Annotated in this window: 50 protein-coding genes and 1 pseudogene (2 of these 51 cut by a window edge); 17 read left to right on the forward strand and 34 right to left on the reverse strand. The window is 58.7% G+C overall.

Features of this window, described 5'->3' with window-relative positions; translation table 11 throughout:
* Both btsR and M2416_RS22165 read right to left on the reverse strand, forming a co-directional pair.
* Positions 1–168: the 5' end (the start) of a two-component system response regulator BtsR gene (gene btsR, locus M2416_RS22160; RefSeq protein WP_259226807.1), read on the reverse strand. It extends 552 nt beyond the left edge of the window; the window shows 168 of its 720 coding nt (coding positions 1–168); the start codon lies at positions 166–168; its stop codon lies beyond the left edge, outside the window.
* A complete protein-coding gene (locus M2416_RS22165) occupies positions 162–1,850 on the reverse strand; it encodes a sensor histidine kinase (protein ID WP_259226809.1) in 1,689 nt (562 codons plus the stop codon). Before M2416_RS22165 ends, btsR begins: the two co-directional genes overlap by 7 nt.
* A gap of 213 nt (positions 1,851–2,063) precedes the next feature.
* On the opposite strand from M2416_RS22165, the gene M2416_RS22170 reads away from it, so the two are divergent.
* On the forward strand, positions 2,064–2,795 hold the full coding sequence (locus M2416_RS22170) for a MerR family transcriptional regulator (RefSeq protein ID WP_259226811.1): 732 nt from the start codon (positions 2,064–2,066) through the stop codon (positions 2,793–2,795).
* Positions 2,796–2,854: 59 nt separating this feature from the next.
* A complete protein-coding gene (locus M2416_RS22175) occupies positions 2,855–2,968 on the forward strand; it encodes a protein YohO (protein WP_071844955.1) in 114 nt (37 codons plus the stop codon).
* Here M2416_RS22175 and M2416_RS22180 read toward each other — a convergent pair.
* The 5 genes from M2416_RS22180 to bglX all read right to left on the reverse strand — a co-directional run bounded on the left by M2416_RS22180 (position 2,943) and on the right by bglX (position 9,123).
* Positions 2,943–3,680: an ABC transporter permease gene (locus M2416_RS22180; protein ID WP_041146451.1), complete on the reverse strand. Its 738-nt coding sequence runs from the start codon at positions 3,678–3,680 to the stop codon at positions 2,943–2,945. The two genes, M2416_RS22175 and M2416_RS22180, sit on opposite strands and share 26 nt — an antisense overlap.
* Positions 3,664–4,611 carry an ABC transporter ATP-binding protein gene (locus tag M2416_RS22185; RefSeq protein WP_045855838.1) on the reverse strand — a complete coding sequence of 316 codons (948 nt, stop codon included), beginning with the start codon at positions 4,609–4,611 and terminating at the stop codon, positions 3,664–3,666. Before M2416_RS22185 ends, M2416_RS22180 begins: the two co-directional genes overlap by 17 nt.
* The gene (locus M2416_RS22190; protein ID WP_259226815.1) at positions 4,604–5,761 is read right to left on the reverse strand and encodes an ABC transporter permease; all 1,158 of its coding nucleotides are present in this window, start codon (positions 5,759–5,761) and stop codon (positions 4,604–4,606) included. Before M2416_RS22190 ends, M2416_RS22185 begins: the two co-directional genes overlap by 8 nt.
* A 6-nt stretch (positions 5,762–5,767) precedes the next feature.
* A complete protein-coding gene (gene osmF, locus M2416_RS22195) occupies positions 5,768–6,685 on the reverse strand; it encodes a glycine betaine ABC transporter substrate-binding protein OsmF (protein WP_259226817.1) in 918 nt (305 codons plus the stop codon).
* Between the two features lie 140 nt (positions 6,686–6,825).
* Positions 6,826–9,123 (reverse strand): beta-glucosidase BglX, encoded by a 2,298-nt coding sequence (bglX, locus tag M2416_RS22200; RefSeq protein WP_259226819.1) that lies wholly within the window; start codon positions 9,121–9,123, stop codon positions 6,826–6,828.
* A 290-nt stretch (positions 9,124–9,413) separates the two neighbouring features.
* Here bglX and dld point away from each other — a divergent pair, with 290 nt between their 5' ends.
* Positions 9,414–11,150, forward strand: coding sequence for a D-lactate dehydrogenase (gene dld, locus M2416_RS22205; RefSeq protein ID WP_259226821.1), 1,737 nt, complete (start codon positions 9,414–9,416; stop codon positions 11,148–11,150).
* Between the two features lie 160 nt (positions 11,151–11,310).
* Positions 11,311–11,865 (forward strand): GNAT family N-acetyltransferase, encoded by a 555-nt coding sequence (locus M2416_RS22210; protein ID WP_041146457.1) that lies wholly within the window; start codon positions 11,311–11,313, stop codon positions 11,863–11,865.
* A 102-nt stretch (positions 11,866–11,967) separates the two neighbouring features.
* Here M2416_RS22210 and pbpG read toward each other — a convergent pair whose 3' ends face one another.
* Entirely contained in the window at positions 11,968–12,915 is a 948-nt protein-coding gene (pbpG, locus tag M2416_RS22215) for a D-alanyl-D-alanine endopeptidase (RefSeq protein ID WP_095100767.1), read from the reverse strand.
* 175 nt (positions 12,916–13,090) lie between these two features.
* On the reverse strand, positions 13,091–13,678 hold the full coding sequence (locus tag M2416_RS22220) for a Yip1 family protein (RefSeq protein ID WP_041146458.1): 588 nt from the start codon (positions 13,676–13,678) through the stop codon (positions 13,091–13,093).
* A 239-nt stretch (positions 13,679–13,917) separates the two neighbouring features.
* Here M2416_RS22220 and M2416_RS22225 point away from each other — a divergent pair, with 239 nt between their 5' ends.
* Positions 13,918–14,487 carry a DedA family protein gene (locus M2416_RS22225; protein WP_128877558.1) on the forward strand — a complete coding sequence of 190 codons (570 nt, stop codon included), beginning with the start codon at positions 13,918–13,920 and terminating at the stop codon, positions 14,485–14,487.
* Positions 14,488–14,530: 43 nt separating this feature from the next.
* On the opposite strand, the gene mdtQ is transcribed toward M2416_RS22225, so the two are convergent.
* Positions 14,531–15,970 (reverse strand): multidrug resistance outer membrane protein MdtQ, encoded by a 1,440-nt coding sequence (gene mdtQ, locus M2416_RS22230; protein ID WP_076945724.1) that lies wholly within the window; start codon positions 15,968–15,970, stop codon positions 14,531–14,533.
* 125 nt (positions 15,971–16,095) lie between these two features.
* Between mdtQ and M2416_RS22235 the strand changes: the two genes are divergently transcribed.
* On the forward strand, positions 16,096–16,830 hold the full coding sequence (locus tag M2416_RS22235) for a class I SAM-dependent methyltransferase (protein WP_259226827.1): 735 nt from the start codon (positions 16,096–16,098) through the stop codon (positions 16,828–16,830).
* A 38-nt stretch (positions 16,831–16,868) separates the two neighbouring features.
* Here M2416_RS22235 and M2416_RS22240 read toward each other — a convergent pair whose 3' ends face one another.
* From M2416_RS22240 to mhbT, 10 genes and pseudogenes are all read right to left on the reverse strand, one after another.
* Positions 16,869–18,263, reverse strand: coding sequence for a glycoside hydrolase family 1 protein (locus M2416_RS22240; protein ID WP_076945726.1), 1,395 nt, complete (start codon positions 18,261–18,263; stop codon positions 16,869–16,871).
* A gap of 15 nt (positions 18,264–18,278) precedes the next feature.
* Positions 18,279–20,250 (reverse strand): annotated as a pseudogene (gene bglF, locus M2416_RS22245) (PTS beta-glucoside transporter subunit IIABC).
* Between the two features lie 32 nt (positions 20,251–20,282).
* Complete coding sequence (gene bglG / locus M2416_RS22250; RefSeq protein ID WP_041146464.1) at positions 20,283–21,116, reverse strand: transcriptional antiterminator BglG; 834 nt, start codon at positions 21,114–21,116, stop codon at positions 20,283–20,285.
* Positions 21,117–21,293: 177 nt separating this feature from the next.
* Entirely contained in the window at positions 21,294–22,658 is a 1,365-nt protein-coding gene (locus tag M2416_RS22255) for a carbohydrate porin (protein ID WP_259226829.1), read from the reverse strand.
* Between the two features lie 357 nt (positions 22,659–23,015).
* Complete coding sequence (gene dusC / locus M2416_RS22260; RefSeq protein WP_045856435.1) at positions 23,016–23,948, reverse strand: tRNA dihydrouridine(16) synthase DusC; 933 nt, start codon at positions 23,946–23,948, stop codon at positions 23,016–23,018.
* Between the two features lie 109 nt (positions 23,949–24,057).
* Positions 24,058–25,251, reverse strand: a complete 1,194-nt coding sequence (locus M2416_RS22265; protein ID WP_041146466.1) for a 3-hydroxybenzoate 6-monooxygenase — start codon at positions 25,249–25,251, stop codon at positions 24,058–24,060.
* An 11-nt stretch (positions 25,252–25,262) separates the two neighbouring features.
* Positions 25,263–25,907 carry a maleylacetoacetate isomerase gene (gene maiA / locus M2416_RS22270; protein WP_259226832.1) on the reverse strand — a complete coding sequence of 215 codons (645 nt, stop codon included), beginning with the start codon at positions 25,905–25,907 and terminating at the stop codon, positions 25,263–25,265.
* A gap of 8 nt (positions 25,908–25,915) precedes the next feature.
* Positions 25,916–26,614, reverse strand: coding sequence for a fumarylacetoacetate hydrolase family protein (locus tag M2416_RS22275; protein WP_259226833.1), 699 nt, complete (start codon positions 26,612–26,614; stop codon positions 25,916–25,918).
* A 16-nt stretch (positions 26,615–26,630) separates the two neighbouring features.
* Positions 26,631–27,668: a gentisate 1,2-dioxygenase gene (gene gtdA, locus M2416_RS22280; RefSeq protein ID WP_259226835.1), complete on the reverse strand. Its 1,038-nt coding sequence runs from the start codon at positions 27,666–27,668 to the stop codon at positions 26,631–26,633.
* Positions 27,669–27,679: 11 nt separating this feature from the next.
* On the reverse strand, positions 27,680–29,038 hold the full coding sequence (gene mhbT / locus M2416_RS22285; RefSeq protein ID WP_076945734.1) for a 3-hydroxybenzoate transporter MhbT: 1,359 nt from the start codon (positions 29,036–29,038) through the stop codon (positions 27,680–27,682).
* A gap of 126 nt (positions 29,039–29,164) precedes the next feature.
* On the opposite strand from mhbT, the gene M2416_RS22290 reads away from it, so the two are divergent.
* The 5 genes from M2416_RS22290 (at position 29,165) to sanA (ending at position 33,142) form a co-directional block, all read left to right on the forward strand.
* On the forward strand, positions 29,165–30,076 hold the full coding sequence (locus tag M2416_RS22290; protein WP_041146471.1) for a LysR substrate-binding domain-containing protein: 912 nt from the start codon (positions 29,165–29,167) through the stop codon (positions 30,074–30,076).
* 125 nt (positions 30,077–30,201) lie between these two features.
* Positions 30,202–30,606 (forward strand): CidA/LrgA family protein, encoded by a 405-nt coding sequence (locus M2416_RS22295; protein ID WP_041146472.1) that lies wholly within the window; start codon positions 30,202–30,204, stop codon positions 30,604–30,606.
* Positions 30,596–31,291, forward strand: coding sequence for a CidB/LrgB family autolysis modulator (locus M2416_RS22300; RefSeq protein ID WP_045855868.1), 696 nt, complete (start codon positions 30,596–30,598; stop codon positions 31,289–31,291). Before M2416_RS22295 ends, M2416_RS22300 begins: the two co-directional genes overlap by 11 nt.
* 128 nt (positions 31,292–31,419) lie before the next feature.
* The gene (cdd, locus tag M2416_RS22305) at positions 31,420–32,304 is read left to right on the forward strand and encodes a cytidine deaminase (RefSeq protein WP_259226842.1); all 885 of its coding nucleotides are present in this window, start codon (positions 31,420–31,422) and stop codon (positions 32,302–32,304) included.
* Between the two features lie 127 nt (positions 32,305–32,431).
* Entirely contained in the window at positions 32,432–33,142 is a 711-nt protein-coding gene (gene sanA, locus M2416_RS22310) for an outer membrane permeability protein SanA (RefSeq protein WP_076945735.1), read from the forward strand.
* A gap of 41 nt (positions 33,143–33,183) precedes the next feature.
* Here sanA and M2416_RS22315 read toward each other — a convergent pair whose 3' ends face one another.
* From M2416_RS22315 to folE, 7 genes are all read right to left on the reverse strand, one after another.
* Entirely contained in the window at positions 33,184–34,551 is a 1,368-nt protein-coding gene (locus M2416_RS22315) for a GGDEF domain-containing protein (RefSeq protein ID WP_259226845.1), read from the reverse strand.
* A gap of 262 nt (positions 34,552–34,813) precedes the next feature.
* Positions 34,814–35,824 (reverse strand): galactose/methyl galactoside ABC transporter permease MglC, encoded by a 1,011-nt coding sequence (mglC, locus tag M2416_RS22320; RefSeq protein WP_076945737.1) that lies wholly within the window; start codon positions 35,822–35,824, stop codon positions 34,814–34,816.
* 15 nt (positions 35,825–35,839) lie between these two features.
* On the reverse strand, positions 35,840–37,360 hold the full coding sequence (mglA, locus tag M2416_RS22325) for a galactose/methyl galactoside ABC transporter ATP-binding protein MglA (protein WP_041146478.1): 1,521 nt from the start codon (positions 37,358–37,360) through the stop codon (positions 35,840–35,842).
* A 248-nt stretch (positions 37,361–37,608) separates the two neighbouring features.
* Entirely contained in the window at positions 37,609–38,607 is a 999-nt protein-coding gene (gene mglB, locus M2416_RS22330) for a galactose/glucose ABC transporter substrate-binding protein MglB (protein ID WP_045855878.1), read from the reverse strand.
* Between the two features lie 294 nt (positions 38,608–38,901).
* Positions 38,902–39,924: an HTH-type transcriptional regulator GalS gene (gene galS / locus M2416_RS22335; protein WP_041147704.1), complete on the reverse strand. Its 1,023-nt coding sequence runs from the start codon at positions 39,922–39,924 to the stop codon at positions 38,902–38,904.
* Between the two features lie 155 nt (positions 39,925–40,079).
* Positions 40,080–41,237, reverse strand: coding sequence for a DUF418 domain-containing protein YeiB (gene yeiB / locus M2416_RS22340; protein ID WP_259226850.1), 1,158 nt, complete (start codon positions 41,235–41,237; stop codon positions 40,080–40,082).
* A gap of 16 nt (positions 41,238–41,253) precedes the next feature.
* Positions 41,254–41,922 carry a GTP cyclohydrolase I FolE gene (gene folE / locus M2416_RS22345; protein WP_041146481.1) on the reverse strand — a complete coding sequence of 223 codons (669 nt, stop codon included), beginning with the start codon at positions 41,920–41,922 and terminating at the stop codon, positions 41,254–41,256.
* Between the two features lie 445 nt (positions 41,923–42,367).
* Between folE and fghA the strand changes: the two genes are divergently transcribed.
* On the forward strand, positions 42,368–43,204 hold the full coding sequence (gene fghA / locus M2416_RS22350) for an S-formylglutathione hydrolase (RefSeq protein ID WP_076945739.1): 837 nt from the start codon (positions 42,368–42,370) through the stop codon (positions 43,202–43,204).
* A 236-nt stretch (positions 43,205–43,440) separates the two neighbouring features.
* Positions 43,441–45,426: a ligand-gated channel protein gene (locus M2416_RS22355; RefSeq protein WP_076945740.1), complete on the forward strand. Its 1,986-nt coding sequence runs from the start codon at positions 43,441–43,443 to the stop codon at positions 45,424–45,426.
* A gap of 70 nt (positions 45,427–45,496) precedes the next feature.
* Here the strand turns inward: M2416_RS22355 and M2416_RS22360 are convergent, their stop codons facing one another.
* Together M2416_RS22360 and yieE are read right to left on the reverse strand one after the other, a co-directional pair.
* Positions 45,497–46,966 (reverse strand): amino acid permease, encoded by a 1,470-nt coding sequence (locus M2416_RS22360; protein ID WP_076945741.1) that lies wholly within the window; start codon positions 46,964–46,966, stop codon positions 45,497–45,499.
* A 189-nt stretch (positions 46,967–47,155) separates the two neighbouring features.
* Entirely contained in the window at positions 47,156–48,022 is an 867-nt protein-coding gene (yieE, locus tag M2416_RS22365; protein ID WP_076945742.1) for a DNA-binding transcriptional regulator YeiE, read from the reverse strand.
* Between the two features lie 179 nt (positions 48,023–48,201).
* Here yieE and M2416_RS22370 point away from each other — a divergent pair, with 179 nt between their 5' ends.
* Together M2416_RS22370 and nfo are read left to right on the forward strand one after the other, a co-directional pair.
* Positions 48,202–49,251 carry a YeiH family protein gene (locus M2416_RS22370; protein WP_259226853.1) on the forward strand — a complete coding sequence of 350 codons (1,050 nt, stop codon included), beginning with the start codon at positions 48,202–48,204 and terminating at the stop codon, positions 49,249–49,251.
* A gap of 93 nt (positions 49,252–49,344) precedes the next feature.
* Positions 49,345–50,202 (forward strand): deoxyribonuclease IV, encoded by an 858-nt coding sequence (gene nfo, locus M2416_RS22375; protein WP_259226855.1) that lies wholly within the window; start codon positions 49,345–49,347, stop codon positions 50,200–50,202.
* Positions 50,203–50,280: 78 nt separating this feature from the next.
* Here nfo and fruA read toward each other — a convergent pair whose 3' ends face one another.
* From fruA to fruB, 3 genes are read right to left on the reverse strand one after another with little or no spacing between them, the layout of a single operon-like run.
* Positions 50,281–51,972, reverse strand: a complete 1,692-nt coding sequence (gene fruA / locus M2416_RS22380; protein ID WP_259226856.1) for a PTS fructose transporter subunit IIBC — start codon at positions 51,970–51,972, stop codon at positions 50,281–50,283.
* A 16-nt stretch (positions 51,973–51,988) separates the two neighbouring features.
* Complete coding sequence (gene fruK, locus M2416_RS22385; protein WP_045855895.1) at positions 51,989–52,927, reverse strand: 1-phosphofructokinase; 939 nt, start codon at positions 52,925–52,927, stop codon at positions 51,989–51,991.
* Complete coding sequence (gene fruB, locus M2416_RS22390; RefSeq protein ID WP_076945745.1) at positions 52,928–54,058, reverse strand: fused PTS fructose transporter subunit IIA/HPr protein; 1,131 nt, start codon at positions 54,056–54,058, stop codon at positions 52,928–52,930.
* A 332-nt stretch (positions 54,059–54,390) separates the two neighbouring features.
* On the opposite strand from fruB, the gene setB reads away from it, so the two are divergent.
* Positions 54,391–55,572 carry a sugar efflux transporter SetB gene (setB, locus tag M2416_RS22395; protein WP_076945746.1) on the forward strand — a complete coding sequence of 394 codons (1,182 nt, stop codon included), beginning with the start codon at positions 54,391–54,393 and terminating at the stop codon, positions 55,570–55,572.
* A gap of 23 nt (positions 55,573–55,595) precedes the next feature.
* Here setB and M2416_RS22400 read toward each other — a convergent pair whose 3' ends face one another.
* A complete protein-coding gene (locus M2416_RS22400; protein WP_041146492.1) occupies positions 55,596–55,850 on the reverse strand; it encodes a YkgJ family cysteine cluster protein in 255 nt (84 codons plus the stop codon).
* Between the two features lie 147 nt (positions 55,851–55,997).
* On the opposite strand from M2416_RS22400, the gene yeiP reads away from it, so the two are divergent.
* Positions 55,998–56,570, forward strand: a complete 573-nt coding sequence (yeiP, locus tag M2416_RS22405; RefSeq protein WP_076945747.1) for an elongation factor P-like protein YeiP — start codon at positions 55,998–56,000, stop codon at positions 56,568–56,570.
* A gap of 92 nt (positions 56,571–56,662) precedes the next feature.
* Here yeiP and uxuA read toward each other — a convergent pair whose 3' ends face one another.
* A protein-coding gene (gene uxuA, locus M2416_RS22410; RefSeq protein ID WP_259226861.1) for a mannonate dehydratase crosses the window boundary here: on the reverse strand, positions 56,663–57,671 show its 3' portion. 182 nt of this gene lie beyond the right edge of the window; 1,009 of the gene's 1,191 nt are visible here — the last part of the coding sequence; the start codon falls outside the window, past its right edge; its stop codon occupies positions 56,663–56,665.

The raw sequence follows: 57,671 nt of genomic DNA on the forward strand, positions 1-57,671 counted from the left end.
CTGGATGTCGAGGAACAGCACGTCCGGGCGCAGCTTGTGCACCGCGCCGATCGCCTCAACGGCGTTACCGCACTCGCCCACGATCTCGATATCGCTCTGCGCTTCCAGCAGGATCCGCAGGTTTTCACGCGCCAGCGGCTCATCATCAACTATCAGTACTTTTAACACGCGCTCTCCTCCACGGGCAGTCGCAGCGTAACGCGGGTAAAGCGCTCGGCTTCACAGGTCACGGTAATTCCACACTCGGCGCCAAATCGCGCCCGCAGCCGCCGGTCCACCAGGCTCATGCCGAGTCCGCTGGCGTCCGGATTGGCCTGATACAGCCCGGCGTTATCTTCAATATCCAGCTGCAGCCAGCGCTCATCCTGGCTGGCGCGAATGATAATCTCGCCCACCCCAAGGTGCTGCGAGGTGCCGTGCTTAATGGCGTTTTCAACGATCGGCTGCAGCGTAAACGCCGGCAGCTGGTGATGCGCCAGCGCCTCGGGCACCAGCATCTGAATCTGTAGATTGGCCTGGAAACGCGCCTTTTCAATCTGCAGGTAGGCGTTCACATGCTCAATCTCATCCGCCAGGGTGACAATCTCCGACGGCCGCTTCAGGTTCTTGCGAAAGAAGGTCGACAGATACTGCACCAGCTGGCCGGCCTGGTCGCTGTCGCGGCGGATCACCGCCTTCAGGGTATTGAGGGCGTTGAACAGAAAATGGGGGTTAACCTGGGCATGCAGCAGCTTAATTTCCGACTGGGTGAGCAGCGCCTTCTGGCGCTCATACTGTCCGGCAAGAATTTGCGCCGACAGCAGCTGGGCAATCCCCTCGCCCAGCGTGCGGTTGATTGAGCTGAACAGCCGGTTCTTGGCCTCATACAGCTTGATGGTGCCAATCACCCGCTGATTCTCGCCGCGCAGCGGGATCACCAGCGTCGAGCCGAGCTTGCAGTGCGGGTGGATTGAGCAGCGATAGGGAACCTCGTTGCCGTCGGCATACACCACCTCCCCGCTGTCGATCGCCTTTTGGGTGTAGAGGGAGGAGATTGGCTTGCCGGGCAGATGGTGATCGTCGCCGATGCCGGTGAAGGCCAGCAGCCGGTCGCGATCGGTAATCGCTACCGCGCCGATATCCAGCTCCTGGATAAGCACCTGCGCCACCCGCATGCTGTTCTCTTCGTTAAACCCCTGGCGCAGGATCCCCTCCGTCGAGGCCGCGACCTTCAGCGCGGTGGCGGAAAACGCCGAGGTGTATTTTTCAAACATCGCCCGCTTATCGAGCAGGATCCGCATAAACAGCGCGGCGCCAACGGTGTTGGTGACCATCATCGGCGCGGCAATGCTCTGCACCAGATGCAGGGCGTCCTGAAACGGGCGCGCGATCAGCAAGATGATCATCATCTGCACCAGCTCGGCAAAGAAGGTGATCGCCCCGGCGGTCAGCGGGCTAAAGACCTTATCCGGCCGCCCGCGCTTGACGAGGATGCTGTGCACCAGCCCGCCAAGCAGGCCTTCAACAATGGTGGAAACCATGCAGCTTAGCGCGGTCATGCCGCCAAGCGAGTAGCGATGCAGCCCGCCGGTCAGCCCAACGAGGCCACCGACCACCGGCCCGCCGAGCAGGCCGCCCATCACCGCGCCGATGGCCCGGGTATTGGCGATAGAGTCTTCGATATGCAGGCCGAAGTAGGTCCCGAGAATGCAGAAAATGGAGAAGGTGACGTAGCACAGCAGCTTGTGCGGCAGACGGACGGTAACCTGCATCAGGGGGATGAACAGCCGCGTCTTGCTCATCAGCCACGCGATGACTAAAAAGACGCACATCTGCTGAAGCAGCAGCAACACCAGATCGAACTCGTACATACCCGCAGACCACACATCACCTGAAAGCGCGTAACATACACCGCCGGGGAAAATCTTTCTTTGAAGCGCTACAAGAAAATGAACATTCATGGCCGGGATCACACTTCTTAGCGCCTCGCTCTCTTTTGTCAGCACAAAAAATGAGCAAATATTTCCCCTTCCACAAACAGCTTCTACAGTTATAGGGAGGAGAATTCTGCGGGAGGGGAAGAGATGACGCTTTATACGATTGGTGAAGTGGCCCAGCTTTGCGATGTTAACCCGGTCACGCTTCGCGCCTGGCAGCGGCGCTACGGACTGCTTAAACCTCAGCGTACCGACGGCGGCCACCGCCTGTTCAACGAGCAGGAAATTGACCGCATCCGCGAAATTAAGCGCTGGATTGACTCCGGTGTTCAGGTAGGAAAAGTCAAAACGCTGCTCGCCGACAGCGACCCGCAGGAGCAAGGCGGCTGGCGCGAACAGCAGGAGATCGTGCTGACGCTGCTCCACGACGGCAGCTACCATCGCCTGCGGGCGTGGATTAAAGAGCGCAGCCACAGCTATCCGGCGCACACCCTGGTCAACCACCTCCTCGTTCCTTTACGCCATCGCCTGCTCAGCCCTCAGCCGACGCTTATCGCACTGCGCGGCATTCTCGACGGGATCCTCATCAACCATATTGCGCAAAGCCTCGCCAGCGCCTGGAAGCACCCCGGCAGCCACGCGCTGGTGGTGGGCTGGAACACCAGCGACATCGCCCGGCTATGGCTGGAGGGCTGGGTGGCCAGCGAACAGGGCTGGCGGGTTGACGTCGTCGCCCACTCGCTGACGCAGATTCGCCCGGAGCTGTTCCCCGAGAGCACCCTGCTGGTGTGGTGCGGCGAAACGCCCGCTTCCGCCGATCAGGAGCAGCTGCTGGGCTGGCAGCAGCAGGGGCGCGTTATCTGGCTAAATAGCAATTAATGTTTCATTAACACCTGCGCTTCACCGTATAATCGCCCCGTTAACATCAGGAGCCTATTATGAAGCCAGCAAAAATTGCGGTTATTACCCTGTTCTTATTTATGGCTATCGGCGGGATCAGCGGCGTTATGCTTGCCGGTTACTCCTTTATCGTTCGCGGCGGTGTCGGCTGATTCGCTGATTCAGCCGCTCAAACCCGCGGTCGACCACGATCGCCGCCAGCGCCACCAGCAGCGCCCCCTGCAGAACATAGGCGGTATTAAACCCGCTCAGGCCAATGACGATCGGCGTGCCGAGCGTATTGGCCCCGACGGTTGAGGCAATCGTCGCCGTCCCCATATTGACGATCGTCGAAGTGCGAATACCGGCCAGCATCACCGGCGCCGCCAGCGGCAGCTCGACTTTTACCAGCCGCTGCCAGCCGGTCATCCCCATACCCTGCGCCACCTCAAGTGCCCCCGAGGGCACCGCGCTCAGGCCCGCCAGAGTGCCCTGCAGCACCGGCAGAATGCCGTACAGCGCCAGCGCAATCAGCGCCGGCTCCCAGCCAAAACCCAGCACCGGAACCGCAATCGCCAGCACCGCCACCGGCGGAAAGGTCTGCCCCATGGCGGCGATGGTCTCCACCAGCGGGCGAAATTCGCGGCCCGCGGGGCGGGTTACCGCAATCCCCGCGCCTACGCCGATAAGCGTTGCCGCGAGGCTGGAGAGCGCCACCAGCCAGCAGTGGGCGAGGGTCAGGGCCAGAAAGCTCTGCTGCTGATAGACCGGACGCGGCAGCTCCGGAAACAGGGCGCTAAACAGCGGCGCGCTGTAGGGAAGCGCCAGCAGAATGGCGATAAACAGCGCCAGCAGCCACAGTAGCGGATCACGCAGAGCCTTCATGCCGACCCCCCTCGCGCAGCAGATCGGCGAAGTGCAGCGTCCCGCAGGCGGCCCCCCGTTCATCCACCACCGGCAGCACCTCGCGGCGGTGGGCCACGAACAGCGACAGCGCTTCGCGCAGCGTCATCGCCACGTTGAGGGTATCGCCGGCGAGACGTTCATCGCGACGCAGATAGTCGCCGACGCCGCGCAGCGACAGCAGGCGCACGCCAAGCTCGCTGCGGCCAAAAAAGGTCTCAACAAAGTCGTTCTTCGGCTGCAGCAGCATCTGCAGCGGCTCCCCCTGCTGCACCACTTCCCCGCCGTCCATCAGCACCAGGTGATCCGCCAGCCGCAGCGCCTCGTCAATATCGTGGGTGACCAGGACAATGGTGCGCCCCAGCAGCCGGTGAATGCGGATCATCTCCTGCTGCAGCGCCTCTCGGGTCACCGGATCGAGCGCGCCGAAGGGTTCGTCCATCAGCAGCACCTCCGGATTGGCCGCCAGCGCCCGCGCCACGCCAACCCGCTGCTGCTGGCCGCCGGAAAGCTGGTGCGGATAGCGTGCCCGCAGCGTGGCCTCCAGCCCCAGCAGCGCCATCAGCTCATCAACCCGCGCCGCCACTTTTTGGCGCGGCCACTTCTGCAGCTGCGGGACGGTGGCGATATTCTGCGCCACCGTCCAGTGGGGAAACAGGCCTATCGACTGGATGGCGTAGCCCATCCGCCGACGCAGCGCCAGCACCGGCTGCTCGCGGATATCCTGACCGGCGAAGCGGATAGTGCCGCTGTCGTGCTCGACCAGCCGGTTGATCATCTTCAGCGTCGTCGACTTGCCCGAGCCCGAGGTGCCGATCAGCACCGAGAATGCCCCTTCCCGCAGATGCAGGTTGAGGTTTTTCACCGCCGGCTGCCCGGCAAACGATTTGCTTACGCCGTCAAATTCAATCACCGGCCTCTCCTTTTAGCAACGCGCCCCACAGCGCAAAAAGCGCATCCACCACCACCGCCAGTGCGATCGTCGGGATCACCCCGAGCAGCACCAGGTCCAGGGCGCTGCTGAGCAGGCCCTGGAAGACCAGGGCGCCAAATCCTCCGGCGCCGATCAGCGCCGCCACCACCGCCATACCGACGGTTTGCACGCTCACTACCCGCAGGCTGCGCAGCAGTATCGGCAGCGCCAGCGGCAGCTGTACCTGCCAGAAGCGCTGGAAAGCGCTCATGCCCATCGCCGCCGCGCTTTCCAGCGCTTCGCGCGGCACCTGCTGCAGACCGGTGACCACGCCGCGCACCAGCGGCAGCAGCGCGTAGAGTACCAGCGCAATCAGCGCGGGCGCCGTTCCGGTGCCGGAGATGCCGGCCTCAGCCAGCGCGGGAAAGCGGCGCGTCAGGCCGGCAAGCGGCGCGATCAGCAGGCCAAAGAGCGCCACCGAAGGGATAGTTTGAATGACGTTGAGGCAGGTAAACACCGACGCCTGCCAGCGCGGCTGCCGCCAGACCCACACGCCCATCGGTACGCCGATGAGCAGAGCGGGCAGCAGCGTCCCGAGCAGCAGGAGTACGTGCTGGCGCAGGGCATCGTCAAAGATATCCTGGCGGTTGGCGTACTCTTTTAGCAGCGAGAGCGAGTCAAGTCTCCCCGTCGCCAGCAGGACGCAGGGAATGAGCCAGATTTGCGCATTGAGCAACCAGCGCCACAGGGTGCGTGCCGTCAGGCGCCGTATCGCATCGCTGGCCAGCAGCAGGCACAGCGCCAGCGACAGCCACAGGCCGCTGCCCGGCGAGGTGCGCGCCAGCGACGACCCGCTCTGCGCCAGCTGCAGCGCCGCCTGCCCGCCGCCGTACCACAGCAGCGGCAGCAGCGCATCGGCTATCAGGAAAGTTAACAGCAGCGGTAAGCGGCCCGGGAGCGCGCAAAACAGCAGGACGGCCGCCGCCATGCCCAGCTGCGCGGCGGCCAGCCACGGCCAGCTCTGCCACAGCCAGCGCGCCTCGCCGGAGAGCAGCCGGTTCGGCGCATAGTTAACAAACGGCAGCGCCACCATCATCAGCAGTAAAAGTGCCAGCAGCAGCGAAACGCGGTTATAGCAACGAATAGCCACCAAAACCTACTTCAACAGCCCTTTTTGCTGCAGATAGTCTGCGGCAACTTTCTTCGCGTCCAGCCCTTCCACCGCAATGCTGGCGTTGAGCTGCTGCAGCGTTTTTTCGTCAAGGCTGGCGAAGACCGGCTGCAGCCACTGCGCTATCTGCGGATAGGCCTTCAGCACCGCTTCGCGCACCACCGGCGCCGGGGCGTAGATCGGCTGCACGCCTTTCGGGTCGCTCAGCGTTTGCAGCCCGAGCGCGGCCACCGGCCCGTCGGTCCCGTAGGCCATCGCCGCGTTAACGCCGGAAGTCTGCTGCGCCGCCGCCTTGATGGTCACCGCCGTGTCGCCGCCGGCCAGCGACAGCAGCTGGCTTTGATTAAGCTTGAAATCGTAGGCCTTTTCAAAGGCCGGGAGCGCATCCGGACGTTCGATAAACTCCGCGGAGGCCGCCAGCTTAAATTCGCCGCCCTTTTGCAGATAGCCGCTCAGGTCGGCCAGCGAAGTAAGATGATTTTTTTGCGCCACATCCTGACGCACGGCGATGGTCCAGGTGTTATTGGCCGGTGCGGGCGTTAGCCAGATGAGCTTATTCTTCTCGGCGTCCAGGGTTTTGACCTTCTCATAACCCTGCTGCGCGTTTTTCCACGCTGGGTCGTTCTCCTGCTTAAAGAAGTAGGCTCCGTTGCCGGTGTACTCAGGATAAATATCTAATTCGCCCGCGGTAATGGCGCCGCGCACCACCGGCGTGGTGCCAAGCTGAATTTTATTCACCGTTTTTACGCCGTGGCTCTCAAGAACCTGCAAAATAATATTGCCCAGCAGCGCCCCTTCGGTGTCAATTTTTGAGCCCACTTTAACCGGCTCCGCCGCCTGCAGCGGCAGGCTCACCAGGGCTGCCAGCGCCAGCGCGCCCGACCATTTGCTTGCAATCCTCATCCCGCTTCCCTCTTTAATTTGCGCTCCATTTACAGAAGCTTAAGAGAAAAGCGTAGCCCAAATGCGCGATGAAAGGAAAAGAAAAGGCCGGTTACCCGGCCTGATAGAGGAGCAAAGTCGGCGCATCGCGCCGGCCCGAACTAGAGCAATTCAAACTCGCCCTGCTTCACGCGGGCGGAATCGACGCCGATAAAGACGTTGAATTTGCCCGGCTCGGCGGCGTATTTCATTTTCTGGTTCCAGAACTTCAGGGCGTCAACCTCAATCGGGAAGCTGACGGTTTGCGTCTCGCCCGGCTTGAGGGTCACGCGCTTGAAGCCGCGAAGCATTTTCACCGGACGGCTCATCGAGGCGGTCACGTCCTGCAGGTACAGCTGGATAACCGTGGCCCCTTCGCGCTTGCCGGTATTGGTCACCTGCACGCTGGCGGTCACGCTGCCGTCGGCCTGCATGGTCGGTGCCGACATTTTGACGTCAGAGACGCTGAAGGTGGTGTAGCTCAGGCCGTAGCCAAACGGGTAGAGCGGGCCGTTGGCCTCGTCGAAGTAGCGCGAGGTGTACTTGTTCGGCTTGTCGGCGTTGTAAGGACGACCGGTATTGAGGTGGCTGTAGTAGACCGGGATCTGCCCGACCGAGCGCGGGAACGACATCGGCAGCTTGCCGGACGGATTGGCGTCGCCGAACAGCACGTCGGCAATGGCGTTGCCGCCTTCGGTGCCGGCAAACCAGGTCTCCAGCATCGCGTCAGCCTGCTGATCCTCTTTGACCAGCGCCAGCGGGCGGCCGTTCATCAGCACCAGCACCAGCGGTTTACCGGTGGCTTTGAGGGCGCTGATTAAATCGCGCTGGCTCTGGGGCAGCGTGATATCGGTGCGGCTGGAGGCCTCGTGCGCCATCCCCTGCGCTTCTCCGACAACCGCGACGACCACGTCGGACTGCTTCGCGGCGGCCACCGCCTCGTCGATCATCGCCTGCGGCGTGCGCGGATCGACCTGCACCGCTTTCTCATACAGGTTGAGGAAATCAACGATGCCTTTATCGTCGGTCACGTTGGCACCGCGGGCGTAAAGCACCTTGCCCCGATCGCCGATCGCCGTTTTAATCCCGGTGAGCACGGTCACCGACTGATCGGCAACCCCTGCCGCCGACCAGCTGCCCATCATGTCTCGCTTGCTGTCGGCCAGCGGCCCGATAACCGCCACGGTGGCCGATTTTTTCAGCGGCAGCGTCTCGAGACGGTTTTTCAGCAGTACCAGGCTTTCACGCGCCACTTCCCGGGCCTCTTTACGATGCAGGCGGCTTTCGGCGTTGGTGTCCTGCGGGTCTGACTCCTTCGGCCCCAGGTGGCTGTACGGATCGTTGAACAGGCCCATATCGTATTTGACGTTAAGCACGTGGCGCGTCGCGTCGTCCAGCTCCGCCATCGTCACCTTGCCGGACTTCACCAGATCCGGCAGGTATTTGCTGTAGTACTCGTCGCTCATGCTCATATTGATGCCGGACTTCAGCGCCACGCGCACCGCGTCTTCCGGGTCGGAGGCAACGCCGTGCTTGATAAGCTCTTTGATCGCCCCGTGGTCGGAAACGGTAATGCCCTTAAAGCCCCAGTCGTCGCGCAGCACCTCTTTGAGCAGCCACGCGTCGGAGGTGGCCGGGGTGCCGTTGAGCGAGTTAAGCGCCACCATGACCGCGCCGCTGCCGGCATCCAGCCCCGCTTTGTACGGCGGCATATAGTCGTTGAACAGGCGCTGCGGGCTCATATCGACGGTGTTGTACTCTTTACCGCCCTCCACCGCGCCGTAGGCGGCGAAGTGCTTGACGCTGGTCATCACCGAGTAGCGGTCCGCCGGGCTCTTGCCCTGCATCGACTCAACCATCGCCTTACCCATCATGGTGGTTAAATAGGTATCTTCGCCAAAGCCCTCGGAGGCGCGTCCCCAGCGCGGATCGCGGGAGACATCCACCATCGGCGCCCAGGTCATGTTGAGGCCATCGTCGGCGGCTTCATAGGCCGAAATACGCCCGACGGTATTCACCGCGTCGAGGTTAAAGGAGGAGGCCAGTCCGAGGCTAATCGGGAAGACGGTGCGCTGACCGTGGAGCACGTCGTAGGCGAAGAACAGCGGAATTTTCAGCCGGCTGAGCTGCATGACCTGGTCCTGCATCACGCGGATATCCGAGCGGGTCACGGTGTTAAAGATAGCCCCGACCTGGCTCTCTTTGATCATCTCGCGGATCGCCTCTTTCGGGTTATCCGGCCCGACGCTAATCAGTCGCAGCTGGCCTATCTTTTCGTCCACCGTCATCTTCTTCAGCAGTTCGCTGACGAAGGCATCCCGCGCCTGCGGAGTCAAAGGATGGTTGCCGAACAGTTCATCCGCCAGCGCGGGTTGCAGCGCCAGGCTAACGGCGAGGCCTACAGTACAGAGCCATTTCATGGTTATCTCTCTTTCTTCCAGTAGCGAGGATTTTGGCGAAACCTATACTTTATCAATTTCGAACCGCGGCGCTCGTCGTCCCGACGCCGGCCCGTAAAGGGCGAGGCCGGCGGCGCGCAGCTGGTAAGGCGACAAGTATAATAAAAACCGCAGTTTGCCATAAACATAGGCGAGACGCCTGTAGAAAGCTCGGCTTCTGCTCTGATTTTTCGCAACATTCTTGCACCAAATTGTCATACAAAGCGCTATTCTTAGTGCAGAATTTTTTGTCCCACCACAAGGAGTGGATCATGTCATCTGCAGCAACACCCCAAAACAACGCATTTCTGACAGAGCTGGCGCGACTGGTTGGCTCCTCGCATCTGCTCACCGATCCGGCCAAAACTCAGCGCTATCGCAAAGGATTCCGCTCCGGCCACGGCGACGCGCTGGCCGTGGTCTTTCCCGGAACGCTGCTGGAACTCTGGCGGGTGCTGAGCGCCTGCGTGGAGGCCGATAAAATTATTCTCATGCAGGCGGCGAATACCGGCCTCACCGAAGGCTCCACCCCCAGCGGCAACGATTACGATCGCGAGATCGTGATTATCAGCACCCTGCGCCTCGACAAGCTGCATCTGCTGGGTAAGGGCGAGCAGGTGCTGGCCTTCCCGGGCACCACGCTCTATTCGCTGGAGAAGGCGCTGAAGCCGTTTGGCCGCGAGCCGCACTCGGTGATTGGCTCCTCCTGCATCGGCGCATCGGTCATCGGCGGCATCTGCAATAACTCCGGCGGCTCGCTGGTTCAGCGCGGCCCGGCCTATACCGAGATGTCGCTGTTTGCGCAGATTGATGAAAGCGGCAGGCTGCGCCTGGTTAACCACCTGGGCATCGATCTCGGCACCTCCCCGGAGCAGATCCTCAGCCGTCTCGACGACGAGCGCATTAAAGATGAAGACGTCCTGCACGACGGCCGCCACGCCCACGATCATGATTACGTTACCCGCGTGCGCGACGTCACCGCCGACACGCCGGCGCGCTACAACGCCGACCCCGACCGCCTGTTTGAGTCCTCGGGCTGCGCCGGCAAGCTGGCGGTGTTTGCCGCCCGTCTCGACACCTTCCCGGCGGAAAAGCGCCAGCAGGTGTTTTATATCGGCAGCAACAGGCCTGAAGTGCTGACCGAAATCCGCCGCCATATTCTTGCTGAATTTAACAACCTGCCGGTGGCGGGAGAATATATGCATCGCGATATCTACGATATCGCCGAGCGCTACGGCAAGGACACCTTCCTGATGATCGACAAGCTCGGCACCGACAAAATGCCGTTCTTCTTCACCATGAAGGGCCGCACCGACGCGATGCTGGAGAAGGTGCCGCTGTTTAAGCCGCACTTCACCGACCGCTTTATGCAAAAAATCGGTCACGTTTTCCCGGCGCACCTGCCGGAGCGAATGAAAACCTGGCGCGATAAATATGAGCACCACCTGCTGCTGAAGATGGCGGGCGACGGCATCGAGGAAGCCCAGGCGTGGCTGACGGAGTACTTTAAAGAGGCCGAGGGCGATTTCTTCGTCTGCACGGCGAAGGAAGGCAGCAAGGCGTTCCTGCACCGCTTCGCCGCGGCGGGTGCCGCCATCCGCTACCAGGCCGTTCACGCCGACGAGGTGGAGGATATTCTGGCGCTGGATATCGCCCTGCGCCGCAACGACACCGAGTGGTTTGAGCATTTGCCGGCCGAAATCGACAACCAGCTGGTCTATAAGCTCTATTACGGCCACTTTATGTGCCACGTCTTCCACCAGGACTACATCGTTAAGAAAGGCGTGGATGCCCACGAGTTGAAGGAGAAAATGCTGGAGCTGCTAAAAGCGCGCGGCGCGCAGTATCCCGCCGAGCACAACGTCGGGCATCTTTACGAAGCGCCGGAGAGCTTAAAGCAGTTCTACCGCCAGAACGACCCGACCAACAGCATGAACCCGGGGATCGGCAAAACCAGCAAGCAAAAATACTGGGGCGAGCGCCAGGAGAGCGACGGCAGCGCCTCGTAGGCGCAGAGGCTAACCGCGAACGTCTTCGGCCTGACTTCGCCCGCGGGCAAGCAGGCCGAAGAACGATCCCTGCCGGGGCTATTCATCTACCGGGGTTATGTATTACGCTGCATGCCGAAGAAAACGCGTCCCCGGTAAACCTGGCTTAAGGAGCCCCACCATGTCCGAAGCGGATATGTTACACAGCGCTGAATTAGAAATCCGCGAAGCCCTGCCCGATGATGCTCACGCCATCGCCGCGCTGTACGTCTGGCACGTCCTCAACGGGCGCGCCTCCTTTGAAGATATTCCCCCCACCGTCGACGAAATGCGCAAGCGGATTAAAACCGTACGCGACAACGGCCTTCCGTGGCTGGTGGCGCTGTGGCGTGGGTCCATCGTCGGCTACTGCTACGCCACCTTTTACCGCCCTCGCCCGGCCTATCGCTACACCCTTGAAGAGTCGATTTACGTCGAATCAGGCATGGGCGGACGCGGCATCGGCAGCGCCCTGCTGTCGCAGCTCATCGCGAAGTGCGAGCAGGGGCCGTGGCGGCAGATGCTGGCGATCATCGGCGACGGGCACAATAACGCCGGCTCGCTGGCGATCCACAAAAAATTTGGCTTTAGCGTGGCGGGGCAGCTGCGCAGCGTAGGCTACAAGATGGGCGACTGGCGGGATACGCTGATTATGCAGCGCCGGCTTGGCGACGGCGACCTGACGATCCCGGAGTAGATTTGGGCGAAAACCCGCAGCGGCGTCGCCTGCGGGGAGAGCGCAAAAGCGCCGGGACGGGCAATCCCCGAGCCGGCGCTTTGGGCAAAGCCTGGCGTGCGATTAATCGTTCTGCGCGGTCTGCGCGCCGCCTTTCAGCATCGCATCCGCCATCTGCGCTTCACGCTGCTTTTTATAGCTCAGAGCCGAAGCCGGAACCGGCATCACCTTCCCGGTCTCAATCCACGTCCGCAGGCGGCTGGCGTCGGCAAAGTGCGTATATTTGCCAAACGCATCCATCACCACCAGCGCCACCGGGCGCTGATTAATTACCGTGCGCATGATCAGGCAGTGGCCCGCGGCGTTGGTAAAGCCGGTTTTGGTCAGCTGAATATTCCAGTTATCGCGATACACCAGGTGGTTGGTGTTGCGGAACGGCAGCGTGTAGGCCGGCTGGGCGAAGGTGGCCATATCCTCTTTGGTGGTGCTCAGCTGGCCGATCAGCGGATACTGCTCGGTGGCAATCAGCAGTTTGGTCAGATCGCGCGCGGTCGAGACGTTGTGAATCGACAGGCCGGTCGGTTCAACGTAGCGCGTATGGGTCATGCCCAGCGCCTGCGCCTTGGCGTTCATCGCGCGAATAAAGGCGTCATAGCCGCCGGGATAATGGTGAGCGAGGCTCGCGGCGGCGCGGTTTTCTGAAGACATCAGCGCCAGCAGCAGCATGTTGCGGCGGCTGATTTGGCTGTTCAGGCGCACGCGCGAATAGATCCCCTTCATTTCCGGGGTATGGCTGATGTCCACGCTCAGCATCTCATCCAGCGGCAGATGGGCATCAAGAACCACCATGGCGGTCATCACTTTGGTGATGGAGGCCATCGGGCGAACCAGATCCGGCTGGCTCTGGTAGACAATTTTTTTACTCGCAAGATCGACAATCATCGCGCTACCGGAAGCGATATCCGGCTGCATGGCGTGAACGGTCGCGGGGGTTTTTGCTATCGCCTGGGGCGCAAAAGGAACAGCCAGCAGCAAAGTCAGGCTGAGCAAAGAAACTCGAAATTTCGGCATGGTGAGCATTCTGAAAAGTATTTTTGCACGTTTGTACGTACGCTGCGGCGCTGAAGCAAAAACGCCGCTGGCGGGAGCAATCATACCGCGCCACGGCCGCGCCTGGCTAATAAGAATAGTGAGCAAATGCTGCATTGCCAGCATAAAAATCCATTTATGCTGGCAATGTATGTTGTTAGAACAGCCGGTAGCCGTAGCCCCACAGGATAACGGTTATCGCCAGCAGCACTTCCAGCACCAGCACCCCGATTGCGAGGGTGGAGCTGGCAAAGCTTAGCCCCTCTTCACGATTGATACTCAGGAAGGTTGGGATCCCGAGATAGAGCAAGTAGCCGGTGTAAAACAGCGCCACCGTGCCGACAAACGCGCACAGCCACACCAGCGGATAGAGCGCCACGATCCCGCTTAAAAACAGCGGCGTCGCGACGTAGCCTGCAAACACCATGCAGCGTTTTAGCGAAGGCCGCTGCGGATAGCTTCTCGCCATCCACCAGATGACCCGCCCCATCACCGCCACCCCGGCGAGCATCACGGCATAAAACAGCACCGCGAGCGCCAGCCCGGTAAACAGCGACGGTTTTATCACGGTGCCATCGCCGAAGTTCCAGCCCAGCTGCGTGGTGCCAATAAACGCGCAGATAACCGGAACCGCCGCCATGACCAGCACGTGGTGCGTGTAGTGATGCGAAATCGTTTCGTTTTCGCTCTTGATAACGCTCATCTCTTGATTCGGATGAGAGAAGAGTCCCCAGACATGGTTCATAGCGTCCCCCTTGTCACGGCTTCGTACAGCAGTGATACAAGTATAATTCACCCTGAGAGATTATTTTGTGTACAGCGATAAAAAGGCACTTAACCTCATTTTAAGCGCCAGGGTGTATGCTTAGGCTTTAGGGGCAAAACGTCGCGTCATTCAGGACGGGTAAGAGTGGCGGCCGGGCCGGGCACAGGCCGCGCGCCGACGCTACCGGAAAGATGCCGCGAGGAGGGAGAATTTTTTGTATGGATATCAATAACCTGATTTCCCATTATGGCTACGCTGCGCTGGTCATCGGCAGCATAGCGGAAGGCGAAACTATCACCCTCCTTGGCGGAGTGGCGGCGCATCAGGGCTTATTGAAGTTTCCGCTGGTGGTCATTTCCGTGGCGCTCGGCGGGATGATTGGCGATCAGCTGCTGTACCTGCTCGGCAGGCGCTTTGGCGGCCGGCTGCTGCGACGCTTTTCCCGCCAGCAGGCGCGGATCCGTAAGGCGCAGCGCATGATCCAGCGCCGCCCCTACCTGTTTGTCATCGGGACGCGCTTTATGTACGGCTTTCGCATCATCGGCCCGCTGCTGATCGGCGCCAGCCGCCTGCCGCCGAAGGTCTTTCTGCCGCTCAATATCCTCGGGGCGATCGTCTGGGCGCTGCTGTTCACCACCCTCGGCTACCTGGGAGGAGAAGCCATTGGCCCGTGGCTGCATCATCTTGACGGTCATCTCAAGCACGCAGTCTGGCTGATCCTTGCGGTTGTGCTGGTGATCGCCGCGCACTGGTGGCTGAAGCGCCGCGAGGCGCAAAGGAAAGAGTAGACGGGCGCCCCGGCCGGCGTCTTCGCCGCCGGGGAAAAGGGGATTATTTCGCGGCCTGGCGGTAGCCGCCGCCCAGCGCAGAGGTCAGCTGAATGTTGGCGTCCAGCCACTGACCGTGCAGGCGCAGCGCGGAAATCCGCTCTTCGAGCGCCGGCAGCTTCGCCATACTCACTTTCGAACCCGGCAGGATCCCGGCGTTCATCCGCGCCTGCGCCAGATCCACCATCCGCCGGGCGTCTTTTTCGACCTGCTGCTGCTGCTGATTTTTCTCCATCAGGGTCTCTACCTGGCTCGCCGCCTTCGCTACCTGATTCACCGCGTCAACGACCGCTTTGTTATACTTTGCCACCGACAGATTGTTCTGCGCGCTGACGATATCCAGGTTGGCGTTCAGGCGGCCGCTATCAAAAATAGGCAGCGTCAGGCCCGCTGAGAGCCCCATCTGCTGCGCCGAGTGGCGGAACAGATCGCTTAAGTGCAGGGCATCCTGCTGCAGGAAGCCCATCAGGTTAATATCCGGATAGAACGCCGCTTTCGCCGCATCCACCTCGCTTAAAGAGGCTTCGATATACCAGTGCGCCTCCTGCAGATCCGGGCGGCGCGCCAGCAGCTCGTAGCCCAGTTCGGTCGGCATCTGCGTGCTGACGGCGGGCAGAGGCGCCGGACGGAGGTTCAGCGCCCGGCTCTGGCTGTTGGTTAAGGCCATCAGACGCGCCTCAATCTCCTTCATGCTGCCGGTGACATCGGCCAGATGCTGATCGGTTTTGCTGACGTTGATATCGTTCTCCGCCCCCTCAACCGAGTTGGTGATCCCACGCTGGTACAGCGCGCGATCGACGCTGACGATATTGTTCTGCTCATCCTTCAACTGCTGCAGCACGTTTTTCACCGCCGCCTCGGTCTGCCACTGCCAGTAGAGACGCGCCACGCTGCTGGCCAGCAGCTCCCGGGTTTGCGCCTGCTCGGCTATCTGCGCCTTCACTTCGCCGATGCGGGCCTTCACCAGCGCGCGATTTTTCCCCCACAGATCCAGATCCCAGCCCGCCGTCAGGCCGAAGGTGCCGTTGGTGTACCACGGCCCGGTGTTGCCATCGGTATCGGTCGCGAAAGGCCCCATCAGCCCCTCTGAGGACATTTTCTGCCGCTCAACGTTGGCGGAAAAGTCCATCTCCGGGCCAAGGTTGGCCTGCGACATCCGCGCCTGGGCTTCCGCCAGCTTTATCCGCTGGTCGGCAATCTGCATATCCGGCGCGTTGGCTAAGGCGCGCTGAATCAGGCTGTTCAGCTGCGGATCGCGGTACTCTTGCCACCAGCTGTCGTGCGGCCAGCCGTTTTTCACGCTGGCCGGCAGCTCCGTTGCCACATGGGAGGCAGGTGTCTGCTGCTGCGGCGCAGTGCCGGTATCGTGTGACGGCGCGCAGCCGGCCAGCGCAATGACCAGGGGCAGCCCGGCGATAACGCGTTTGCTCAGATTCAGGTTCATGAGATAGGTCAGATTACTTAATAAGGTCGGTTATAATAAATTAATTGCCTTCGCGCCGTTAAGTAAAGCGTGTGGCTAGCCAAATCATATGGTTAAAAATAAATAAATGAATTCACGGAGTGAACATGAGCCAGAATATTTACGATGATCCGAGCTTTTTCGCCGGCTACGCGACCCTCGACCGTTCGGTGAAGGGCCTTGACGGCGCGCCGGAGTGGCCCGCCATTCAGCAGATGCTGCCGCCGCTATCCGGCCTGCGGGTGGTTGATCTCGGCTGCGGCTACGGCTGGTTCTGCCGCTGGGCTCGCGACCAGGGCGCGGCGCAGGTGAGCGGGCTGGATATCTCCAGCCGCATGCTCGAACGCGCGCGCGAAATGAGCAAGGGTCAGGATATTGACTACCGCTGCGCCGATCTGCAAACCCTGACGCTGCCCGCCAACGGCTGCGAGCTGGTCTACAGCTCGCTGGCCCTGCACTATCTGCCGGACGTGGCCCCGCTGTTCGCCACCGTTTATCAGGCGTTGACCCCCGGCGGCACGCTGCTCTTTTCCGCCGAACATCCGGTCTACACCGCGCCGCTGCGTCAGGGCTGGCAGGAAGATGCCGAGGGGCAGAAAAGCTGGCCGGTCAGCCACTATCAGCAGGAGGGTGAGCGCATCAGCAACTGGTTTGCCGATGGGGTAAAAAAACAGCACCGCAAGCTCGCCAGCTGGATAAACCTGCTGGTTGCCGCTGGCTTCGTGATTGAGCATCTTGATGAGTGGGGCCCGACGGCGGCGCAAATTGCCGCCCAGCCGGGCCTCGATGAAGAAAAAGAACGGCCGATGATCTTTTTACTGCGCGCGCGTAAGCCGACGTAACCGGCTGGCGGCCCTGAGCCTGCGGGCCGCCGAGCGGCTTACTCTTTCAGGCTGGCGCCGTTGCTGGCAATAACCTCTTTATACCAGCTAAAGCTCTTCTTCCTGCTGCGCGCCAGCGTACCTTTACCCTCGTCGTCACGATCGACGTAAATAAAACCGTAGCGCTTGGAGAGCTCGGCCTTCGAGGCGCTCACCAGGTCGATGGGCCCCCAGCTGGTGTAGCCCATCAGCTCGACGCCGTCGTCGATAGCCTCGCGCACCTGCAGCAGATGATCGTTCAGGTAGGCGATGCGGTAGTCATCATTGATGCTGCCGTCCGCTTCGACCTTGTCCTTCGCGCCGAGGCCGTTTTCAACGATAAACAGCGGCTTTTGATAGCGATCCCACAGGACGTTAAGCAGCGTGCGCAGGCCCAGCGGATCGATTTGCCAGCCCCACTCCGAGCTCGCAAGGTGCGGGTTGGGCACCATGCTGAGAATGTTACCGCGCGCTTTTTTATTCAGCTCCTCGTCGGCGGTCACGCAGCCGGTCATATAGTAGCTAAAGGAGATAAAATCGACGGTCTCCTTCAGCGCCGCGCGGTCGGCGTCGGTTATCTCAAGGCTGATACCCTGCTCGCGGAAATAGCGCAGCATATAGCCCGGATAGGCGCCGCGGCACTGCACGTCGCCGAAGAACTGCCAGCTGCGGTTCTGCTGCAGGGTCTCAAAGATATCCTCAGGACGGCAGCTGAGCGGATACATCAGGCCGCCGAGCAGCATATTGCCGATTTTCCCGTCTTCGACTATCTCGTGGCAGGCCTTAACCGCCAGCGCGCTTGCCACCAGCTGATGATGTATCGCCTGGTAGACCGCCGCCTTGCTGCTGCCCTCCGGCAGGCCGACGCCGGTCATCGGCGCATGCAGGGACATGTTGATTTCGTTAAAGGTGAGCCACAGCTTGACCTTATGCTGATAGCGGGCAAACACCGTGCGCGCATAGCGCTCAAAGAAGCCGATGACCTCGCGCCCGCCCCAGCCGCCGTAGTTTTTCACCAGCGCCCACGGCATTTCGTAATGCGACAGCGTCACCAGCGGGGTGATGTTGTGCTGCGCCAGCTCATCAAACAGCCGGTCATAAAAGGCCAGCCCGGCTTCGTTCGCTTCGCTATCGTCGCCGTTGGGGAAAATGCGCGTCCAGGCAATCGACACCCGCAGGCAGTTAAAGCCCATCTCCGCAAACAGGCTGATATCTTCCGGATAGCGGTGGTAGAAGTCGATGGCGATATCCTTGATGCCGCTGTCGCCGGCCACGCGTTCAACCACGTCGCCAAATACGCCGTGCGGCTGAACGTCTGACGTCGACAGCCCCTTCCCGTCGTCCAGATACGCCCCTTCCACCTGGTTTGCCGCGGTCGCGCCGCCCCATAAAAATGTTTTTGGGAATGTCTTCATCTCTCTCTCCTGTAATTAATGGCTGACGGACAGCAGCGGCTGGCCGGCGTCAACCACGCTGCCAGATACAATATCAACGCTGCGATAGCCGTCGCTGTTACTGATAATAATCGGGGTTGCCAGGTCATAGCCGGCATCCAGAATCGCCTGGCGATCGAACTCCAGCAGCAGGTCACCGGCCTGCACCCTGTCCCCTTCCTTGACGTGGGCGGTAAAGGGCTCGCCGTTGAGCTTAACGGTGTCGATACCGACGTGGATCAGCAGCTCAATGCCGCTGTCGCTGAGCAGGCCAATCGCGTGTTTGGTCTGGAATAAGGAGGCCACTTCGCCAGAGAACGGGGCGATGACCTTGCCGATGGCGGGAATAATCGCCACGCCCTGCCCCAGCAGGCCGCTGGCGAAGGTGCCGTCGGGAACCTGATCGAGCGCCAGGACGCTGCCGGACATCGGGGCCAGAATATCGTTTTCGCCTGCCGGAGCGGTGACGACGGCGGCCTCCCCGGCGCTGCTCTTCGGCATCCCGGCGACAAAGGTCAGCACGCAGGAGATAACCAGCGCGGCAACGATACCGATCGCGCCGCCCCACAGGGTGGCGTCAATGCCCTGCGGCGGGATCATCTGCGCAAGGGTGAAAATGTTGGCAAAGCCGAAGGAGTAAACGTGGCTGTTGCTAAAACCGACAATCGCCCCGCCGACCGCCCCGGCCACGCAGCCGAAGATAAACGGCCGACGCAGCGGCAGGTTCAGGCCGTAGATAGCCGGTTCGGTGACGCCAAAAATCCCGGCAGAGATCGCCGACCCGGCCAGCACCTTCTGCCGCGCGTCGCGGCTGCGCAGGAAAATCCCCAGCGCGGCCCCCACCTGCCCCATCACCGCCGGCAGCAGCATCGGCAGCATCGAATCCTGACCCAGCACCGCCAGGTTATTGATCATCAGCGGCACCAGCCCCCAGTGGAGACCAAAGATCACGCACACCTGCCACAGGGCGCCCATTGCGGCCCCTGCCAGCCACGGCGCAACCGCGTAGATAATCTGGTAACCGTGGGCCAGCAGCTGGCTCAGCCAGGTGGCAACCGGGCCGATAGCCAGGAAGGTCAGCGGCACCACCACTGCCAGGCAAATGGCCGGGGTGAAGAAGTTTTTCATCGCTGGCGGCAGCACCGCGTTACTGCGCCGCTCCAGCCAGCAGCTGGCCCACGAGGCGAGAATGATCGGGATAACCGACGAGCTGTAGTTGATAAAGGTCACCGGGATGCCGAGGAAATGCGTCGCCCCGGCTCCCGACACCTGGCTGGCCTCAAAGGCCTGAATCATCAGCGGGTGGGTTAACGCCCCGCCGATAACCATGGTGATAAACGGATTGCCGCCAAACTTTTTGCCGGCGGTATAGCCTAAAAAGAGCGGGAAGAAGAAGAACAGCGCGTCGCTGGCGGCAAACCAGATCTGATACGTCGCCTGCTGCGGAGCCAGCCAGCCGCACACCACCGCCAGCGCCAGCATGCCCTTAAGGATCCCCGATGCCGCCAGGACGCCGATAAACGGGGTAAAGATGCCGGACACCACGTCGATAATCTGGCCGAGAACCGAGGTTTTTTCACCCGTTTCCGCCACCGGTTCGCTGTCGTCGGTCAGCCCGGCTTCGCTGCGCACCGCCTGCCAGACGTCGTGAACGTGGTTACCGATCACCACCTGAAACTGGCCGCCGCTTTCGACCACCATAATGACGCCCGGATTCATCTTCAGCCCTTCCGCGTCCGCCTTTTTATTATCTTTAAGCTTAAAGCGCAGCCGTGTAGCGCAGTGAACCAGACTCACAATATTCTCTTTGCCACCAACCCGGCTAAGAATATCCTGCGCGAGTGCTTTATATTCCATGCTGTTTTCCTTGACTTCAGCCGCCCACGGGCGGCCAGTGACTGAGTGTTAAAATAAAAAAAACCCGAGAACAACGCCGGATGGCGTCGCGCTCAGGTTTTGCCTGCGTTATGCAGTAACAATCCAATTTTTGGTCGCTGGAGGCTAACGCCCCTCTTTTCTTACCCGTTCAATATGAATGGCAAGAAACATAATCTCTTCCGTCGTCAGCTGCCGCTGATAGCTTTTCTGCAGATGTCGAGCCACGGTTTCCGCACACTTCCACGCCCTGGGGTAGTTGTCCTTCACCGCGCTGTGCAGCGTCACGTCATCATCTTCCACCACCGTGCGGGTCAGCATCCGCTGGGCGAAAAACTTCAGGTGGGTGACAAAGCGCTGGTAGCTTAACGACTCTTCGTCATAGTTCAGCTGCAGCTGATACTTCACCAGTTGCAGAATTTCCTGCATTACCCGGGTGACGTGCATCACTTCCGGCATTTCGCTGTTGAGCTGGGCGGTGACCAGATGCAGGGCAATAAACCCGGCCTCGTCTTCGGCAAGCTCAACCCCGAGCCGCCGGGCAATAATCGCCCGCGCCTCCTGCCCCAGCTCAAACTCTTTCGGATACAGCCGCTTAATTTCCCACAGCAGAACGTTGCGGATGGTCACGCCGTTTTTCTGCCGCTCAATGGCGAAGTGGCAGTGGTCGGTCAGGGTGATGTACAGGCTCTCCTGCAGTTTGCCCAGCCGCCCGCGTGCCAGCTCAATAATTCGGTCGCAGGTGGTCATCACCTCCAGCGGTATCTGGCTGAGTAACTCCCCCAGGCGGCCCACCAGCTCATCGCTCTGCAGCGCGAAGACCTTTTCAATTTTACTTTCGTCCAGCGAGTCGCCGACGCGTTTCTGAAAGGCGAGCCCTCGCCCCATTACGACCTGCTCGCGCTGCTGCTCGTCGAGAATAACCACCACATTGTTATTAAGAACTTTGGCGATTTGCATATGAACCCCGGAAACAAAAAAACCTGACCCCCGACAAATGCCAGGAAATCAGGTTTTGCCTGCCTAAGCAGTAGCAATCCAACTCCAGCACTGTAGCAACTTCTTTCTTTGTCTCAACTACCCAGGCAAAAAAACGTGATACAGATCGCGGCTAACAGCGTATCGCCGCGGCGTTTTTTAGAAAGTGACCACCGTTTTCCACTCCACAACCCACGCATCCTGGGTCTCGGCGACGCCGCCGGGACGGTGCCAGTACTGCAGGCCCGGCTGCAGCTCGAGCCAGGAAATCGGGCGGAAGCGATAGTAGAGTTCGGCGTTCAGCGAATGCCCGGCCACCGGCTGATAGCTGGCATCGTAGTAGTCCGTGGCCCCGCTGATTTGGTTCATATAGCGCTGATTGCGGGCGTAGCTGTCGCTCATATCCATCCAGGTCAGGCCAAAGCCGATCCAGTCCGCCGGTCGGGCGTCAAACAGGCCGCGATAGCGCATCGAGGCGGCCACGGCGGTATGAATATAGTTGCTGCGCTGGTCGCTGTAGCTGCCGCTCAGCGACAGGCTCATGCCGCGCTCAGGATCGTCGGCGTGCCGGGTGACCTGCTGGTTTAGCCCGCCGTACAGGAACCAGGTCCGGTTATGCTGAGCATAGCCGTCGGGGTCCGTCGCGCCGGGGCCGCCGGATTTGCCGTAATAGAGATCGCTCTGCGGCGCGTTGGTGAACAGCACGCCGAGGTTATAGGCGCCAGGCAGGTCGTTAATCATCGGACGAGCCTCAATTTCCAGCGGCAGCAGCACGCCTTTACTGCCCTTCGTCGACCAGCTCCACGCGTGGCTGCGGGAAGCGGCCTGCGGGTTCTGCTCCATCACCCCGCCCTTCAGGGTGAGCGTCGGCATCAGCTTATATTCGAAGGTGGTCCCCCAGGTATGCACGTTCCAGTTATTCCACGTCAGCGAGTTGGCGGATTTACCGCCGCACTGCGAGAGCAGCTGGAAGTCGCAGGGAATGATCTGATCGAACGTCTGCACTTTGTTCATCATGCCGATTCGCCAGGTCAGGCGCCGGTCGTCAAAGCTGCGGGCAAAGGTGAGCCAGCCGAGGCGGGTGATGGACTGCCCGCCCCAGCTCTCCTGGGAGAGATCGTTAAAGTTAACCCGCGGATCCTGCAGCCGCTTAGTGGTCAGATTGTCGTCGTGATTACGGTTGACGATATTCCCTTCGATGCGCGCGTCGGGGATCCCGGTCCAGCGCTCAAGATCCTGGTTAAAGGTCAGCGCCAGCTGGTCGATATAGGCCAGATGCTTATCATGGTTGTAGCCGCCGCCGGCGTTATAGCCCATTTCATTGAGATAGCCGAGGTTATAATTAAATCCCAGATCGGTAAGTATCGGGCGAATGCCTGCCATATCACCCAGCAGCCCTGTTTGCGGGTTTTCAAAACCTAACACGCTACCGTTCCACGCCGGCGGTTGAGCAGCCAACGCCGCCGGCGTCAATAGTGAAAATGCCAGCAGAGAGAACAGGCGATTTATTTTTTTGTCGTTCATAGATATATCCAACCTGACTGAGTAAAGGTAATAGCTGTCCGCAGGCAATAAATTCGCCCGTTTTTAATTTATTTTTTTATTTTTGGAAAAAGGGGCGCCGTCGGTCATTAAACCGCTTATCCGCATCGCACTTTTATTTACAACTCATTGTTTTATTTAATAATTAAACTCCTCATGAATTGAAGGCAAAAAAAAACCTAAGCACTCCCCACCACGACTGGCGGAAGTGCTTAGGTTTTGCCTGTAATCAGTAGCAACCCTGAATATTAGAACGGCACAATATCACTCCCTTAGTGAAATTCCCATCAGCAGAAACTTCCTAAGTAATAATCTGTGAGCGAATTAACACTCCTGAGATTAATAACGGGCGATAGCGGCGGCAATTTCGGCAGAGGTTTTTAGGGTACGGATCTCATTAAATACCCCCAGCGCTTCGGTATATTCTTTACGTAAATAGCTGAGCCACTGCTTGATGCGGGCCACGTGATAAAGGCCGGTATCGCCCTGCTTTTCCAGACGGGTATATTTTTGCAGCAGCAGCACGACCTGCGGCCACGGCATGCGCGGTTCGTTGTATTTTATCACCCGGCTTAAGTTCGGCACGTTCAGCGCTCCCCGACCGATCATCACCGAGTCGCAGCCGGTGGCCGCCAGGCACGCCTGAGCGCTCTGCCAGTCCCAGATTTCGCCGTTGGCCACCACCGGGATCGTCAGACGGCGGCGGATCTCGCCGATCGCCTGCCAGTTGATGCTCTCCGCCCTGTAGCCCTCTTCTTTGGTGCGTCCGTGAACCACCAGCTCGCTGGCGCCCGCCTGCTGTACGGCGTCGGCAATTTCAAACCGCCGCTCGCCGCTGTCCCAGCCGAGGCGCACTTTTACCGTCACCGGCAGGTGGTCTGGCACCGCTTCACGCATGGCCTTCGCGCCGCGATAAATCAGCTCCGGATCCTTCAGCAGCGTCGCGCCACCGCCGCTGCCGTTAACCAGCTTTGACGGGCAGCCGCAGTTCAGGTCAACGCCCCACGAGCCGAGCTCCACCGCCCGGGCGGCGTTCTCCGCTAGCCACTGCGGATACTGCCCGAGCAGCTGCACACGCACGCGGGTTCCGGAAGGCGTCCGGCTGTGGTGATGCAGCTCCGGGCAGAGTCGGTAGAACGATTTCGCCGGCAGCAGCTGGTCCACCACGCGCAAAAATTCGGTGATGCACAGATCGTAATCGTTGACTTCGGTCAGCAGCTCGCGCACCAGCGAATCGAGCACGCCTTCCATCGGCGCCAGTAATACCCGCATATTGTTATTCATTGCCCGGAAAAAAAGAGGCGCTATGTTAGCGCCTCTCCGTGCCGGTTGAAAGGGCTCCGTGCGGGTTTTCCCGCCGCCGGCGCCGCGGTAGCCTGCGCTAGCGCGGCTGCAGGCAATTATCTTCCTTCCAGCCATACAGCCACTCGATGCCGCGATAGAACTCGGCCTGAGTTTTGCCCTTCCACAGCAGGTTGCGCACCTGACGCTCAACGCCTGCGGCGTGGTAGATCCGCCCCATTTCACGAGTTGACCAGACGATGCGCGCGGTGCGCGGAATTCGCACCGATTCATACAGCGCGAACGCGCGGGCGGCATCGCCGTCGCAGTGCGCCAGCGCCTTGCCAAGGGTGACCGCATCTTCCAGCGCCATGCAGGCGCCCTGGGCCATATACTGCGCCACCGGATGGGCCGCGTCGCCGACCAGGGTGATACGTTCATTGCCCCACTTCTCGACCGGTTCGCGATCGGCGGTGGACCAGCGCCGCCACGAGGTGGGTTTATCCAGCATCTGTCTCGGGCGCGGATGGATCCCCTGGAAGTAGGAGAGCACCTCCTCTTTGCTACCGTCGCGTACGCCCCACTCCTCCTGCTGGCGGCTGTGGAACGTCACCACCAGGTTGTACTGCTTGCCGCCGCGCAGCGGGTAGTGCACCAGATGGCAGTGCGGCCCGGCCCACAGCACCGGCGCGTTGATACGTAAATCCTCCGGCATATCCGCCGCTTCCACCACCGCCCGGTACACCACGTGGCCGGTGACCCGCGGCGTGTCGTCCAGCAGGCTCCGGCGAACCACCGACTTCACGCCGTCGCAGCCGATCAGGATATCCGCGGTCCAGACGTTGCCGCGATCGTCATAGACCGTTACCTCGTCGGCGCTCTGGCGGATATCCACCACCTGGGTTGAGGTGCGGTACTCGACGTCAGGATGGGTTAACGCCGCTTCCCAGACGGTGGCGTGAATATCCGCCCGGTGGATAACCGCGTAGGGGCCGCCAAAATGGTCGCGGAAGGCCTGCCCGGTTTTAATCTGCACCACCTCTTCGCCGTTCACCGCATCCATCATGGTGATGTGATCGGTGAAGACGGCACGCTGGCGGGCAATTTCGCCCACGCCCAGGCTATCCAGCGCCGAAAAGGCGTTGGGGCCAAGCTGGATCCCGGCGCCAATTTCGCCGATCTCATGGGCCTTCTCCAGCAGCATCACCTTGATGCCCTGGCGCGCCAGGGAGAGCGCCGTCGCCGCGCCGCCAATTCCCCCGCCGACAATGGTTGCTCGCGTCACTTTCGCCATACTCTGTCCCCCTAAGCCGGAATTTTGTCTTGTTGATTTTCCGGCGCGGCGGCGATAAACGCCGGAAGCCGGGTACAGGCGTCATAGACCGCCTGGCAGCGCGGATAGTGGCTCAGGTCGCAGCCCATGCGCTGAGCGTTGGCCCACTGCGGCACCAGGCAGCAGTCGGCCAGCGTCGGCGTCTCGCCGACGCAAAACGCGCCGGACCGGGCGTGGCGCAGCAGCAGCTCCACCGCGCTGAGCCCCTGCTGGACCCAGTGCGCATACCAGCGCTGCTTGTCCTCTTCGCTCACCTTCAGCTCATCGCTAAGGTAGCGCAAAACGCGCATGTTATTAATCGGATGAATATCGCAGGCGATGGCGTAGACGATCTCCAGCACCCGCATCCGCGCCGGATCCTGCGGGGGCAGCAGCGGCGTCTGCGGATAGTGCCGGTCGAGCCAGTCGGCGATCGCCAGCGACTGGCCCAGGGATTCGCCCTCGTCGGTCATCAGCGCAGGCACCAGCCCGACCGGATTCAGCCGCCGATACTCGAGGGCGTTTTGCTGGCCGATACGAATATTGACGCCCACGCTCTGGTAGGCGATCCCCTTCAGCGCCAGGGCGATACGCACCCGGTATGAAGCGGAGCTATTGAAAAAACTGTACAGCTTCATCGCTCACCTCACACCACGCGCACGGCGATGGGCGTCAGCCCATCCACGCAGCCGTTAATCACATCCCCTTTCACTACCGCACCAACGCCTTCCGGGGTGCCGGTGAAAATCAGGTCGCCGGGCTGCAGCTCGAAGAAGCCGGAGAGGTAGCTGATGGTTTCGTTAACCGACCAAATCAGATGGCGAATATCGCTACGCTGATGGTCTTCACCGTTCACCTGCAGCCAGATCGCCGCCTCATTAACTGCCACGCTATCCGCCCTGTGCAGCGGCGCAACCGGCGCGGAGAGATCGAACGCCTTGCCGATTTCCCACGGACGCCCCATCTGGCGCATCTCCATCTGGCGGTCGCGGCGGGTCATATCGAGGCCGGTCGCGTAGCCCCAGATATAGTCGTGAGCCTGCTCCAGCGGAATATCGCTGCCGCGCTTGCCGATCGCCACCACCAGCTCGATTTCGTAGTGGTAGTTATCCGTCTGCGCCGGATAGGGCAAATCGAGGGTTTCGCCTGCGGCAACCGCCACCACCGCATCGGCCGGTTTACAGAAGAAAAACGGCGGCTCGCGGTCCGGGTCGAAGCCCATTTCACGGGCGTGAGCGGCATAGTTACGGCCGACGCAGTAGACGCGGCGCACGGGAAACTGCTCCTCGCTGCCGACAACGGGAACGGTAACCGGGGCCTGGGGAGCAAAAACGTATTGAGTCATGATCGAGTCCTTATTATTAGTAACGCGCTTCGCGGAACAGGCCGAGGGTTTCCTGGACCGGGCGGTCCGAGAAGCTGAATAACACCGCCTCCTGCGCTGCGGTGAAAGAGACGCCGTGCCAGGTCGGCACCACGAAGATGTCTTTCGCCTGGAAGTTAAAGGTTTGCTCGCCGACGGTAACCTGCCCGCTCCCTTCGACGACGTGGTAGATAGTGCTGTCGGTGGTTTTCGCGGTCCGCGAGCTAAAGCCTTTAGGCAGCAGCTGCAGGAAAGCGCCCATTGATGGCATCGGGTAGCCGCCGGTGAGCGGATTGACGTAGCGCATTTTGTAGCCGTCCCACTCGTCGGCGGCGCCCATTTTGGTCAATTCATGCAGCGCGTCGCGGCTGCGGTCATAGCGGTAGTTAAAGATCGGCGAGGAGTTGCCCACCTGGTGGCGCAGCGGCAGCATGTTGGCGGCGTAGCGCGGCAGGTAGTCGCCCTCCTTGCGGGTGACCGGCTGCTGATCCTCAGGGTAATCTTCGGCAAAGCCGCAGCCCAGATAGTTCACCAGCGGCAGGTCGAGGCCGTCGAGCCAGATAACCGGCTCATCGCCGGGGTTGCCGTGGTCGTGCCAGCGCCACTGCGGGGTGAGAATAAAGTCGCCGGGACGCATCGCCGTCCGCTCGCCGTCGACGGCGGTAAAGGCCCCTTCGCCCTCCACGACAAAGCGCAGCGCCGACTGATTATGCCGATGGCTCGGCGCCACCTCGCCGGGCATGATCAGCTGCAAACCCGCATACAGCGAGGAGGTAATGGAGGAGTGACCGCGCAGGGCCGGGTTCTCCAGCACCAGCACCCGGCGCACCGCTTCTTTGGCGCCAATCAGCCGGCCGCTTTCCAGCAGCAGCGGGCGAATTTCCTGATAATTCCAGTAGGCCGGCGCGCAGTTGGCGTTCGGCGTTTTCGGCACCAGATGATGCAGCGACTCCCACAAAGGCGTCAGGTTCTGGCCCGATATATGCTCGTAAAACTGCTGGCGACCGCCGGGAACTTCCGTTGCGTGCTGAGACATGATTGTTCTCCTTATTTATTCACGATGCCCGCGGAGGGCAGCGCGTCGGGTACGGTAATCGGATTGCGGACGACCAGGGTCAGCAAAATCAGCATTCCTGCGCTAATCGCGGCCGGAACGGCGATGACGAAAAACAGGGTATCGAATGAGAAATTCATCGCCATCATCATGCCGCCGGAGAGGGAGCCGACGATGGCTCCGCAGCGGCCGACGGCGTTTGACCAGCTGACGCCGGTGGCGCGGCTCTGGGTCGGATAGAGCGTGGCCGTTAGCGCGTTAAGGCCCACCTGCGAACCGCTGACGCCAATCCCGGTGCCGAAAATCGCCAGCGCCATTAGCCACAGGCCGTTCTCGCTAAGGCCAATCATCACGATGCAGACCGCGCCCAGGCAGTAGCTCAGCGCCAGCACCCGATACGGATTGAAGCGATCCATCAGCACGCCCAGCAGCAGCGCGCCGAAGGTGCCGCCAATCTGGAAAGCGGCGGTGACCCACGAGGCGTGCTGCAGGTCGATGCCGCGATGGTTGAGCAGCGTCGGCATCCAGCTGGAAAGCAGGTAGATAATCAGCAGGCTCATAAAGAACACCACCCATAGCATCAGGGTAATGGGCAGCTGGCGGCCAACGAACAGCTGGCCGATGCTGCCTTTAGCGCCGGTGGTTGGCTCATCCAGCCAAAAATGGGTCTGCTCATAGCGCTCGCCGGTAATAGCGCCGACGGTTTTCGCAATCACCGGCTGCGGCAGCCGACGGCGGATCTGCCAGCGCGGGGATTCCGGCAGCACCGCCAGCAGCGCCGCGGCCAGCAGCAGAGGCAGCACGCCGCCAAGCGCCAGGATGCCGTGCCAGCCAATCTGCGCTACCAGCTGGGCGCTGACCACGCCGCCCAGCGCCGAACCGAGGGTAAAGCCGCAAAACATCAGGGTCACCAGCGCACCGCGCCGCCGGGCGGGCAGATACTCTGAGGTCATGGTAATGGTGTTCGGCATCGCCCCGCCGAGGCCGAGCCCGGTCAGGAAGCGCAGGATAACCAGCGTCTCGAGGTCGGGGGAAAAGGCCGAAAGCAGGCTAAAGAGGCCAAATAACGCCACACAGAACTCAATCACCCGCTTGCGACCGAAGCGGTCGGAAAGCGGGCCGCACAGCAGAGCGCCGGCGGTTAAGCCCAGCAGGCCTGCGCCAAACAGCGGCGCGAGCTCGCTGGCGCCGAGCTGCCAGTGGGCGCGAATATCGGGGGCGATAAAGCCAATGGCGGCGGTATCAAAACCGTCGAGCATGACCACCAGAAAACAGCAGATAATCACGCGCCACTGCCGGGCACCTACCGGAGCGGCGTCCAGCAGCGTTTGCAATTCACGTCGTTGAGTCATCGTTATGCCTCAGTGCAGGGAGGAGGAGATGTTGTATTTATTTCTTTTATGTTGCGATTTTGTAACTCAGGCGATGAAATGTACAATGGTATCTCGGGCATAGACATAACCTGGAGGTTATTGCTAATGGCAAACTGGACGCAAAAACTGAAGCTGCATCATCTGCAAATGCTGGTGGCGCTCGGCGAGCAGGGCAACCTGACGCAGGTGGCGAAAATGATGAATATTACCCAGCCCGCGCTCTCTAAATGGCTGACTCAGTTTGAAGAAGAGGTCGGCATGCTGCTGTTCGAACGCCATAGCAAAGGCCTGCGCCCTTCCGAAGGCGGCAAGCTGCTGCTGCAGCACGCCCAGCGCCTGATCAACGATATGTCCCGCTCGCAGTATGAGATTGAGCGCTTCAAACAGGGCGGGCTGGTGGGTAGCCTGATGATCGGCTGTTCGCCGGTGGCCACCGACTGCGTTGCGCTGGCCATTCTCTCGCTGCTCAAGGAGATGCCGAGCCTGCATCTGAACATCGAGGAAAAGGTGATGACCCCCCTGCTTCACGATCTGCTCTCCGGAGTGGTGGACGTGGTGGTGGGCCGGGTGGGCGGACGGGCGCTGGAGCTGCCGCTTAACTACCGGGTGCTGTATACCGAGCCGGTGTGCTTCGTCGCCCGCCCCGATCACCCGCTGGCGCAGATGCCGAGCCTCGGCTGGGCCGACCTTGCCCACTGGCGCTGGATAGTCTGGCCAACCGGCACGCCGATCCGCCTGAGCATTGACAACGCCCTGGTCGATAACGGCGTGATGCTGCCGGAAAATACCATCGAGTCGGCGTCGATGAACGTCACCAGCAACCTGCTGCAAAGCAGCGACATGATCTCTATTCTTTCTTTACGCCTGGCACAGCGCTTTGCCGAACAGCAGCAGCTGGCAATTCTTAATTTGCCGCGCATCGAACAAAAAGGTAGCGTCGGGGTATTCTGGCGAAAAAGTGAAACGCCATCGCTTGCCCTCAGCCGGTTTCTGGATTATCTATCGCAGGCATCGTAGCCGTGGCGCTGCCCGCGCGGGGTTCCATTTCTCTATCCCCGCGATGCGTATTATTCATGATGTGATCGGTAGCACATTTTTGGGTTTAATTGTATGATGAATGCGGTTCATCAAGGGTTATTACCATGAGTCAATCACTGATTATTATCTGGCAGTATCTGCGGGCTTTTGTGCTGATTTACGCCTGCCTGTACGCCGGGATTTTTATCGCCTCCCTGCTGCCCATCACCATCCCAGGCAGCATTATCGGGATGCTGATTTTGTTTGTCCTGCTGGCGCTGCAGATTATGCCGCCGAAGTGGGTTAATCCCGGCTGTAACGTGCTGATTCGCTATATGGCGCTGCTGTTCGTGCCCATCGGCGTGGGCGTAATGCAGTACTGGGATTTGCTCCGCGCTCAGCTCGGCCCGGTCGCCGTCTCCTGCACCATCAGCACGCTGGTCGTTTTTCTGGTTGTCAGCTGGAGCTCTCACCTGGTGCACGGCGAACGCAAAGTGGTCGGCCAAAAAGGAAGCAAAAATGATGCATGAAATCTGGTGGTCACTGCCGCTGACGCTGATCGTGTTTTTCCTCGCCCGCAGGCTGGCAGCGCGCTTTAAATTTCCGCTGCTCAACCCGCTGCTGGTGGCGATGGTGGTCATCATCCCTTTTCTGCTGCTGACCGGCATCTCCTACGATCGCTATTTTCAGGGCAGTAAGATCCTCAACGATCTGCTGCAGCCTGCGGTGGTGGCGCTGGCCTTTCCTTTATACGAGCAGCTCCACCAGATTCGCGCCCGCTGGAAATCGATTATTACCATCTGCTTTATCGGCAGCGTGGTGGCGATGGTCACCGGGACCACCGTGGCGCTGTTAATGGGCGCGACGCCGCAAATCGCCGCGTCGATCATGCCGAAATCGGTCACCACGCCGATTGCGATGGCGGTCAGCGGCAGCATTGGCGGTATTCCGGCAATCAGCGCGGTATGCGTTATCTTCGTCGGCATCCTCGGCGCGGTTTTCGGCCATACGCTGCTCAACCTGATGCGCATCCGCACCAAGGCCTCACGCGGCCTGTCGATGGGTACCGCCTCGCACGCGCTGGGCACCGCGCGCTGTGCGGAGCTGGATTACCAGGAGGGGGCCTTCAGCTCGCTGGCGCTGGTGCTGTGCGGGATTATTACCTCCCTGGTTGCGCCGTTTTTGTTCCCGGTGATTTTAGCCGTGGTGGGATAATTTGTGATTTAAGTCACATTTATTAATGCAACGTAATGGAGTTGCACAAACAATGAGATATTAATCACATATACAGGCCATCACCGCCCGTACACTAGATTTCCATTACATTGTTATGAGGCAACGCCATGCACCCACGTTTTCAAGCTGCTCTCCCTCAACTGACGGCAGACCTGCAGACGGCAATCGCCCCGATGCTGACCGACCCGCATTTCCCGGCCATGCTCGATGCAGACCAGGTCGCCGCGCTGCAAAGCGCAACCGGCCTCGACGAAGACGCGCTGGCCTTTGCCCTGCTGCCGCTGGCCGCAGCCTGTGCGCGCGCCGACCTCTCGCATTTTAACGTTGGCGCTATCGCGCGCGGCGTCAGCGGGCGCTGGTATTTCGGCGGCAACATGGAATTCCTCGGTGCGACCATGCAGCAAACCGTCCATGCGGAGCAGAGCGCCATCAGCCATGCGTGGCTGCGCGGCGAAAAATCCCTGCTGGCAATCACCGTTAACTACACGCCCTGCGGCCACTGTCGCCAGTTTATGAACGAGCTCAACAGTAGCCAGGTGCTGCGCATCCACCTGCCGGGCCGCGAGGCGCATTCGCTGCAGCACTATCTGCCGGATGCGTTTGGTCCGAAGGATCTGGAGATCAAAACGCTGCTGATGGACGAACAGGATCACGGCTTTCCGCTGAGCGGCGACGCGCTGGCGCAGGCGGCGATCCGGGCGGCAAACCGCTGCCACATGCCCTACAGCCAGTCGCCGTCAGGCGTCGCGCTTGAGCTGAAGGACGACACGATCTTCTCCGGCAGCTATGCCGAAAACGCCGCCTTTAACCCGACGCTGCCGCCGCTGCAGGGCGCCCTTAACCTGCTCAGCCTGAACGGCTATGATTATGCCGATATCCAGCGGGCCATTCTCGCCGAAAAAGCCGATGCGGCGCTGATCCAGTGGGATGCCACCGCCGCCACGTTGAAAGCCCTCGGCTGTCACAGTATTGACCGCGTGCTGCTCGGTTAAATCCCCCATAAAACGGGCCTCTGGCCCGTTTTGTTGAAAATCCCCGCAATCAAACGATGGTTTCTTGCTCTTGCCCGGCGGGTAAAGTAGCCTGAACACTCCATTGTCTACCGTTGAGCCCAGGTTAATGTTAAAGCGTGTGTTATACAGCCTGTTAGTCCTGTTCGGCCTGCTGCTGTTGACCGTGCTGGGTCTTGACCGCTGGATGAGCTGGAAAACCGCGCCCTATATCTACGATGAACTGCAGGATCTGCCCTACCGCCAGGTTGGGGTGGTGCTCGGCACCGCCAAGTACTACCGCACCGGAGTCATCAATCAATACTACCGCTACCGTATTCAGGGGGCGCTCAACGCCTACAACAGCGGCAAGGTGAACTACCTGCTGCTCAGCGGTGATAACGCGCTGCAGAGCTATAATGAGCCGATGACCATGCGCCGGGACCTGATTAAAGCCGGCGTCGATCCGGCGGATATCGTGCTGGACTATGCCGGCTTCCGCACCCTCGACTCCATCGTGCGGACCCGCAAGGTGTTCGACACCAACGATTTTATTATCATCACCCAGCGCTTCCACTGCGAGCGCGCGCTGTTTATCGCCCTGCATATGGGCATTCAGGCGCAGTGCTATGCGGTCCCGTCGCCAAAAGATATGTGGAACGTGCGGCTGCGCGAGTTCGGCGCGCGCTTTGGCGCCCTCGCGGACCTCTACGTGTTCAAACGCGAGCCGCGTTTTCTGGGCCCGCTGATCCCTATTCCGGCACAGCAGGAAGTGCCGCAAGGGGCGCAGTCCTATCCGGCGGTGACGCCTGAGCAGCTGCTGGAGCTGCAGAGTAAATAGCACGCTGCCCGCCGGGCGGCGCGCAGCGCTAAATCCGCCGCTTAATCGCTAAATTCAATCACCCGGTTACGGCCGCCGTTTTTGGCGTCATACAGCGCCTTATCGGCCTCATCGACCATTTTTTGATAATCAGGATGGCCGCGATAGTGGCTGACCCCGAACGAGGCGCTGAGCGCAACCTTTTTCCCGTCCGCGGTCACGTAAGGCGAGCTGGCAATTTTGTGGCGGATAGCGTCGACAAAACTCAGCGTCTGGTGGCGGGTAAACTCCAGATACACAATCATGAACTCCTCGCCGCCGTAGCGGAACACGTAGTCGCTGGCGCGCGTGCTCTCCGTCAGGATCGCCGCGATATGGCGTAATACCTCATCCCCGGTCGAATGGCCCCAGGTATCGTTGATCTTCTTGAAGTGGTCGACGTCCAGCATTGCCACCGCCAGATTTTTGCGACTCTCCATCGCTAGCTTCACCTCGTGCTTGAGCACCGTTGACATAAAGCGCCGATTTAGCAGGTTGGTCAGCACGTCTTTACCGCTTTCCAGGCGATTGGCCTCTTCAAACAGCGAGGTGAACAGGTTATTGATGATCATGGTCTTTGAGCGAATATCGCTCAGCAGGGACTGAATAGAATCGAGCTCGTTGCCGCCGGTATCCGCCCCTTTGTTTAACATGTCGTCAATGGCTTCAATCAGCAGATTAATTTGTTCTATTTCCGGCTGCCTGCCAAAGTGCTGACTGCATTTGTGGCGGAACCACAGGCCAAACTCTGAATCGCTTAGCAGATAGGAGTGAATATTGGCGGTACGCGAGACCAGCGCATAGATCAGCGCATTTTCCCAGTTAAACAGCGCGGCCTGCTGCTTGCCTTTTTCCAGCTCAAGATTGGCAATAAGATTGTGCAGGCGGTAGGACTCTTCGTTCTTCGCTTCATTTAGCTGATATTTTTCATAAGCGTAGGTCATCAGCTCGCTGGCAATTTGTATCGATACCGAAACGTACTGCTGCATCAGAATACTTAATTTACTGTCGAGCGCTAATGACTGAATATAGTTAAGCATCGACTGAGTGATGATACGCATGCCTTTGAGCACCAGGCTCGCCGGAATGCCAACCCGCGAATGGATATTACCGATATGATATTGCTGCCCGGCAAACTCCAGCAGCCCCTCGCCTTTCAGAGTCAGAGCATGAATAATCCATTTACGCATCGAATGCCGCAGCCGCGTATGAACCATTTCCGAACAGAGGAATTTTTCCGCGTGCGGATCCGCCAGCATAATGTCATAAAATTTATCCGCCAGCTCGGCCGCCTTATCATCAGCAATATGCCGCAGCTTAGCGCAGACCGGTTCGGAAATCAGCAGCGAAAACTCAACCCATTCTTTTACAATTTGTTCACTATATTTCATCAATCACTCAATGACTTACTCATGTGCTTAAATTATCCTGAATAAACTATCCATTAATTATGCAGAAATTATTATCTTTGCCAGAAAGACAGATTCTGCACTATCTTCCTCCAGATATTATCGAAAGAGAATTGCTGCGCGGGGGCTTATTTGTCTATTTTTGGACTTTAATCCTTAAATCCTGAAGCGGTTTAACAATAAACCCGCGCGGCGCAAACAAAAAAAAGCCCGCGCACTGCGCGGGCCTGATAAACATCGAACGTTATTTTTTACGCGCGTATTTCAGCGAATCCAGCGCAACGGCGAAGATAATAATGGCGCCCTTGATAATGTACTGCCAGTACGGGTTCACGCCGATATAGGTCAGCCCGTAGTTAATCACCGTAAAGATGATAACGCCGGTAACCACGCCGAACACGGTACCCACGCCGCCGCTGAAGGAGACGCCGCCGACGACGCAGGCCGCAATCGCATCCAGCTCGTACATAAAGCCGAGGTTGTTGGTAGCGGAGCCAATTCGCCCTGCCTCCAGCAGCCCGCCGAAGGCGTAAAACACGCCGGACAGGGCATAAATCATCAGCAGGTTAAGACCCACGTTAACCCCGGAAACCTTCGCCGCTTCCGGGTTGCCGCCGATAGCAAAGATGTTTTTGCCGAAGCGGGTTTTGTTCCACAGGATCCAGACGAAGAAGACGGCAATCAGCGCGTAGAAGGTGATATACGACAGGCGGAACGTCCCCAGCGCAATAAACCCTTGAGCGAAGTGCGAGAAGTGGCTGTCGAATCCGGAAACCGGCGAGGCGCCAACAAAATCGTAGTACAGGGAGTTGATCCCATAAACGATGATCATGGTACCCAGGGTGGTGATAAACGGCGTCACGTTAAGGTAGGCGATGATAATACCGTTAATCAGGCCAATCACCGCACCAATCGCGCACACCAGCAGGATCACTAGCGGAATTGGCATGGTTGCCATATCCGGGAAGACCTTGTTGGCGTTATCCACCGCCTGCAGCATCGTTGCGGCGATAACCGCCGCCAGGCCAACCTGACGTCCGGCTGACAGGTCGGTGCCCTGAGTCACGATGAGCCCCGCGACGCCCAGCGCGATAATAATACGCACCGAGGACTGGGTCAGAATGTTACTTAAGTTGAGTAAACTTAAGAAGGTGGGATCCTGGAAAATAATAATGGCCAGCAGGACCAAAAGAACAACGTAAATCCCACCATCCTTCAGGTAGGTGAGAAAACTCTTTTTATTTAATGCGCTCATCGCAAGCCCCTGATCTTAAAGATGCAACGACGCAAGACGTAAAATTTCGTTTTGCGTAGTGGTTTTTGTCTCAACAATTCCGGCAACGAGACCGTTGCTCATTACCAGAATACGGTCAGTAATACCCAGCAGCTCCGGCATCTCGGAGGAAATAATAATGATCCCTTTCTCTCTTTTGGCCAGCTCGGCAATCAGCTGATAGATTTCAAACTTAGCCCCGACGTCAATCCCGCGCGTCGGTTCATCAAGCATCAAAATCTCCGGCTGGGTTAACAGCCAGCGGCCGATAATAACCTTCTGCTGGTTACCGCCGGACAGCGAACCAATTTGCGTATGCTGTCCTGGGGTCTTCACGCGCATGGAGTCAATAACCCACTGGGTATCGCTTTTCATGCGCGAGTTATCCAGCAATCCGATCCTGTTCTTATATTTCTTAATATTGGAGATCAGGGAGTTAAAGCCGATATCCAGATAAGCGTAAATCCCGGTAGAGCGGCGCTCTTCGGTCACCAGCGCAAAGCCGTGGTTAATGGCTTCGTTGGCGCTATGGTTATTAATTTTCTTACCGTGGAGCTTAATCGTCCCGCTGGCCTTTTCGCGAATGCCAAATAGCGTCTCAACGATATCGGTACGCTTGGCCCCCACCAGCCCGGCCACGCCGAGGATTTCGCCCTTGTGCAGGTCGAAGGAGACGTCGCGGATTGACGGCTGACGCAGAGACGTCAGGTTGCGCACCTCAAGAATCACCTCGCCCGGCGTATTTTCACGGTTTGGGAAACGCTGGTTCAGAGAGCGGCCGACCATCATGGCGATGATCTTATCCATGTCCAGTCCTTCCAGCGGCTGGGTGGCAATCCACTGACCGTCGCGCAGGATGGTTATCTCATCGCACAGCTGGAAAATCTCTTCCATTTTGTGGGAGATATAGACGATGCCGCAGCCGCGTTCTTTCAGCTTACGGATGATCTTAAACAGATGGTTGACCTCTTTTTCGGTCAGCGACGACGTCGGCTCGTCCATAATGACGATTTTGGCGTCATAGGAAAATGCCTTCGCAATTTCAATCATCTGCATTTGCGATACCGATAGCGTCCCCACGCGCGCGCGCGGGTCAATATCAATATCCAGTTCATCAAATATCGCTTTGGTATCGCGATACATTTTGTCCTGATCGACAAACATGCCCTTGGTGGGATAACGCCCCAGCCACATGTTGTCCATTACCGAACGTTGTAATACTAAGTTTAATTCCTGGTGAACCATTGAGATGCCGTTTTCCAGGGCTTCTTTAGCCGAATGGAAGTCGATCTCTTTTCCCTGAAAAAGAATGCTGCCGGAATCCTTTTGATAGATCCCAAAAAGGCATTTTAATAATGTCGATTTCCCCGCCCCGTTCTCGCCCATTAATGCATGAATAGAGTGAGGACGGACCTTCAGGTTGACATTATCGAGTGCCTTGACGCCAGGAAATGATTTGTTGATGTTGCTCATTTCCAACAAAAATTCACCCGACCGTTCGCTATTATTACTGACCATAGTTATACCTGGCTGCGTTCATGCACACCCTCAGCTGACGAATTAGCGCCAAAATAAGGGTCTGGTTCTGTATCAGGAATAATCGGGCGTAGCGGCTCGCGATCCTTCAGGCTGCCATTTTACCGGCGACGTTGATCTCAACGCTTCCCGAGTGATTTTATTTATCGCTGATACGCCCGTACATCTACTCGATGAATATCGAGCTGCGAAATGGTATTCACCCGCAGCTCGAAACCGAGTACTAAATATTATTTGCCAATAAACTGGCTCAGATTGTCTTTATCTACGCCAACGTAAGGAACGCGAACGATTTTATTTTCAATCTTCCAGCTGGTGCCTGCAGCAGGTTCTTTACCGGCTGCCAGGTTTCTCGCCAGATCGAACGTGGCTTTTGCCTGGTTATTAGCATCGTTCAGCACGGTACCGGCCATCGCACCGGATTTAACCAGCGCCAGCGCTTCTGGTAAGGCATCGACGCCGAAGACCGGAATGCTGCTCTTGTTATGTGCTTTCAGCGCTTCTACCGCACCCATTGCCATCGCATCGTTGTTGGCGATAACCACTTCAATTTTGTTAGCGTTAGGGCCGGAGAGCCAGGCGTCCATCTTATCTTTCGCCTGAGCGGTATCCCACATCGCGGTATCCATCTGCAGCTGCTGAGTTTTCAGACCTTTATCATTCAGCTCTTTAATGACGTAGGTAGTACGCGCTTCAGCATCCGGATGGCCCGGCTCGCCTTTCAGCAGCACATACTGAATCTGACCGTCTTTGTTCAGATCCCAGCCGGCGTTGGCTTTCCAGTGTTTAGCAATCAGGTCGCCCTGGATAATACCGGACTCTTTAGAGTCGGTACCGACGTAAAACGCCTTGTCATAGCTGTCCAGCGCTTTACGGGAAGGCTCTTTGTTAAAGAACACGACCGGGACGTTCTGTCCGCGCGCTTTATCGATAACGGTGCCTGCAGCAGCCGGATCCACCAGGTTAATTGCCAGCGCCTTGACGCCTTTTGCCAGCAGGACGTCAATCTGATCGTTCTGTTTGGACTGGTCGTTTTGCGAGTCATTCATCAGCAGCTGAACGTCCGGCGCTGATTTGCCGTCTTTCTCAATGGCCTTACGCACCACCGACATAAAGTTGTCGTCATATTTATAAATGGTTACGCCGATGCGGGTATCAGCTGCGTGTGCCGCGGCGCCAAATAACATACTCGCCATAACTGCAGACAGGGTTAACACCTTCTTATTCATGGAATCTCCGGTTTTTTTTATGCAGGGTCATTGGTGTGAAAACGGCTGGCGGGAAGTTGTTACATTAACGTTACCGCACAACAAGGTTCACGACTGTAAATTCTGTCTTCCGTGTAGGGTAACGCTCCAAAGGTACGGCTTTACTCGCAGTTTAGCGCCTTGTTCCCGTTGTAAAAGTGATTAATCACCGTGACAAAATGGTCAGGACTGGTAAACGCGGCCATCATAATCAGTTGAATGTTAATATACTGTGAATTTACTCACAGATTGAAAGCGGTTACATCACTGCCCTTTTCAGTTAGTGATCGGCCCCACAATTTGCCGCTGGGTCACCGAATGGCGACGTACCAGAGTCGGCATAAAGCAGTGGCGGGCGTCATGGTCGAGTTTCCCCGCAGCCCCCAGCAGCGCCAGCTCGGTGGCCAGTTTTGCCATCGACATAATAGGATAGCGCACCGTCGTCAGCTGTGGGTCGGTGTAACGAGAAATAGGGATATCATCAAAGCCAATTAGCGACAGATGCTGCGGCACGACAATGCCGTTATCTTTCAGCGTGGTCAGCGCACCGGCCGCCATGCTGTCGTTGTAGGCGAAAACGGCGGTGAGGCCTAAATTACGCCCCAGCAGCTCGACCATTGCCGCCTCGCCGCCCTGCATATCCGGCGAGCCGGAGCCTACCCAGCTGTCGGGGGCAATAATGCTTTGTTCCTGTAACGCCCTGAACCACCCCTCCCGGCGCAGAGCGTCATCCTCAATGCCGTGATTTGATGAGAGATAGCCGATCCGCTGGTGGCCGTGGTTGAGCAGCATCCGCGTCGCCATCAGCGCCCCGCTGACGTTATCCAGACCGACGCAGCGGTGCGCGTAGCCGGGCACAATGCGGTTGATCAGCACCATCCCCGGAATATGCTGCATGAAATCGCCGAGCTCCTCGTCGCTCAGCGCCTTGGAGTGCACGATCAGCGCCAAACAGCGCTGGCGGATCAGCACTTCGATGGCGTTACGCTCTTTTTCCGCCTCATGGTAGCTGTTGCCGATCAGCACGTATTTCTGATGCTGCTGGGCCACGGTATCCACCGCCTTCACCAGCGCGCCGAAAAAGGCATCCGACACGTCCATCACCACCACGCCGATGGTATCGCTGACCTGCGTCGCCAGCGCCTGCGCGTTGGCGTTGGGCCGGTAGCCCAGCTGCGTTACCGCTTTCATTACGCTTTCGCGCGTATCCGGGCTCACCAGCGCGCTATTATTCAGCACGCGCGAGACCGTCGCGACGGAAACACCCGCCTGACGGGCGACATCACGAATGGTGATCATGCTCACCGACCTGTAGAGAATTGCAATACGTCACACCCACCTCCTGTGTTCAGCAAGGTGGCTATTCTGGCAGCGACGCGCGGCGCGCTACGTGAGTGAGGTCACACGCCTGAAAACGCTTACATTCATTTTGTTAACGATTGTGATCGAGATCGTTATCTGGATGTGTTCTTTAATGATGTCCCTGAGGCCCGCAGGGTGAGCTGACGCCACAGCCATTCAACCGGGCCCTGGCGGAAATGACGCAGCCAGAAGAGTGAGAAGATGAGGTTTACCGCCCAAACCGGAACGACGAAGGCCAGCAGCTGCAGGCGGTCGAACTGCATAAACAGGCCAAGGTGGTAAAAGAGCGTGGTGCAGATGAGGGTTTGTAGCAGATAGTTGGTCAGCGCCATGCGCCCGACGCAGGCAATGGCGGTCACCAGCCGCAGCTTACACAGCCAGGGCCAGAAGCCCCACGCCAGGGAAGCGTAGCCAATGGTTTGCAGCGGCGCGCCGAGCTCGCGCGGCGCCTGCAGCAGGAACGCACACCAGCGGGGATCCCAGTCGAGATACCACTGGGCGAAAATCGCCGGGATATTCACCGCCATTCCGGCGATGACCAGCAGGACGCCGGTGCGCCGGTAGTGGCTGAGGCTGAACTGCCCTTTTAGCCAGCCGCTGCGCATCAGGGCGGCGCCCATCAGCATCATTCCCGCCAGCTGCCAGCCGTACTGCGCGCCGAGCGCCAGCAGGTTATCCGACAGCATATCCGCGCGGTTGCTTATCGCTTCGAAGCCGCCGTTCAGCTTCCAGTACTGCTCATACTGCAAATTTGCCGCGTCGGGCACCCAGGAGCGATTCGGCGCATTGCCGGAAATGACGCCAAGCAGCACCAGCACCGCAACGCCGATGACGTACAGCATCACGCCGGTATTAAACAGGGATTTGAGGTGATGCGCGTCGCGAATCATTCTCCAGGCCACCAGCCCCACCAGCGCATAGGCCAGCAGGATATCGCCATCCCAGAAAAAGAGTCCGTGGATAAACCCCAGCAGCGCCAGCAGCGTCAGCCGCGACTGGATCCAGCGCTTGCCGCGAGGCAGCAGCATCTGAAGCCCGGCGCCAAACAGCAGAGCAAAGAGGGTTAAGAATTTCACCTGCGCCAGCAGGTCGAGAATCGCCCAGGTCCAGGCGTCGCTAACGGAAAGGCTCCCGGACCACGCCGGGTTGAGATAGGCCGCCTTCGGCAGGCCGAAGGCGTTAATATTCAGCAGCAGAATACCCAGGATGGCGACGCCACGAACGAAGTCCAGCGTGACGTTTCTTTCCATGTACCCTGCTCCGATTTTAGCTGTGGTGACGTACGGCGCGCAGGAACTCCTGGCGGGTATTCTGGCTGGATTTAAACAGGCCGCCCAACGAGGTGGTTGTGGTGGCGCTGGTTGCATCGCGAATACCGCGCGCCTTCACGCAGTAGTGCACCGCATCAATCGATACCGCCACGTTGCTGGTGCCCAGCAGGGTCTGCAGCGCGGTTAAAATCTGCTGCGTCAGCCGCTCCTGCACCTGCGGGCGCTGGGAGAAGAACTGCACGATGCGGTTGATTTTCGACAGGCCAATGACCGAATCTTTCGGGATATAGGCAACCGTCGCTTTACCATCAATCGTCACGAAGTGGTGTTCGCAGGTGCTGGTCAGGGTGATATCGCGCACGGTAACCATTTCATCAACCTGCATCTTGTTCTCGATGACGGTGATTTTGGGGAACCTGGCGTAGTCCAGTCCGGAAAAGATCTCATCGACATACATTTTAGCGATGCGATGCGGGGTTTCCATCAGACTGTCATCACTAAGATCAAGATTCAGCAGCTGCATAATCTCAGTCATGTGTCCGGCAATCAGACGCTTGCGAGTTTCATTATCAATTTCTTGTACTGGCGGACGCAACGGCGTCTCCAGCCCACGAGCGACCAGCGCTTCATGAACGAGTATGGCTTCTTTGCTCAGTGATGACATTTATGTTCTCCTGCAGGTGTGGCGCTCTTTGCTCTTCTGAGGGCAAAGTTTGCATGCATTGTGCGTGAGGTAGCGCACATAATCCAGTAGCCGAAACGATAATTATTGAAATTTGCGTTACCTATTGATAGTGCGCTTCCGGTCTCACCTCTTCCACGTCGCGCCTGTCAATCGTCTAACGCCCGCCAGTTGCCACTTCCCGAATAAAAGAACGACTTCGCGTCATTCTCAATAGCACAGCCGCCGGAGCATGTTGGCTAAAAGTTGCATTAATGATGCAATATGTTCCCGAAAGGAGAAAGTGAAAGTTGCTCACGAGTGTATGAAATATCTGTATGATGAAAAATTACGTCCACATACGCAGAATCACTCAGCGGCCGTTACCACTTATATCCGTAAAGTAGGGTCTGCAGACTCGCGTATCCCCTTTTCAGAGGAGCCCGGCATGGAATTGCTTGAAGAGCATCGCTGTTATGAAGGTCGGCAGCAACGCTGGCGGCATGACTCCACCACGCTGAACTGTTCAATGACGTTCAGCATCTTCTTACCTCCGCAGCGCGATACCGCGCCGCCGCCGGTTGTGTACTGGCTCTCCGGCCTGACCTGCAACGATGAGAACTTTACCACCAAAGCTGGCGCTCAGCGCATCGCGGCCGAGCTAGGCCTGGTCCTGGTCATGCCGGATACCAGCCCACGCGGCGAGAGCGTCGCCGACGATAGCGCCTACGATCTGGGCAAAGGCGCGGGGTTTTATCTAAACGCCACCGAAGCGCCGTGGTCCGCGCATTTTCGCATGTACGATTATCTTCGCGACGAGCTGCCGCAGCTGATTGGCGCGCAGTTTAACGTCAGCGATCGCTGCGCAATCAGCGGCCACTCAATGGGCGGTCACGGTGCGCTTATTATAGCACTGAAGAACCCTGGCCGTTTCGCCAGCGTGTCGGCCTTTGCACCGATCGTCAACCCTGCACGGGTGCCGTGGGGGCAAAAAGCGTTTAGCGCCTATTTGGGCGCCGACGAAGCCAGCTGGCAGGCGTGGGACAGCTGCGCATTGATGCAGGCCAGCCAGGCCAGCGACGCGATCCCCACGCTTATCGATCAGGGCGACAGCGACTCATTCCTCGCCGAGCAGCTGCAGCCGGCGGTGCTGGCTGAAGTTGCGCGTCAAAAGGCGTGGCCGCTGACCCTGAGAATTCAGCCCGGCTACGATCATAGCTACTACTTTATTGCTTCCTTTATCGAAGACCATCTGCGTTTTCACGCTCAATATCTCATCAAGTAAGACAGGAGGGCTGATGCCCTCCACCTTTACACACTCCTATCCTTCTGATTTTAAACTCATTTAACCCATAAAAAGTAAATACAAATGATTTCAATTATCATTAATGTTTACAAAATAACATTTTTTTGTACAATTCCTCCTTCTTCTCTCCATCATTCAGAGTTCTTACAAGACAAATAAATACGGTTCTCAGGGTTATCCCGATGGAGATTTATTCATTGAAATGGAATGTAAAAATGACTATACCTCGCGTTAAGGTACTGGCCGCCGCCATTTACGCAGCCACCATCTCACCGCTTGTTCACGCAGCTGATTCAGACACCATGGTCGTGACGGCCACCGGTTTTGAACAAAAAATCCAGAATGCGCCGGCCTCAATCTCCGTTATCTCCAAACAGCAGATTGAAGATAAGGCCTACCGTGACGTTACCGATGCGCTAAAAGACGTACCCGGCGTGGTGGTCACAGGTGGCGGAAGCAGCAGCGATATCAGCATCCGCGGCATGTCATCCCAGTACACCCTTTTCCTCGTGAACGGTAAGCGCGTCAGCACCCGCAGCACTCGCCCAAACAGCGATAACTCGGGAATCGAACAGGGCTGGCTACCGCCTCTGGAGTCCATTGAACGGATCGAAGTTATCCGCGGACCAATGTCCTCACTCTATGGCTCCGATGCCATGGGCGGGGTGATTAACATCATTACCAAAAAAGTCTCTAACACTCAGGCCTGGACAGGCTCGCTGCACGGCGACGGTACTTTCCAGGAAAACAGCGATTCTGGCGATCTGTTCCAGACCAACGTCTACGCTTCCGGCCCGTTAATCGACGGAGTGCTGGGAGCGAAAGTCACCGGCCTGCTCTCCCGCCGCGCGGAAGATAAAATCGAAAACGGTTTCAACGAGCAGAGAATGCGCAACGGCGGCGTCACGCTGAACTTCACGCCTGACGACAAAAACGACTTCGATCTCGACTACGCGCGCGAACTGCAGGACCGCAACAGCACGCCGGGAATGTCGATGGCGGAGGAGAGCTGCCGCGGCGATGTCTGTAAGCCAAACAGCAAAAGCGAATCCCGCTACGAACACACCACCTACTCGCTGACCCATAGCGGCTACTATGAGCACTTCAACACCACCAGCTATGCCCAGCAGGAAGAGACCAACAACCCCGGGCGCAAAATGAAGTCGTACAATACGACGCTCAATAACCAGAATCAGGTCTTCCTTGGCGATCACACCCTGACGCTGGGCGGACAGTATCGCTATGAAAAGCTCAGCGATAAAGGCAACCAGTTGGAAGCGGCGGATGGACTAAGTAAGCTGACTCGCTGGAGCTGGGCGCTGTTTGCGGAAGACGAATGGGCGATGACCGAGAGCTTTACGCTCACCGGCGGCCTGCGCATGGATAAAGATGAAAACTACGGCACTAACTGGACGCCGCGTGGCTATGGCGTATGGCATCTGGCCGAACAGTGGACGCTGAAAGGCGGCGTTTCCGCTGGCTACCGCGCTCCGGATCTCCGCCAGTCTTCCGCTAACTGGGGCCAGGTCACCGGCGGCGGTCGCCTTGACGGTATTATCGTAGGTAATCCGGACCTCAAACCGGAAAAGAGCCTGAGCGAAGAGATTGCTTTACTGTGGGATAACAACGACAACCTCAACGCCGGCCTTACGCTATTCAACACCGACTTTAAAAACAAAATTACCGAAGTGCGTCGCTGTAATAGCAAGTCCGACCCGGCCTGCACCATCGGCAATACCAGCTATGATTTCGTCAGCGATCGCGTCAACGTCGACAAGGCTAACATGCGCGGCGTGGAATCAACCTTCGGCTGGAAGATAACTCGCGATCTGAACTGGACGGCGAACTATACCTATACCCAGTCAGAACAGAAAAGCGGCCAGTTCTCCGGTAAGCCTTTAAATAAAATGCCGAAAAATATGTTCAACACCACCCTGGACTGGCAGGCCACGCCTGACGTCGGTTTCTGGAGTCGTTTGAACTTCCGCGGGAAAACCTCAGAGTATCTGAGCCGTACCTCGATGTCTCAAGGCACGCCGTCCTATACGCAGGTCGATCTTGGCTTACGCTACAACGCCAACAAAAACCTGCTGGTTTCCGCCGGGGTGTATAACGTTCTCGATAAGCAGATTGATTATGATACCTACGATACGGTACTCGATGGCCGCCGCTATACCGTGGGCCTGACCTATAGCTTCTGATGCTCTAACGATCTGAAGACGAAAAAAAACCCCGGGGATCCGGGGTTTTTTTATGGGGCAATCAATAGCCCTACTGCTTAAAACGCTGCGGGAACTTCATTTCGCTATAGCGGACAAAACGGGTGCCTTTGGCAAGCTTATAGCCAAACCAGATAACCAGGAACAGCGGAATACCGATATAGGTTGCCGCCACGCCGCCCCAGTCAATGGTGTCTTTCAGGAACGCTTCGTAGTTCTGGCCGAGGGTGATAATAAGGCACAGGACAAAGGCGAAGATCGGCCCAAGCGGGAAGAACCCGGAACGATACGGCAGATCGTTGATATCGTTGCCCTGCAGCACGTAGCCGCGGCGGAAACGATAGTGGCTGATGGCGATGCCCAGCCAGGCGATAAAGCCGGTCATCCCCGAGGTATTCAGCAGCCACAGGTAAACGGTCTGGTTGCCAAACATTGAGCTCAGGAAGCACAGCGCCGCCACGACCGTAGTGGCATACAGCGCGTTACGCGGCACGCCGCCGCGCGACAGCTTAGCGAAGATACGCGGCGCTTTGCCATCGCAGGCCAGGGTGTAGAGCATACGCGTGGAGGCGTACATGCCGGAGTTGCCCGCCGACAGCACCGCCGTCAGGATCACCGCGTTCATGATCGCCGCCGCAGACAGCAGGCCCGCATGCTGGAACACCAGGGTAAACGGACTGACGGAAATATCCTTCACGTCGTTACGCAGCAGGCTCGGATCGGTATAAGGGATAATCAGGCTGATGATTAAAATCGCGAACACGTAGAACAGCAGAATACGCCAGAACACCTGGCGCACGGCTCGCGGAATGTTCTTCTCCGGGTTTTCTGATTCACCCGCAGCGATGCCGATAAGCTCTGTGCCCTGGAACGAGAAGCCGACGATCATCGCCACGCCAATCATCGCCGCAAAGCCGCCGGCAAACGGCGCATCGTCGATACCCCAGTTGCTCCAGCCCGCCGGCTGCGCGCCTTCAAAAATGCCGACGATCATCATCACGCCAACAATAATAAAGATAATGACGGTGGCGACCTTGATCAGCGAAAACCAGTACTCTGCTTCACCGAAGCCTTTGACCGAGATCCAGTTCAGCAGGAACATAATGCCGAGGAACAGCGCGCTCCAGATCCAGCCCGGAGCGTCAGGGAACCAGTAGGTCATGACCAGCTGCGAGGCAACGAGGTCAACGGCGATGGTCACCGCCCAGTTGTACCAGTAGTTCCAGCCCAGCGCGAAGCCGAAGCCTTCTTCAACATAGTTCTGACCGTAGGTGGCAAAGGAGCCGGACACCGGCATGTACGCCGCCAGCTCGCCAAGGCTGGTCATCAGGAAATAGACCATCAGACCGATCAGAATATAAGAAAGCAGCGCGCCGCCGGGGCCTGCCTGGGAAATAGTTGCACCGGATGCAACGAAAAGACCTGTACCGATGGAACCGCCAATAGCGATCATGGTCAAGTGACGCGCCTTCAGTTCACGGCGTAGGCCGGGCGCTTCTGTGGTTTTAGTATCCGAAACCATGTGAAAATGCTATCCATCAAAAAAACGAGGCGAGATTGTAGCAGACGATCGGCGATCCATCCGGTACAAATACAAAGTTATAAGAGAGGTTCATGATCGAACATGGATTATTAGTAAAGCACTAAATCGCGGAATTGCCAGCAATAATCACCCGCCTCTCTTCAGGTTAGCGCGCTGGATCCACCATTTTCACACCTCGCAGTAGCGCAGAAAGCGCTGTAACGCTTTGGAAATATGCTTCTGGCGATGATGGATCCGCCACAGGGTGCGGGTTAACGGCGGCAGCGGCACGCTCAGCTCAACCAGCGATCCCACCTCCAGCTGTTCGGCGATAACCCGCCGCGAAAGGCAGCTGATCCCGAGGCCATGACGTACCGCATGCTTGATCGCCTCAGAGTTGCCAAGCTCCATCCCGAGATGAAACGCCGGCAGATGCGATAGCAGTAAATAGTCGACGATTTCCCGAGTGCCCGAGCCGTGCTCGCGCAGGATCCACGGCGCCTCCGCCAGCCGCTGCAGCGTCACTTCGCCCTCCAGCAGCGGCGATCCGGGGGCGGCAAATACCACCAGCTCGTCCGCCAGCCAGGGTTCGGCGATGATATCCGCCGCGTGGCACGGCCCCTCAATCAGCCCGATATCCACCCGCAAATCGGCCACGGCGTTAATCACGTCCTGGCTGTTGCCGACGCTCAGCTCCAGCGGCAGATCGGGAAAATCGCGGCGGTAGCGGGCAATAATTTCCGGCAATATATAGTTGCCGATAGTGCTGCTGGCATAAACGCGGATCGCGCCGTTATCGCCGCGAAACAGCTGCTCGATTTCAACCGCACGTTCCAGCAGCGCCAGCGCGCGCGGGTAGAGCAGCCTGCCGTGCTCGTTGACCACCAGCCGCTTGCCGACGCGATCGAAAAGCTGCACGCCCAGCTGCCCTTCCAGATCGGTCAACGCCGCGCTGACCGCCGACTGCGAAAGCGCCAGCATTTGCGACGCCTGGGTGGTTGAACCGCTCTTAAGAACTTCAGCAAAAACTTCCAGCTGCCGTAGCGTGATATGCATAACCCTTCCTTGCTCGTCTATCCGACATCACTCTTCGCCGTCCCGACCATCGGCGCGTAGCGCCGTACCGAGCCGCGAAGAGGCTTGTTTACCACTTATTACGATTGATTATAAATATATAATCAATTTTATATTTAAACCAGCGCGTCGTAATCTTTACGCAGACAAAGGAGAAGGTTATGACAGCACTCACTTTACCGACAAAACATCGCACACTGTGGCATTTTGTCCCCGGACTGGCGCTTACCGCCGTGGTGACCGGCGCAGCGCTCTGGGCAGGCAGCTTTCCCGCTATCGCCGGCGCCGGCTTCAGCGCCCTGACGCTGGCCATCCTGTTCGGCATGATCGTCGGCAATACGCTCTACCCCAAGATATGGCAACCCTGCGACGGCGGCGTGATCTTTGCCAAACAGCATCTGCTGCGTCTCGGTATTATTTTATACGGCTTTCGCCTGACGTTCGCGCAGATTGCCGACGTTGGGGTGAGCGGCATTGCCATTGACGTTCTGACGCTGACCAGCACCTTTTTTATTGCCTGCATCCTCGGGCAGAAAATCTTCGGCCTGGATAAGCACACCAGCTGGCTGATTGGCGCCGGCAGCAGCATCTGCGGCGCGGCGGCGATTCTGGCAACGGAACCGGTGGTGAAGGCCGAGGCCAGCAAGGTGACCGTCGCCGTGGCCACGGTGGTGATTTTCGGCACTCTGGCTATCTTCCTCTATCCGGCGATGTATCCGCTGCTGGCGCACTGGTTTACGCCGGAAGCCTACGGCATCTATATGGGCTCGACCATGCATGAGGTGGCGCAGGTGGTTGCCGCAGGCCATGCGGTGAGCCCGGAGGCTGAGAACGCGGCGGTGATTGCCAAAATGCTGCGCGTCATGATGCTGGCACCGTTCCTGCTGTTCCTCGCCGCCCGCGTTAAGCAGCTGACCCCGGCCGGCAGCGGTGAGAAAGGCAAAATCACCATCCCGTGGTTTGCCATTATGTTCATCCTGGTGGCGGTATTTAACTCCTTCCACCTGCTGCCAAAAGCGGCGGTCGACGCGCTGGTGACGCTCGATACCGTGCTGCTGGCGATGGCGATGGCCGCGCTGGGGTTGACCACGCACGTTAGCGCGCTGAAAAAAGCCGGCGCCAAACCGCTGCTGATGGCATTAATGCTGTTCGTCTGGCTGATTGTCGGCGGCGGCGCGATTAACCTGGCGGTCCACGCCCTGATGGCCTGAGCGTAAGCAGCCAGACCAGATCATTCGTTGATGTAACTCTTCGGTTAAGCCGCTATCATTACCCACCCCGCAGCGGCTTAACTGGAGTTTTTTATGAAATATATTGGAGCGCACGTCAGCGCCTCCGGCGGAGTGGCCAATGCCGCCATTCGCGCAGCCGAAATCGGTGCGACCGCCTTCGCCCTCTTCACCAAGAACCAGCGCCAGTGGCGCGCCGCGCCGCTGAGCGACGAAACCATTGCTGAATTCAAAGCCGCCTGCGAAAAATACCGTTTCGCTCCCGGGCAAATCCTGCCGCACGATAGCTATCTGATCAACCTCGGCCACCCGGTCGAAGAGGCGCTGGAAAAATCCCGTGAAGCCTTTATTGATGAGCTGACCCGCTGCCAACAGCTGGGGCTGACGCTGCTGAACTTCCATCCCGGCAGCCATCTGCAGCAGATACCGGAAGAGGAGTGCCTGGCGCGCATTTCCCGCTCGATTAATATCGCGCTGGAAAAAACCGCAGGCGTGACCGCGGTTATCGAAAACACCGCCGGTCAGGGCAGCAATCTTGGGTTTAAGTTCGAACATCTCGCTGCCATTATCGACGGCGTGGAGGATAAATCCCGCGTCGGCGTATGTATTGATACCTGTCACGCCTTTGCCGCCGGATACGATCTGCGCAGCGCCGAAGAGTGTGAGAAAACCTTTGCCGATTTTGAGCGCATCGTCGGCTTCAAATACCTGCGCGGGATGCACCTCAACGATGCCAAAAGCACCTTCGGCAGCCGCGTCGACCGCCACCATAGCCTCGGCGAAGGCAATATCGGCCACAACGCTTTCCGCTGGATCATGCAGGACAGCCGCTTTGACGGTATTCCGCTGATCCTCGAGACCGTTAATCCCGATATCTGGGCGGAAGAGATTGCCTGGCTGCGGGCGCAGCAAACGGCGGAAGCGTCGGCCTGAGGTCGATGCCGGGAGAATCCCAACTGCTAAAAAAAGAAAGGGCCGAATTATCGGCCCTTTTGCTTATCAAGGTCTTACTCAGGCCGCTTTTTCAACCGCCTGCACTTCCGGACGCTTCAGCACCGCGTAGGAGAGACCGGCAACCAGCGTACCGGCAATAATCGCCAGCAGGTAGCCGAGCACCGGCGTAATGGCGCCTGGGATCAGCAGAACAAACAGACCGCCGTGCGGCGCCATCAGTTTGGCACCAATGGCCATGGAGATGGCACCGGTTACCGCCCCGCCGACGATACAGCATGGCAGAACGCGCATCGGGTCACGGGCGGCGAACGGAATCGCCCCTTCGGAGATGAAGCACAGTCCGAGAACCAGGGCCGCTTTACCGCCTTCGCGCTGGCCTTTGTCAAACTTGTTGCGCGCAACCAGCGTGGCGATACCCATCGCCAGCGGTGGAACCATACCCGCCGCCATAATCGCCGCCATCGGCGCGTAGGTCTGGGTACTCAGCAGTCCGACGCCAAAGGCGTACGCCGCTTTGTTCACCGGACCGCCCATATCGGTACACATCATTGCCCCGAGGATGGCGCCCAGCAGGACCGCGTTAGCCGTCCCCATAGTTTGCAGCCAGTGGGTCAGGCCCGCCAGGATACCGGCAACCGGCTTGCCGATCAGGTAGATCATCGCCAGACCGACAATCAGGCTGGAAACCAGCGGAATGATCAGAATCGGTTTCAGCGCTTCCATGCTCGGCGGCAGCTTCAGCTTCTTGCTGATAAGCTTAGCCACGTAGCCGGCGAGGAAGCCCGCAATGATCCCGCCGATAAAGCCGGAACCGCCGCTCACCGCCAGCATACCGCCGATAAGACCCGGCGTCAGGCCCGGACGGTCGGCGATGGAGAAGGCAATAAAGCCCGCCAGCACCGGAACCATCAACGCAAAGGCTGAACCGCCGCCGATCTGCATCAGCGCCGCCGCCAGCGTATCCTTCACTTCAAATGCTTTAATCCCGAAGGCGAAGGAGAGCGCGATACACAGGCCGCCCGCTACCACCATCGGCAGCATGTAGGAGACGCCCGTCAGCAGGTGACGATAGGCGCCGCCGCCCTCTTTCTTCGCGCTATCCGCCTGCTGTCCGCTCTGCCCGGAAGGCTGATACGGTTTGGCTTCCAGCTGCGCCTTTTCAAACTCCTGGGCGGTTTTCTTCAGCGCCAGGCCGGTCGTAGTGCGATACATTGGCTTACCGGCAAACTTCGCCAGGTCAACTTCAATATCCGCAGCAACGATAACCAGATCGGCCTGCGCCACCTCTTCTGGCGTGATCTCATTACCCGCGCCGACGGAGCCGCGCGTTTCAACCTTCACCCACCAGCCGCGTTTTTTCGCTTCGGTTTCGATAGCTTCTGCGGCCATAAAGGTATGCGCTACGCCGGTTGGGCAGGCGGTAATAGCAACAATACGTTTCGGGCCGCTAGCCGCAGCGGCTGCGGGTGCCGCAGTTGGCGCAACGTAAGGCGTGGCATGGCTTTTCGCCTCGCCGAGGAACAGCTCCGGGTGGGCGACGGCGCGGTTAATATCACCGAGGTACACCTTTTTACCGTTCAGCGCGCTGTCAGCAGGCAGCGTTGAGCCGAGGACGATAGCCAGCTCTGCATCGTTCGGGTTATCAATCAGTTCGAGTTGCGCTTTTTGCGCCGCGGTGCCCAGCAGGGTTTTCGCCATATAGGCGCGAGCCTGTCCGAGTCCGGCATCAATAATCAGCAGCGTTTTCATTATGCCTCTCCTGCTGTCAGTTAAACGGTTGTAAGTCGACGCGCGCCATCATTGCGGCCAACTGGGTACGATCGGTAATACCAACATTGCTCTGGCTCACTGCCAGGGCCGCAACGGCCGTGGCCAGGCGCAGAGTATGCTCGCTGGATTCACGCATCAGCAGGCCGTAAATCAGGCCGCCAACCATAGAATCGCCGGCGCCAACGGTGCTGACCACTTCGACTGAAGGCGGCTTGGCAATCCATTCGCCTGAGGCGTTAACCCACAGCGCGCCCTCTTCACCCAGCGAGATAACCACGTGGGCAATCCCCTGCTCGCGCAGCGCGTGGGCGGCGTCAATCACGTCTTTCATTTCAGGCAGCTTGCGGCCGGCCCAAATCTCCAGCTCGCGGCGGTTTGGCTTCACTAACCACGGTGCCGCCTTCAGGCCGGCAACCAGCGCTTCGCGACTGCTATCGAAAATAATGCACGGACACTGGCTGCGCAGGCGAATCATCCAATCGGTGAAGGCCTCAGGGCTGACGCCCGACGGCAGGCTGCCGCTGACGCAAACCATGTCGAACTGACCCAGCCAGCTCAGGGAATCATTGACGAAGCGCTCCCAGTCACCCTGAGTTACCTCGAAGCCGGAGAAGTTAAAGTCGGTGACTTCGCCGTCTTTTTCCGTCAGCTTGACGTTAATGCGGGTACGGCCCTGCACAACCTGAAAACGGTTGGCAATTCCCAGCTCGCTAAACAGCTGCTGAAAACCATCCTGGTTATCTTTGCCGAGGAAGCCGCCGACGGTAACGTCAATACCGAGGTCTTTCAGGACCTTGGCGACGTTGATGCCTTTTCCCGCCGCGTGCAGGCCGGTGGTGCGGACGAGGTTGACTTCGCCGCGCTCAACTTCCGGGGTGAAACCCACCAGATCGTATGCCGGGTTTAAAGTAATCGTTGCTACACGTCTGCTCATTTATGCGCCCTCCCCAAGGCCTGCGGCGATAGCTTCGCCAATCGCATCCAGCGCCTGTTGCGCATCTTCACCCTGGGCGGTAAAGCGCAGACGGTGACCTTTTTTCACTCCCAGCGCCACGACCTTCATCAGGCTGCGGCCGTTGGCCGGCTTGCCGGACCCGTCGAGGTTGGTGACGGTAATGTCGCTGGAAAATTGTTTGATGGTATTAACCAGCATAGTGCCCGGACGCGCGTGCAGCCCGTGCTCGTTGCGCACGACAAATTCAGCGCTCAGCACGTCCTCGGCAATCGCATCATCGCTGGTCAGCAGCGCCAGCAGCGTGGCGCTGTCGGCCTTCAGCAGACGGTCAGCTTTTTTATCAATCAGCAGATTGCTCAGGCGACTGAGCACCGCGGTCGGCTGCTCGTCGGCCATGGCGACGGTAATCAGCAGCGAGACCGGCTGGTCATCGGCGGTAAAGGCGCTGGCGGCGCGGCTCACGGCAACCGCGCTGCGCAGGTTGCCTTCCGCGCTGTCGTTCAGCCAGATTCCCTGACCCAGGTTCAGCGGCTTATCGTTAATGGTACGGCTGACAAACGCGGCGTCAACGGCGCCGGCTTCTTTCAGCCGCGCGGCGTTCAGCGCCTGCAGGGTCAGCAGATCGCTGGCTGCGATATCAAGGCTCAGCGTGTCGTTATCCAGCTTCAGCATCTCGCTCTGCTTTTCACCCATCAGCAGGGCGCGCAGCTCTTCCGCCGAGGTGGCAGTTCGGAGCTGTTCCGCAACCGAATCATCGCTGAGCACGTGCGTCAGCTGACGCAGCAATCCGAGATGCTCGTCCGAACTGGCGGCGATACCAATGGCAACATAGGCCGTCTGCCCTTCCCCCCAGGTCACGCCCTGCGGGAACTGATAGACCTGGACGCCGGTTTTCAGCACCTGGTCGCGCGTGTCGGTGGTACCGTGCGGAATCGCAATCCCGTTACCAAGGAAAGTAGAGGTCTGCTGCTCGCGCGCCAGCATCCCGTTAACGTAGCCTTCCGCCACGTTGCCTGCGCTTACCAGCGCAGAAGCAACCTGACGAATTGCCTCTTCTTTATTACCGGCCTGCTGGCCGGGATGAATATCCTGCACAGATAACTGGAACATGGATCTCCTCTCCTGCTGAGTTGAATCGTTTCAGCTGCCTGGTGAAAAAATACGTCACCGTGCTGCTGAAGAAACACCTGAATGACGCTGAAACGTTTCAATGAGTCTGTACCTTTCTTAATCACCGCGCAAGATAAGTTATCAGCTTGATAACAGAAGTTAGAGATAACGCACATTTTTGCTGAAGCCGTACCGCAAGAACGGCCTCAGCTTCAGCATTTGCTGAACGTCATATTTTGAAACGCCTTTTTGATTTATTCGTGCCATACTACTGTTCATTCTCTGACGGGCGGCGTAAACTTCGCGACTCCTGAAACCACAGATAACCGCACATGCAAAACAGCAGCGCCGCCCTTCCCCGACGCGGGTTCGATTTAACCTCTTCCGCCTTCCTGATAGTCGCCTTTCTGACCGGGATTGCCGGCGCGTTGCAAACGCCCACCCTGAGCCTGTTTTTGACCAATGAAGTGCACGTACGCCCGGCGATGGTCGGCTTCTTTTTTACCGGCAGCGCGGTCATCGGCATTCTGGTGAGCCAGTTTCTCGCCGGGCGCTCGGACCGCCGCGGGGATCGTAAGCAGCTGATCGTCTTCTGCTGCCTGCTGGGCGTGCTGGCCTGCCTGCTGTTTGCATGGAACCGCAGCTACTTTGTTCTGCTTTTCGTCGGGGTATTCCTCAGCAGCTTCGGCTCCACCGCCAACCCGCAGATGTTCGCCCTTGCCCGCGAGCATGCGGATAAAACCGGCCGCGAGGCGGTGATGTTTAGCTCGATTCTGCGCGCCCAGGTGTCGCTGGCGTGGGTGATCGGCCCGCCGCTGGCCTACGCGCTGGCGATGGGCTTCGGCTTTACCGTGATGTACCTCAGCGCCGCCGTCGCCTTCGTATTCTGCGGGGCGATAGTGTGGTTCTTTCTGCCCAGCATGCGCAAAGAGCCGAGAGCGGCGGCGGGCCAGCTGGAGGCGCCGCGCACCCATCGTCGCGATGCGCTGCTGCTGTTCAGCGTCTGCACGCTGATGTGGGGAATCAACAGCCTCTACATCATTAATATGCCGCTCTATATCATTAATGAGCTGCACCTGCCGGAGAAGCTGGCGGGATTAATGATGGGTGCCGCGGCCGGCCTTGAAATTCCGACGATGCTGATCGCCGGCTATTACGCCCGCCGTTTCGGCAAGCGTTTTTTGATGCGCGTCGCCGCCGTCGCCGGGCTGCTGTTTTACGTCGGTATGCTGCTGGCCCACACGCCCGGGCTGCTGCTGGCTTTACAGCTGCTGAACGCCATTTTTATTGGCATCCTCGCGGGAATCGGCATGCTCTATTTTCAGGATTTAATGCCGGGTCAGGCGGGGGCGGCGACCACGCTGTATGCGAATACCATCCGCGTCGGCTGGATTATTGCCGGGTCGCTGGCCGGCGTGGTCGCCGAGATCTGGAGCTATCACGCGGTATTCTGGATCGCGCTCGGCATGGGGGCGATCGCCCAGCTGTGCCTGTGGCGCATCAGGGATATTTAAGCCGCCGGGATAAAACGGCGCCGCTAGCCGGCGGTGAGCCGTTCGAGATGAATAAGGTACGCCATTGCCTCATCGCGTCGGGTTCCGCACATCTCGCGCTCCGGCTGCAGGCTGCCGCAAACCTTGGGGCGCAGCGGGGAGCCAAAGATATTGCACAGGTTGCCCGCAGAGAGCTGGACACAGCGCGTGTTCGCGGGCTTGCCGTCAGGCATGCCGGGGATCGGGGATGAGATAGAGGGGGCGATACAGCAGGCACCGCAGTCAGTACGACATTCCATAGATGGCTCTCTTAACGGTGCTTTTTCAGACGCAGCCTAAACGTTTTATCCGAAGATAGCAAAACGCGCGAATTCCACTTGCCTGAAAGCCCCGGCGCGAGTAGTTTTACGCGATATTTTGACCCTTTAAGTTACAGGATTACCGCAATGCCAAGAGCGAATGAAATTAAAAAAGGTATGGTGCTGAATTACAACGGCAAGCTGCTGATTGTTAAAAATATTGATATTCAGTCACCGAGCGCCCGTGGCGCAGCAACGCTGTACAAAATGCGTTTCGCTGACGTACGTACCGGTCTGAAGGTTGAAGAACGCTTTAAGGGCGACGACATTGTCGATACCGTGACCCTGACCCGCCGCTACGTTGACTTCTCCTACGTCGATGGCAACGAATACGTGTTTATGGATAAAGAAGATTACACCCCGTATATCTTCACCAAAGAGCAGATTGAAGAAGAGCTGCTGTTTATTCCGGAAGGCGGCATGCCGGACATGCAGGTTCTGACCTGGGACGGCCAGCTGCTGGCGCTGGAGCTGCCGCAGACCGTCGATCTGGAGATTGTTGAAACCGCGCCAGGCATCAAGGGCGCATCCGCCAGCGCGCGCAACAAACCGGCAACCCTGAGCACCGGCCTCGTGGTGCAGGTTCCTGAATACCTGAGCGCGGGCGAACGCATTCGTATCCATATCGAAGAGAGCCGCTATATGGGCCGTGCCGACTAATCGAACGGCGGCTTAATCTCCAATAATCAACGTAACAATGCCCGTCAGCATCGCCGCTGACGGGCATTTTTTTATCCGACGAACTCTGTGACCTACAGCAGTTCCGGGTACTTCGTCATCTTCAGCGCCAGCTCAACGCCGCGCACTTCCGCCATCCCCTTCAGGCGACCGATCGCCGAATATCCCGGGTTGGTTTTCTTACGCAGATCGTCCAGCATCTGGTGGCCGTGATCCGGGCGGAACGGGATCGGCCTCAGATCGCCGGCGCGCTTGCGACGCAGCTCTTCGCTGAGGATCGCATTCACCACCGCCACCATATTGACGTCGCCGTTCAGGTGCGCCGCCTCGTGGAAGGTTTTCGGGTTCTCTTCGCGGCAGGTCGATCGCAGATGGGTGAAGTGAATACGATCGCCGAAGGTTTCAATCATCTTCACCAGGTCGTTGTCGGCGCGCACGCCGTAGGAGCCGGTACACATGGTAAAACCGTTGTTAATGCTATCAACAACCTCTTTCAGCCACTGCATATCCTCGATGGTCGACACGATGCGCGGCAGGCCAAGGATTGGACGCGGCGGATCGTCCGGGTGAACGGCCAGGCGCACGCCCACCTCTTCGCATACCGGCACGATGGCGCGCAGGAAGACCGCCATATTCTCACGCAGCTGCGCTTTATTAATATGGTCATATTCGGCCAGGCGCGCGCGGAACCGATCGAGGGTGTAGCCCTCTTCGGCTCCCGGCAGGCCGGCAATAATATTGCGGGTCAGCTTTTCAACTTCCGCAGCGCTCATCGCCGTAAAGTAAGCCTGCGCCTGGCGCTGCTCCTCTTCGCTGTAGTCGGCCTCCGCGCCAGCGCGCTGCAGGATATGCAGCTCAAAGGCGGCAAAAGCGATGTGATCAAAACGCAGCGCCTTCGAGCCGTCAGCTAGCTGATACTCCAGATCGGTACGCGTCCAGTCGAGGATCGGCATAAAGTTGTAGCAGACGGTATCGATCCCGCAGGCCGCAAGGTTGCGGATGCTCTGCTGGTAGTTGGCAATCCAGGTGGCGTACTGCCCGCTATGGGTTTTAATCTCTTCATGCACCGGGATGCTTTCGACC

The organism is Klebsiella sp. BIGb0132 (assembly GCF_024810075.1).
In the GTDB taxonomy this organism is placed as follows: domain Bacteria; phylum Pseudomonadota; class Gammaproteobacteria; order Enterobacterales; family Enterobacteriaceae; genus Klebsiella; species Klebsiella terrigena.

What these genes read in the sequence shown, in the direction of transcription:
- yeiP (WP_076945747.1), top strand. Translation starts at nt 55,998, where the DNA reads ATGCCAAGAGCGAATGAAATTAAAAAAGGTATGGTGCTGAATTACAAC.
- M2416_RS22275 (WP_259226833.1), bottom strand. Translation starts at nt 26,614, where the DNA reads ATGACTCAATACGTTTTTGCTCCCCAGGCCCCGGTTACCGTTCCCGTT.
- M2416_RS22370 (WP_259226853.1), top strand. Translation starts at nt 48,202, where the DNA reads ATGACAGCACTCACTTTACCGACAAAACATCGCACACTGTGGCATTTT.
- M2416_RS22290 (WP_041146471.1), top strand. Translation starts at nt 29,165, where the DNA reads ATGGCAAACTGGACGCAAAAACTGAAGCTGCATCATCTGCAAATGCTG.
- fruB (WP_076945745.1), bottom strand. Translation starts at nt 54,058, where the DNA reads ATGTTCCAGTTATCTGTGCAGGATATTCATCCCGGCCAGCAGGCCGGT.
- fruA (WP_259226856.1), bottom strand. Translation starts at nt 51,972, where the DNA reads ATGAAAACGCTGCTGATTATTGATGCCGGACTCGGACAGGCTCGCGCC.
- osmF (WP_259226817.1), bottom strand. Translation starts at nt 6,685, where the DNA reads ATGAGGATTGCAAGCAAATGGTCGGGCGCGCTGGCGCTGGCAGCCCTG.
- M2416_RS22400 (WP_041146492.1), bottom strand. Translation starts at nt 55,850, where the DNA reads ATGGAATGTCGTACTGACTGCGGTGCCTGCTGTATCGCCCCCTCTATC.
- folE (WP_041146481.1), bottom strand. Translation starts at nt 41,922, where the DNA reads ATGTCATCACTGAGCAAAGAAGCCATACTCGTTCATGAAGCGCTGGTC.
- galS (WP_041147704.1), bottom strand. Translation starts at nt 39,924, where the DNA reads ATGATCACCATTCGTGATGTCGCCCGTCAGGCGGGTGTTTCCGTCGCG.
- pbpG (WP_095100767.1), bottom strand. Translation starts at nt 12,915, where the DNA reads ATGCCGAAATTTCGAGTTTCTTTGCTCAGCCTGACTTTGCTGCTGGCT.
- fghA (WP_076945739.1), top strand. Translation starts at nt 42,368, where the DNA reads ATGGAATTGCTTGAAGAGCATCGCTGTTATGAAGGTCGGCAGCAACGC.
- M2416_RS22355 (WP_076945740.1), top strand. Translation starts at nt 43,441, where the DNA reads ATGACTATACCTCGCGTTAAGGTACTGGCCGCCGCCATTTACGCAGCC.
- M2416_RS22210 (WP_041146457.1), top strand. Translation starts at nt 11,311, where the DNA reads ATGTCCGAAGCGGATATGTTACACAGCGCTGAATTAGAAATCCGCGAA.
- M2416_RS22220 (WP_041146458.1), bottom strand. Translation starts at nt 13,678, where the DNA reads ATGAACCATGTCTGGGGACTCTTCTCTCATCCGAATCAAGAGATGAGC.
- M2416_RS22175 (WP_071844955.1), top strand. Translation starts at nt 2,855, where the DNA reads ATGAAGCCAGCAAAAATTGCGGTTATTACCCTGTTCTTATTTATGGCT.
- M2416_RS22295 (WP_041146472.1), top strand. Translation starts at nt 30,202, where the DNA reads ATGAGTCAATCACTGATTATTATCTGGCAGTATCTGCGGGCTTTTGTG.
- dusC (WP_045856435.1), bottom strand. Translation starts at nt 23,948, where the DNA reads ATGCGGGTATTACTGGCGCCGATGGAAGGCGTGCTCGATTCGCTGGTG.
- mglA (WP_041146478.1), bottom strand. Translation starts at nt 37,360, where the DNA reads ATGGTCAGTAATAATAGCGAACGGTCGGGTGAATTTTTGTTGGAAATG.
- M2416_RS22170 (WP_259226811.1), top strand. Translation starts at nt 2,064, where the DNA reads ATGACGCTTTATACGATTGGTGAAGTGGCCCAGCTTTGCGATGTTAAC.
- sanA (WP_076945735.1), top strand. Translation starts at nt 32,432, where the DNA reads ATGTTAAAGCGTGTGTTATACAGCCTGTTAGTCCTGTTCGGCCTGCTG.
- M2416_RS22255 (WP_259226829.1), bottom strand. Translation starts at nt 22,658, where the DNA reads ATGAACGACAAAAAAATAAATCGCCTGTTCTCTCTGCTGGCATTTTCA.
- M2416_RS22300 (WP_045855868.1), top strand. Translation starts at nt 30,596, where the DNA reads ATGATGCATGAAATCTGGTGGTCACTGCCGCTGACGCTGATCGTGTTT.
- setB (WP_076945746.1), top strand. Translation starts at nt 54,391, where the DNA reads ATGCAAAACAGCAGCGCCGCCCTTCCCCGACGCGGGTTCGATTTAACC.
- mglB (WP_045855878.1), bottom strand. Translation starts at nt 38,607, where the DNA reads ATGAATAAGAAGGTGTTAACCCTGTCTGCAGTTATGGCGAGTATGTTA.
- cdd (WP_259226842.1), top strand. Translation starts at nt 31,420, where the DNA reads ATGCACCCACGTTTTCAAGCTGCTCTCCCTCAACTGACGGCAGACCTG.
- M2416_RS22235 (WP_259226827.1), top strand. Translation starts at nt 16,096, where the DNA reads ATGAGCCAGAATATTTACGATGATCCGAGCTTTTTCGCCGGCTACGCG.
- maiA (WP_259226832.1), bottom strand. Translation starts at nt 25,907, where the DNA reads ATGAAGCTGTACAGTTTTTTCAATAGCTCCGCTTCATACCGGGTGCGT.
- dld (WP_259226821.1), top strand. Translation starts at nt 9,414, where the DNA reads ATGTCATCTGCAGCAACACCCCAAAACAACGCATTTCTGACAGAGCTG.
- M2416_RS22225 (WP_128877558.1), top strand. Translation starts at nt 13,918, where the DNA reads ATGGATATCAATAACCTGATTTCCCATTATGGCTACGCTGCGCTGGTC.
- M2416_RS22180 (WP_041146451.1), bottom strand. Translation starts at nt 3,680, where the DNA reads ATGAAGGCTCTGCGTGATCCGCTACTGTGGCTGCTGGCGCTGTTTATC.
- bglG (WP_041146464.1), bottom strand. Translation starts at nt 21,116, where the DNA reads ATGCAAATCGCCAAAGTTCTTAATAACAATGTGGTGGTTATTCTCGAC.
- bglX (WP_259226819.1), bottom strand. Translation starts at nt 9,123, where the DNA reads ATGAAATGGCTCTGTACTGTAGGCCTCGCCGTTAGCCTGGCGCTGCAA.
- M2416_RS22240 (WP_076945726.1), bottom strand. Translation starts at nt 18,263, where the DNA reads ATGAAGACATTCCCAAAAACATTTTTATGGGGCGGCGCGACCGCGGCA.
- mglC (WP_076945737.1), bottom strand. Translation starts at nt 35,824, where the DNA reads ATGAGCGCATTAAATAAAAAGAGTTTTCTCACCTACCTGAAGGATGGT.
- fruK (WP_045855895.1), bottom strand. Translation starts at nt 52,927, where the DNA reads ATGAGCAGACGTGTAGCAACGATTACTTTAAACCCGGCATACGATCTG.
- gtdA (WP_259226835.1), bottom strand. Translation starts at nt 27,668, where the DNA reads ATGTCTCAGCACGCAACGGAAGTTCCCGGCGGTCGCCAGCAGTTTTAC.
- M2416_RS22360 (WP_076945741.1), bottom strand. Translation starts at nt 46,966, where the DNA reads ATGGTTTCGGATACTAAAACCACAGAAGCGCCCGGCCTACGCCGTGAA.
- M2416_RS22265 (WP_041146466.1), bottom strand. Translation starts at nt 25,251, where the DNA reads ATGGCGAAAGTGACGCGAGCAACCATTGTCGGCGGGGGAATTGGCGGC.
- mhbT (WP_076945734.1), bottom strand. Translation starts at nt 29,038, where the DNA reads ATGACTCAACGACGTGAATTGCAAACGCTGCTGGACGCCGCTCCGGTA.
- mdtQ (WP_076945724.1), bottom strand. Translation starts at nt 15,970, where the DNA reads ATGAACCTGAATCTGAGCAAACGCGTTATCGCCGGGCTGCCCCTGGTC.
- nfo (WP_259226855.1), top strand. Translation starts at nt 49,345, where the DNA reads ATGAAATATATTGGAGCGCACGTCAGCGCCTCCGGCGGAGTGGCCAAT.
- yeiB (WP_259226850.1), bottom strand. Translation starts at nt 41,237, where the DNA reads ATGGAAAGAAACGTCACGCTGGACTTCGTTCGTGGCGTCGCCATCCTG.
- yieE (WP_076945742.1), bottom strand. Translation starts at nt 48,022, where the DNA reads ATGCATATCACGCTACGGCAGCTGGAAGTTTTTGCTGAAGTTCTTAAG.
- M2416_RS22315 (WP_259226845.1), bottom strand. Translation starts at nt 34,551, where the DNA reads ATGAAATATAGTGAACAAATTGTAAAAGAATGGGTTGAGTTTTCGCTG.
- M2416_RS22165 (WP_259226809.1), bottom strand. Translation starts at nt 1,850, where the DNA reads ATGTACGAGTTCGATCTGGTGTTGCTGCTGCTTCAGCAGATGTGCGTC.